At 71.7% G+C, this 56,375-nt stretch carries 52 protein-coding genes (1 of these 52 only partly in view); 20 read left to right on the top strand and 32 right to left on the bottom strand.

The window, feature by feature from the left end:
* From OG488_RS22130 to OG488_RS22110, 5 genes are all read left to right on the top strand, one after another.
* On the top strand, positions 1-17 hold the 3' end of the coding sequence (locus OG488_RS22130) for an ABC transporter substrate-binding protein (protein ID WP_329231722.1). It extends 1,357 nt beyond the left edge of the window; the window shows 17 of its 1,374 coding nt (coding positions 1,358-1,374); its start codon lies beyond the left edge, outside the window; it ends in the stop codon at positions 15-17.
* The gene (locus OG488_RS22125; protein ID WP_329231720.1) at positions 14-880 is read left to right on the top strand and encodes an ABC transporter permease; all 867 of its coding nucleotides are present in this window, start codon (positions 14-16) and stop codon (positions 878-880) included. The genes OG488_RS22130 and OG488_RS22125 overlap by 4 nt, the downstream gene beginning before the upstream one ends.
* Positions 877-1,632 (top strand): ABC transporter ATP-binding protein, encoded by a 756-nt coding sequence (locus tag OG488_RS22120; RefSeq protein WP_329231719.1) that lies wholly within the window; start codon positions 877-879, stop codon positions 1,630-1,632. The genes OG488_RS22125 and OG488_RS22120 overlap by 4 nt, the downstream gene beginning before the upstream one ends.
* A gap of 2 nt (positions 1,633-1,634) precedes the next feature.
* Entirely contained in the window at positions 1,635-4,355 is a 2,721-nt protein-coding gene (locus tag OG488_RS22115) for a fumarate reductase/succinate dehydrogenase flavoprotein subunit (RefSeq protein WP_329231717.1), read from the top strand.
* Positions 4,356-4,440: 85 nt separating this feature from the next.
* The gene (locus tag OG488_RS22110; protein WP_329231715.1) at positions 4,441-5,049 is read left to right on the top strand and encodes a Uma2 family endonuclease; all 609 of its coding nucleotides are present in this window, start codon (positions 4,441-4,443) and stop codon (positions 5,047-5,049) included.
* Positions 5,050-5,062: 13 nt separating this feature from the next.
* On the opposite strand, the gene recQ is transcribed toward OG488_RS22110, so the two are convergent.
* The 15 genes from recQ to OG488_RS22035 form a co-directional block, all read right to left on the bottom strand.
* The gene (gene recQ, locus OG488_RS22105) at positions 5,063-7,042 is read right to left on the bottom strand and encodes a DNA helicase RecQ (protein ID WP_329231713.1); all 1,980 of its coding nucleotides are present in this window, start codon (positions 7,040-7,042) and stop codon (positions 5,063-5,065) included.
* Between the two features lie 118 nt (positions 7,043-7,160).
* A complete protein-coding gene (gene nuoN / locus OG488_RS22100) occupies positions 7,161-8,825 on the bottom strand; it encodes an NADH-quinone oxidoreductase subunit NuoN (protein ID WP_329231712.1) in 1,665 nt (554 codons plus the stop codon).
* Positions 8,822-10,393 (bottom strand): NADH-quinone oxidoreductase subunit M, encoded by a 1,572-nt coding sequence (locus tag OG488_RS22095; RefSeq protein ID WP_329231710.1) that lies wholly within the window; start codon positions 10,391-10,393, stop codon positions 8,822-8,824. The genes nuoN and OG488_RS22095 overlap by 4 nt, the downstream gene beginning before the upstream one ends.
* A 4-nt stretch (positions 10,394-10,397) precedes the next feature.
* A complete protein-coding gene (nuoL, locus tag OG488_RS22090; protein ID WP_329231708.1) occupies positions 10,398-12,293 on the bottom strand; it encodes an NADH-quinone oxidoreductase subunit L in 1,896 nt (631 codons plus the stop codon).
* 12 nt (positions 12,294-12,305) lie between these two features.
* Positions 12,306-12,605 carry an NADH-quinone oxidoreductase subunit NuoK gene (nuoK, locus tag OG488_RS22085; RefSeq protein WP_099173920.1) on the bottom strand — a complete coding sequence of 100 codons (300 nt, stop codon included), beginning with the start codon at positions 12,603-12,605 and terminating at the stop codon, positions 12,306-12,308.
* A complete protein-coding gene (locus OG488_RS22080) occupies positions 12,602-13,453 on the bottom strand; it encodes an NADH-quinone oxidoreductase subunit J (RefSeq protein WP_329231706.1) in 852 nt (283 codons plus the stop codon). Before OG488_RS22080 ends, nuoK begins: the two co-directional genes overlap by 4 nt.
* Positions 13,450-14,046, bottom strand: coding sequence for an NADH-quinone oxidoreductase subunit NuoI (gene nuoI / locus OG488_RS22075; protein ID WP_329231704.1), 597 nt, complete (start codon positions 14,044-14,046; stop codon positions 13,450-13,452). The genes OG488_RS22080 and nuoI overlap by 4 nt, the downstream gene beginning before the upstream one ends.
* Complete coding sequence (gene nuoH, locus OG488_RS22070) at positions 14,039-15,457, bottom strand: NADH-quinone oxidoreductase subunit NuoH (protein WP_329231702.1); 1,419 nt, start codon at positions 15,455-15,457, stop codon at positions 14,039-14,041. The genes nuoI and nuoH overlap by 8 nt, the downstream gene beginning before the upstream one ends.
* Positions 15,454-17,961, bottom strand: a complete 2,508-nt coding sequence (locus OG488_RS22065; RefSeq protein WP_329231701.1) for an NADH-quinone oxidoreductase subunit G — start codon at positions 17,959-17,961, stop codon at positions 15,454-15,456. The genes nuoH and OG488_RS22065 overlap by 4 nt, the downstream gene beginning before the upstream one ends.
* Positions 17,958-19,331 carry an NADH-quinone oxidoreductase subunit NuoF gene (nuoF, locus tag OG488_RS22060; RefSeq protein WP_329231699.1) on the bottom strand — a complete coding sequence of 458 codons (1,374 nt, stop codon included), beginning with the start codon at positions 19,329-19,331 and terminating at the stop codon, positions 17,958-17,960. Before nuoF ends, OG488_RS22065 begins: the two co-directional genes overlap by 4 nt.
* A complete protein-coding gene (nuoE, locus tag OG488_RS22055) occupies positions 19,331-20,170 on the bottom strand; it encodes an NADH-quinone oxidoreductase subunit NuoE (protein WP_329238914.1) in 840 nt (279 codons plus the stop codon). Before nuoE ends, nuoF begins: the two co-directional genes overlap by 1 nt.
* Positions 20,171-20,199: 29 nt before the next feature.
* Positions 20,200-21,522, bottom strand: a complete 1,323-nt coding sequence (locus tag OG488_RS22050) for an NADH-quinone oxidoreductase subunit D (protein ID WP_329231697.1) — start codon at positions 21,520-21,522, stop codon at positions 20,200-20,202.
* Positions 21,522-22,232: an NADH-quinone oxidoreductase subunit C gene (locus tag OG488_RS22045; RefSeq protein WP_329231695.1), complete on the bottom strand. Its 711-nt coding sequence runs from the start codon at positions 22,230-22,232 to the stop codon at positions 21,522-21,524. Before OG488_RS22045 ends, OG488_RS22050 begins: the two co-directional genes overlap by 1 nt.
* A complete protein-coding gene (locus OG488_RS22040; RefSeq protein WP_145804190.1) occupies positions 22,229-22,783 on the bottom strand; it encodes a NuoB/complex I 20 kDa subunit family protein in 555 nt (184 codons plus the stop codon). Before OG488_RS22040 ends, OG488_RS22045 begins: the two co-directional genes overlap by 4 nt.
* Before the next feature lie 18 nt (positions 22,784-22,801).
* Complete coding sequence (locus tag OG488_RS22035; protein WP_003992243.1) at positions 22,802-23,161, bottom strand: NADH-quinone oxidoreductase subunit A; 360 nt, start codon at positions 23,159-23,161, stop codon at positions 22,802-22,804.
* 871 nt (positions 23,162-24,032) lie between these two features.
* Between OG488_RS22035 and OG488_RS22030 the strand changes: the two genes are divergently transcribed.
* Positions 24,033-24,854 (top strand): C40 family peptidase, encoded by an 822-nt coding sequence (locus OG488_RS22030; protein WP_329231691.1) that lies wholly within the window; start codon positions 24,033-24,035, stop codon positions 24,852-24,854.
* A gap of 66 nt (positions 24,855-24,920) precedes the next feature.
* Here OG488_RS22030 and mptB read toward each other — a convergent pair whose 3' ends face one another.
* Both mptB and OG488_RS22020 read right to left on the bottom strand, forming a co-directional pair.
* The gene (gene mptB / locus OG488_RS22025; RefSeq protein WP_329231690.1) at positions 24,921-26,414 is read right to left on the bottom strand and encodes a polyprenol phosphomannose-dependent alpha 1,6 mannosyltransferase MptB; all 1,494 of its coding nucleotides are present in this window, start codon (positions 26,412-26,414) and stop codon (positions 24,921-24,923) included.
* Positions 26,415-26,478: 64 nt separating this feature from the next.
* Complete coding sequence (locus OG488_RS22020; protein ID WP_329231688.1) at positions 26,479-27,762, bottom strand: geranylgeranyl reductase family protein; 1,284 nt, start codon at positions 27,760-27,762, stop codon at positions 26,479-26,481.
* A 96-nt stretch (positions 27,763-27,858) separates the two neighbouring features.
* Between OG488_RS22020 and OG488_RS22015 the strand changes: the two genes are divergently transcribed.
* A complete protein-coding gene (locus tag OG488_RS22015; RefSeq protein ID WP_329231686.1) occupies positions 27,859-28,377 on the top strand; it encodes a GNAT family N-acetyltransferase in 519 nt (172 codons plus the stop codon).
* Positions 28,378-28,465: 88 nt separating this feature from the next.
* On the opposite strand, the gene OG488_RS22010 is transcribed toward OG488_RS22015, so the two are convergent.
* The gene (locus OG488_RS22010) at positions 28,466-29,158 is read right to left on the bottom strand and encodes a demethylmenaquinone methyltransferase (protein ID WP_329231684.1); all 693 of its coding nucleotides are present in this window, start codon (positions 29,156-29,158) and stop codon (positions 28,466-28,468) included.
* Positions 29,159-29,279: 121 nt separating this feature from the next.
* Between OG488_RS22010 and OG488_RS22005 the strand changes: the two genes are divergently transcribed.
* From OG488_RS22005 to OG488_RS21995, 3 genes are read left to right on the top strand one after another with little or no spacing between them, the layout of a single operon-like run.
* Positions 29,280-29,810 (top strand): SigE family RNA polymerase sigma factor, encoded by a 531-nt coding sequence (locus OG488_RS22005; RefSeq protein ID WP_329231682.1) that lies wholly within the window; start codon positions 29,280-29,282, stop codon positions 29,808-29,810.
* 9 nt (positions 29,811-29,819) lie between these two features.
* Positions 29,820-30,635: a hypothetical protein gene (locus tag OG488_RS22000; protein ID WP_329231680.1), complete on the top strand. Its 816-nt coding sequence runs from the start codon at positions 29,820-29,822 to the stop codon at positions 30,633-30,635.
* A 50-nt stretch (positions 30,636-30,685) separates the two neighbouring features.
* Positions 30,686-31,636 carry a DUF3152 domain-containing protein gene (locus OG488_RS21995; RefSeq protein ID WP_329238911.1) on the top strand — a complete coding sequence of 317 codons (951 nt, stop codon included), beginning with the start codon at positions 30,686-30,688 and terminating at the stop codon, positions 31,634-31,636.
* 80 nt (positions 31,637-31,716) lie between these two features.
* Here OG488_RS21995 and OG488_RS21990 read toward each other — a convergent pair whose 3' ends face one another.
* The 4 genes from OG488_RS21990 to OG488_RS21975 all read right to left on the bottom strand — a co-directional run bounded on the left by OG488_RS21990 (position 31,717) and on the right by OG488_RS21975 (position 36,562).
* Positions 31,717-32,361, bottom strand: coding sequence for an imidazolonepropionase-like domain-containing protein (locus tag OG488_RS21990; protein ID WP_329231679.1), 645 nt, complete (start codon positions 32,359-32,361; stop codon positions 31,717-31,719).
* 7 nt (positions 32,362-32,368) lie between these two features.
* Positions 32,369-33,568: a cyclic dehypoxanthinyl futalosine synthase gene (mqnC, locus tag OG488_RS21985; RefSeq protein WP_329231677.1), complete on the bottom strand. Its 1,200-nt coding sequence runs from the start codon at positions 33,566-33,568 to the stop codon at positions 32,369-32,371.
* A 72-nt stretch (positions 33,569-33,640) separates the two neighbouring features.
* Positions 33,641-35,305, bottom strand: coding sequence for a serine/threonine-protein kinase (locus OG488_RS21980; protein WP_329231675.1), 1,665 nt, complete (start codon positions 35,303-35,305; stop codon positions 33,641-33,643).
* Positions 35,306-35,683: 378 nt separating this feature from the next.
* Positions 35,684-36,562 carry a menaquinone biosynthetic enzyme MqnA/MqnD family protein gene (locus tag OG488_RS21975; protein WP_329231673.1) on the bottom strand — a complete coding sequence of 293 codons (879 nt, stop codon included), beginning with the start codon at positions 36,560-36,562 and terminating at the stop codon, positions 35,684-35,686.
* A gap of 287 nt (positions 36,563-36,849) precedes the next feature.
* Between OG488_RS21975 and OG488_RS21970 the strand changes: the two genes are divergently transcribed.
* The 3 genes from OG488_RS21970 to OG488_RS21960 all read left to right on the top strand — a co-directional run bounded on the left by OG488_RS21970 (position 36,850) and on the right by OG488_RS21960 (position 40,655).
* A complete protein-coding gene (locus OG488_RS21970; RefSeq protein ID WP_003967102.1) occupies positions 36,850-37,053 on the top strand; it encodes a cold-shock protein in 204 nt (67 codons plus the stop codon).
* A gap of 264 nt (positions 37,054-37,317) precedes the next feature.
* On the top strand, positions 37,318-40,272 hold the full coding sequence (locus OG488_RS21965) for an AfsR/SARP family transcriptional regulator (RefSeq protein WP_329231672.1): 2,955 nt from the start codon (positions 37,318-37,320) through the stop codon (positions 40,270-40,272).
* 197 nt (positions 40,273-40,469) lie between these two features.
* A complete protein-coding gene (locus OG488_RS21960) occupies positions 40,470-40,655 on the top strand; it encodes a sigma-like protein (RefSeq protein WP_329231671.1) in 186 nt (61 codons plus the stop codon).
* Between the two features lie 166 nt (positions 40,656-40,821).
* Here OG488_RS21960 and OG488_RS21955 read toward each other — a convergent pair whose 3' ends face one another.
* Genes OG488_RS21955 through OG488_RS21945 form a run of 3 tightly spaced genes read right to left on the bottom strand, consistent with a single transcriptional unit; the run spans position 40,822 to position 42,037 of the window.
* Positions 40,822-41,217, bottom strand: a complete 396-nt coding sequence (locus tag OG488_RS21955; RefSeq protein ID WP_329231669.1) for a PIN domain-containing protein — start codon at positions 41,215-41,217, stop codon at positions 40,822-40,824.
* Positions 41,217-41,489, bottom strand: a complete 273-nt coding sequence (locus OG488_RS21950; protein WP_329231667.1) for a hypothetical protein — start codon at positions 41,487-41,489, stop codon at positions 41,217-41,219. The genes OG488_RS21955 and OG488_RS21950 overlap by 1 nt, the downstream gene beginning before the upstream one ends.
* An 11-nt stretch (positions 41,490-41,500) precedes the next feature.
* Positions 41,501-42,037 carry a hypothetical protein gene (locus tag OG488_RS21945; protein ID WP_329231665.1) on the bottom strand — a complete coding sequence of 179 codons (537 nt, stop codon included), beginning with the start codon at positions 42,035-42,037 and terminating at the stop codon, positions 41,501-41,503.
* Positions 42,038-42,251: 214 nt separating this feature from the next.
* On the opposite strand from OG488_RS21945, the gene OG488_RS21940 reads away from it, so the two are divergent.
* On the top strand, positions 42,252-42,923 hold the full coding sequence (locus OG488_RS21940; RefSeq protein ID WP_329231663.1) for a hypothetical protein: 672 nt from the start codon (positions 42,252-42,254) through the stop codon (positions 42,921-42,923).
* Between the two features lie 4 nt (positions 42,924-42,927).
* Here OG488_RS21940 and OG488_RS21935 read toward each other — a convergent pair whose 3' ends face one another.
* Both OG488_RS21935 and OG488_RS21930 read right to left on the bottom strand, forming a co-directional pair.
* Entirely contained in the window at positions 42,928-45,297 is a 2,370-nt protein-coding gene (locus tag OG488_RS21935; protein ID WP_329231661.1) for a serine/threonine-protein kinase, read from the bottom strand.
* Positions 45,298-45,501: 204 nt separating this feature from the next.
* Positions 45,502-46,296 (bottom strand): VOC family protein, encoded by a 795-nt coding sequence (locus OG488_RS21930; protein ID WP_329231659.1) that lies wholly within the window; start codon positions 46,294-46,296, stop codon positions 45,502-45,504.
* A gap of 433 nt (positions 46,297-46,729) precedes the next feature.
* Between OG488_RS21930 and OG488_RS21925 the strand changes: the two genes are divergently transcribed.
* From OG488_RS21925 to OG488_RS21905, 5 genes are all read left to right on the top strand, one after another.
* Complete coding sequence (locus OG488_RS21925; protein WP_329231657.1) at positions 46,730-47,377, top strand: TetR family transcriptional regulator; 648 nt, start codon at positions 46,730-46,732, stop codon at positions 47,375-47,377.
* A 145-nt stretch (positions 47,378-47,522) separates the two neighbouring features.
* A complete protein-coding gene (locus tag OG488_RS21920) occupies positions 47,523-48,188 on the top strand; it encodes a pyridoxine/pyridoxamine 5'-phosphate oxidase (protein ID WP_329231655.1) in 666 nt (221 codons plus the stop codon).
* Positions 48,189-48,256: 68 nt separating this feature from the next.
* Entirely contained in the window at positions 48,257-49,168 is a 912-nt protein-coding gene (gene htpX, locus OG488_RS21915) for a zinc metalloprotease HtpX (RefSeq protein ID WP_329231653.1), read from the top strand.
* 9 nt (positions 49,169-49,177) lie between these two features.
* A complete protein-coding gene (gene pspAB / locus OG488_RS21910; RefSeq protein WP_329231651.1) occupies positions 49,178-49,768 on the top strand; it encodes a PspA-associated protein PspAB in 591 nt (196 codons plus the stop codon).
* A gap of 91 nt (positions 49,769-49,859) precedes the next feature.
* On the top strand, positions 49,860-51,044 hold the full coding sequence (locus OG488_RS21905; protein WP_329231649.1) for a flavin-containing monooxygenase: 1,185 nt from the start codon (positions 49,860-49,862) through the stop codon (positions 51,042-51,044).
* A 283-nt stretch (positions 51,045-51,327) separates the two neighbouring features.
* Here OG488_RS21905 and OG488_RS21900 read toward each other — a convergent pair whose 3' ends face one another.
* Together OG488_RS21900 and OG488_RS21895 are read right to left on the bottom strand one after the other, a co-directional pair.
* Entirely contained in the window at positions 51,328-52,668 is a 1,341-nt protein-coding gene (locus OG488_RS21900; RefSeq protein WP_443074237.1) for an MFS transporter, read from the bottom strand.
* 68 nt (positions 52,669-52,736) lie between these two features.
* Positions 52,737-53,162, bottom strand: a complete 426-nt coding sequence (locus OG488_RS21895; RefSeq protein ID WP_329231645.1) for a ribosomal maturation YjgA family protein — start codon at positions 53,160-53,162, stop codon at positions 52,737-52,739.
* A gap of 62 nt (positions 53,163-53,224) precedes the next feature.
* On the opposite strand from OG488_RS21895, the gene OG488_RS21890 reads away from it, so the two are divergent.
* Positions 53,225-54,214 carry a GlxA family transcriptional regulator gene (locus OG488_RS21890; RefSeq protein ID WP_329231643.1) on the top strand — a complete coding sequence of 330 codons (990 nt, stop codon included), beginning with the start codon at positions 53,225-53,227 and terminating at the stop codon, positions 54,212-54,214.
* Positions 54,215-54,223: 9 nt separating this feature from the next.
* On the opposite strand, the gene OG488_RS21885 is transcribed toward OG488_RS21890, so the two are convergent.
* The 3 genes from OG488_RS21885 to OG488_RS21875 all read right to left on the bottom strand — a co-directional run bounded on the left by OG488_RS21885 (position 54,224) and on the right by OG488_RS21875 (position 56,268).
* Positions 54,224-54,685, bottom strand: a complete 462-nt coding sequence (locus OG488_RS21885; RefSeq protein ID WP_329231641.1) for an ATP-binding protein — start codon at positions 54,683-54,685, stop codon at positions 54,224-54,226.
* Between the two features lie 589 nt (positions 54,686-55,274).
* Positions 55,275-55,811 carry an EF-hand domain-containing protein gene (locus tag OG488_RS21880; protein ID WP_329231640.1) on the bottom strand — a complete coding sequence of 179 codons (537 nt, stop codon included), beginning with the start codon at positions 55,809-55,811 and terminating at the stop codon, positions 55,275-55,277.
* A gap of 82 nt (positions 55,812-55,893) precedes the next feature.
* The gene (locus OG488_RS21875; protein ID WP_203181872.1) at positions 55,894-56,268 is read right to left on the bottom strand and encodes an STAS domain-containing protein; all 375 of its coding nucleotides are present in this window, start codon (positions 56,266-56,268) and stop codon (positions 55,894-55,896) included.
* Positions 56,269-56,375 lie beyond the last annotated feature (107 nt).

Here is a 56,375-nt window from a genome sequence, read left to right as displayed (position 1 = left end):
TGGCCCGCGCCTCATGAGGGGGCGACGGTGGTCGCTCGTGCGGCGGGCGCTGTCGCTGGTGGCCGCCCTGGGCATCTGGCAGGCGCTGACCTCCTACGACGTCACTCTGTGGCTGCGCTTCGAGCAGTTCCCCACGGTGACCGACGTGGCCCGTGCGTTCGGTGACCGGCTGGGCGGTGACGCGTACTGGCAGGACCTCACCGACAGTCTGACCCGGATCGTCACCGGCTTCGCCCTGGCCGCCGTCCTCGGCATCACGGCCGGCACGGCGATCGCCCGCTCGCGGCTGGTCTCGGACCTGCTGGGCCCCGTCCTGGAGGTGGTGCGCCCCGTCCCGGCGATCGCCCTGGTGCCCGTGGCGATCCTGCTCTTCCCCAGCAACGAGCAGGGCATCGTCTTCATCACCTGCACCGCGGCGTTCTTCCCCGTCATGGTCTCCACCCGGCACGCGGTGCGTGCGCTCACCCCGGTGTGGGAGGAGGCCGTCCTGACGATGGGCGGCGGCCGGTGGCGGATCCTCGGCTCGGTCGTCCTGCCCGGCGCGCTCCCCGGCATCCTCGGCGGGCTCTCCGTCGGCATCGGGGTGTCGTGGATCTGCGTGATCTCCGCCGAGATGATCTCCGGGGAGTACGGGGTCGGCTACCGCACCTGGCAGGACTACACGGTCGTCGACTACCCGGGGGTCTTCGTCGGCATGGTCACGATCGGCCTGCTGGGGTGGATCACCTCGACCGCGGTGGAGCTGCTGGGCCGCCGGCTCACCCGGTGGCTGCCGCGCACGGAGGGCAGCCGCCCTCCGCCCCCCGTACGGCACCGGACGCGGCCGGAACCCCCGGTGGCGGCACCGGTACCCCTGGCGAAGGAGCGGGTGCACCCATGACCACGACCACTCCCCCGGGAGTCCGGCTGACGCTGCGCGGCGCCGTGCTCGGCCGGGCCGGGGCCCCGGTGCTGGACGGCGTCGACCTCGACGTCGTGCCCGGCGAGATCCTGGCCGTCGTCGGGCCGTCCGGCTGCGGCAAGTCCACGCTCCTGCGCACCCTGGCGGGGCTGCTGCCCGCCCTCGGCGGCGAGGTCGCCCAGGACGGCGAGGCGATCACCGCGCCCCGGGCCGAGCGCGCCCTCGTCTTCCAGGACGACGCGCTGCTGCCGTGGCGCACGGTGCGGGCCAACGTCGAACTCCCGCTGGCCATCAGGGGCGTCCCGCGCGGCGCCCGCAGGGCACGCGCCGAGTCCTGGCTGGCCCGGGTAGGCCTGGACGGCCACGGCACGAAGCTCCCCCACCGGATCTCGGGCGGCCAGCGCCAGCGCGTCCAGCTGGCCCGCGCGCTGGCGGCCGAGCCGCGCGCGGTCCTGATGGACGAACCGTTCGGCGCGCTGGACGCCCAGACCAGGGCCGGGATGCAGCAGTTGCTCGTCGACGTCCTGCGGGGCACGGGCGCCACGGTCGTCTTCGTCACGCACGACGTGGACGAGGCCCTGTTCCTGGGCGACCGGGTGGCGCTGCTGCCCACCGGACGCGTCCTGGACGTGCCCCGCCCGCGGGAACGCGCCGCGCACACCGATCCGGCGACCGTCGCGCTGCGCCGCGAGGTCCTCGAATCGCTCACTTCCGCCCATGGAAAGGCCTGACCGTGCAGATCCCCGCCCTCGCCGACGCCGAGGAACTCTCCTGCGACGTACTGGTCGTGGGGGGCGGCACGGCCGGCACGATGGCCGCGCTCACCGCCGCCGAGCACGGCTCCTCCGTCCTGCTGCTGGAGAAGGCGCACGTCCGCCACTCGGGCGCCCTCGCCATGGGCATGGACGGGGTGAACAACGCGGTGATCCCGGGCCGGGCCGAACCCGACGACTACGTCGCCGAGATCACCCGGGCCAACGACGGCATCGTCGACCAGTCCACCGTCCGGCAGACGGCGGTGCGGGGGTACGGGATGGTGCGGCGGCTGGAGTCGTACGGGGTGAAGTTCGAGAAGGACGAGCACGGGGAGTACGCCGTGCGCCAGGTGCACCGCTCCGGCTCGTACGTGCTGCCGATGCCCGAGGGCAAGGACGTCAAGAAGGTCCTCTACCGGCAGCTGCGGCGCCGGGAGATGCGGGAGAGGATCCGCATCGAGAACCGGGTGATGCCGGTCCGGATCCTCACGGGCGACGACGGCCGGGCGATCGGCGCGGCGGCCTTCAACACCCGTACCGGCGCGTTCGTCACCGTGCGCGCCGGGGCCGTCGTCCTGGCCACCGGCCCCTGCGGGCGGCTCGGTCTGCCCGCCTCGGGGTACCTCTACGGGACGTACGAGAACCCCACCAACGCGGGCGACGGCTATGCCATGGCCTACCACGCGGGCGCCGAACTGACCGGCATCGAGTGCTTCCAGATCAATCCGCTGATCAAGGACTACAACGGGCCGGCCTGCGCCTACGTCGCCAATCCCTTCGGCGGCTACCAGGTGAACCGGCACGGCGAGCGGTTCGTCGACTCCGACTACTGGTCGGGGCAGATGATGTCCGAGTTCGCGGCGGAGGTCGCTTCGGACCGCGGGCCGGTGTACCTGAAGCTGAGCCACCTGCCCGAGGAGTCCGTCAGCGCGCTGGAGGGCATCCTGCACTCCACGGAGCGGCCGACCCGGGGCACGTTCCACGCGAACCGGGGCCACGACTACCGCACCCACGACATCGAGATGCACATCTCCGAGATCGGTCTGTGCGGCGGCCACTCGGCCTCCGGGGTCCGCGTCGACGACCACGCCCGCACGACGGTGCCCCGCCTCTACGCGGCCGGGGACCTGGCCTGCGTCCCGCACAACTACATGATCGGCGCGTTCGTCTACGGCGACCTCGCGGGCGCCGACGCCTCGCGGTACACGGCGTACGAGGGCGAGCTGCCCGCGGAGCAGCTGCGGGAGGCCCACGAGCTGGTCTACCGGCCTCTGCGGAATCCGGAGGGGCCCCCGCAGACCCAGGTCGAGTACAAGCTGCGCCGCTTCGTGAACGACTACGTGGCCCCGCCGAAGTCGGGGGCCCGGCTCTCGCTCGCGCTGGAGCACTTCGAGCGGATGCGCACGGACATCGCGGAGATGGGGGCGACCACCGCGCACGAGCTGATGCGGTGCGCGGAGGTGAGCTTCATCCGGGACTGCGCGGAGATGGCGGCGCGCTCCTCGCTGGCCCGGACGGAGTCCCGCTGGGGCCTGTACCACGAGCGTACGGACCATCCGGAGCGCGACGACACCGAGTGGTTCCACCACCTCGACCTGCGCAGGTCGGCGTCGGGTGCGATGGAGTTCACGGCCAGGCCGGTGGCGCCGTACCTGGTGCCGGTGGACGGGTTCGACCCTGTCGGCGGGGCCTCCAGGGAGCTCGGCGAGGTCGAGGCGGAGCAGGTGGCGACGGCCGGGGCGAAGGAGTCCGCCCCGTCCGGTTCCCCGGTGACCGTCCGCGCCGGGGCCGCCGCCGCCCCGTCGGCCGGGCCCTCCCCCCGCATCCTCGGACTCCTCGCGCTGGCGGAGGACCAGCCGGAGCTGTCGGATCTCGCCCCGTATCTGGGCGACTCCGACCCGGCGGTCCGGCGGGCCGCGGTGGCCGCGCTGACCGAGTCGACGCCCCGGGGCGCGGGACCGGCGCTGGCGGCGAGGCTCGCGGACCCGGTGCCGTCCGTGCGGGCGGCGGCGGCGGCCTCCCTGCGGGAGCTGGTCGAGGTGCTGCCGGCCGAACCGGCCCTGCGCGAACCGCTGGTGGAGGCGCTGGGCTCGGAGGACCCGGTCGTACGGGCCACGGCGCTGGACACCCTTCGGGCACTGCGGCTGGGGGACGCGGAGCTGTTCGCGGGCACGCTCGGCGACGCCGACATCGACGTACGCGTCCACACGGTGAGCGCCCTGGTCTCGGTGGACGCCACGGACCTGCTGGCCGGGGCCGTGACGGACCCGTCCCGCGAGGTCCGGGTGGCCGTCGCGAAGGGGCTGGCGGCCACCCGCTCCCCCGGCCCGGAACCGCTGGCTCCGCTGCTGTCCGACCCGGACCTGCTGGTGCGGGCGGCCGCCCTGGGGGCGCTGGCGGCGACGGGGTGCCCGGAGCCCTTCGCCACCAGGGCGGTCACAGCCCTCGCCGATCCGGCCTGGCAGGTCAGGGCGGGGGCGGCGACGGCGCTCTCCTCGGCCGAACCGGTCCACGCACTCGCCCCGCTGACCGGGGCACTGGCCGACCCGAACGCCGACGTCCGGAAGGCGGCGGTGCTGGCGCTGCTGAACCACACGTCCCACGACGCGGCCCGGGAGGCTCTGGCCGGGGTGCTCACGGACCCGGACGCGGACGTGCGCGCGTATGCGGCCAGAGGGGCGTTGGTCAACGACGCGTAAGTCGCTCACACGTGTGGGCGGCCCTGGTCTGTTCTCGCCGGATACGCTGAACGGACCCGCGAGACTTCGTCCCATGGGAGCACTGATGAGCGTCGGACCCGAGGCACCTGAGCCGAGGTGGGCGGTTCCGCCCGTGGGCGGCTGGACCGCCGATGACCTGGACACACTCCCGAATCTGCCTCCGCACACGGAGCTGATCGACGGGAGCCTGGTTTTCGTGAGTCCGCAGACCGTTTTCCACGAGCGCGCGATCGACTACCTGAAGTGGCAGTTGCAGTCACTCGCACCGCTCGACCTCGAGGTCTTTCGCGAATTCACCATCGACGTCGACTTCCAGAACCGGCCGGAACCCGATGTCGTCGTCGTGCGCGCCGACGCGGTCGAGAGCCTGCGGCAGACACGGTTCCCCGCGAGCAGTGTGCTGCTCGCGATCGAGGTGGTGTCCGACGAGTCCGTCACCCGTGACCGGGAGACCAAGCCCGTGAAGTACGCGCGGGCGAGGATCCCGCACTACTGGCGGGTGGAGAACCAGGACGGCGCGGCGGTGGTCTACGTCTTCGAGCTGGAGCCCGCGACCGGCGCCTACACGTCCACGGGGATCTTCCACGACCGGATGAAGGTCTCGACGCCCTTCACCGTGGACCTGGATCTGACCGCGATCGTCTCGCGCCGCCGGGCGGCGAAGCCGGAGTAGACCCGGCCCCGGCTCACTCGAACTCCGGCGGCTCCTCGTCCCAGCCGAACTCCGGGTCCGCGTCCTGGACGGCGGGCCGGGCAGTCGGCACGGAGGTCCCGGCCGCCGGTGCGGGGGGCGCTTCCGGAGCGGCGGCGGGGGCCGTGTCTCCCAGCCCCGCCAGCACCTCCAGCACTCCCTCACCGTACGTCGCGAGCTTCTTCTCGCCGAGGCCGCTGACCCCGCCGAGCTCCGCGAGGGAGCCCGGACGCAGGGCCGCGATCTCCCGCAGCGTCGCGTCGTGGAAGATCACGTACGCCGGGAGGCCCAGCTCCTTCGCCGTCGCCCCGCGCCAGGCGCGCAGCGCCTCGAAGACCGGGACGGCCTCGGCGGGGAGGTCGGCCACGGCCGCCGCGGACTTGGCCTTGCGCTCGCCCGAGCCGCCGGACCGCGTCGTGGGCTTCTTCGGCTCCTTGCGGAGCAGGACCTCGCGCTCCCGCCCGAGCACGGAGCCGCTCTCCTCCGTCAGCACCAGCGTGCCGTACTCGCCCTCGACGGCCAGCAGGCCCTGGGCCAGCAGCTGGCGCACGACGCCCCGCCACTCCGCCTCGGCCAGCTCCTCGCCGATGCCGAAGACCGAGAGCTGGTCGTGGTCGAACTGGATGGTCTTCGCGGTCTTGCGGCCCAGCAGGATGTCGATGATCTGGCCGGCCCCGAACTTCTGGTTCCGCTCCCGCTTCAGCCGGACCACGGTCGACAGCAGCTTCTGGGCGACCACCGTGCCGTCCCAGGTCTCGGGCGGGGTGAGGCAGGTGTCGCAGTTGCCGCAGGCCTGCTCGCCGGGCTCCTGGCCGAAGTACGTCAGGAGCTGGGCGCGGCGGCACTGGACGGTCTCGCAGAGCGCCAGCATCGAGTCGAGGTGCGAGGCCGCACGGCGCCGGAACGCCTCGTCGCCCTCGCCGCCCTGGATCAGCTTGCGCTGCTGCACGACGTCCTGGAGGCCGTACGCCATCCAGGCCGTGGACGGTGCTCCGTCACGCCCCGCGCGGCCCGTCTCCTGGTAGTAGCCCTCGACGGACTTGGGCAGGTCGAGGTGGGCGACGAAGCGCACGTCGGGCTTGTCGATGCCCATGCCGAACGCGATGGTCGCGACGACGACCAGGCCCTCCTCGCGCAGGAAGCGCGACTGGTGGGCGGCGCGCGTCCCCGCGTCCAGCCCCGCGTGGTAGGGCACGGCCTCGATGCCGTTGCGGCTGAGGTACTCGGCGGTCTTCTCCGTCGAATTGCGCGAGAGGCAGTAGACGATGCCGGCGTCCCCCGCGTGCTCCTCCTTGAGGAAGGTGAGCAGCTGCTTCTTCGGGTCGGACTTCCCCACGATGCGGTACTGGATGTTGGGCCGGTCGAAGCTGGCCACGAAGTGCCTGGCGTCGGGCATGCCCAGGCGCTGGGTGATCTCCTGGTGCGTGGCATCGGTCGCCGTGGCCGTCAGCGCGATGCGGGGCACGCCGGGCCAGCGCTCCCCCAGCACGGACAGCGCCAGGTAGTCCGGGCGGAAGTCGTGGCCCCACTGGGCGACGCAGTGCGCCTCGTCGATGGCGAAGACGGAGATCTCACCGCGGGCCAGGAGGGCGAGCGTCGAGTCGAGGCGCAGCCGCTCGGGGGCCAGGTACAGCACGTCGAGCTCACCGGCGACGAACTGGGCCTCCATCGAGCGGCGCTCGTCGAAGTCCTGCGTGGAGTTCATGAAGCCCGCGCGGACGCCGAGCGCCCGCAGGGCGTCGACCTGGTCCTGCATGAGCGCGATCAGCGGGGAGATCACGATGCCGGTCCCCCGCCTGACCAGGGCGGGGATCTGGTAGCAGAGGGACTTGCCACCGCCGGTGGGCATGAGCACGACCGCGTCGCCGCCCTCGACGACATGCTCGATCACGGCGCCCTGCTCGCCGCGGAACGCCTCGTACCCGAACACCCGGTGCAGCGTCTGCTGCGCAGCGCTCTCGGTCGTCACACTCATGGTCGCGCCCGTCCGTCCGTCTTCACCCGTCCACAGCAACCATAGGCGCCGCCTACGACAACGCCGGACGGGCTTGACTTTCCAGGCCCGTCCGGCGTCGTCGTGGTACTGCGGTGCGTCACCGCACGAAGACTCCCGCCTGGCTCGCCAGGTCGAGGAAGTACTGCGGGGCCAGGCCCAGCACCAGGGTCACGGCGACCCCGACCGCGATGGTGGTCATCGTCAGCGGGGACGGGACGGCGACCGTCGGGCCGTCCGCCTTCGGCTCGCTGAAGAACATCAGGACGATGACCCGGATGTAGAAGAAGGCGGCGATGGCCGACGAGATCACACCCACCACGACGAGACCGCTCGCACCACCGTCCGCCGCCGCCTTGAAGACGGCGAACTTGCCGGAGAAGCCGGAGGTGAGCGGGATGCCGGCGAAGGAGAGCAGGAACACGGCGAAGACCGCCGCGGTCAGCGGTGAGCGCCGTCCGAGACCGGCCCACTTCGACAGGTGGGTCGCCTCGCCGCCCGCGTCGCGCACCAGGGTGACGACGGCGAAGGCGCCGACGGTCACGAAGGAGTACACCCCGAGGTAGAAGAGGACCGAGGAGACACCCTCCGGGCTGGCCGCGATGACACCGGCGAGGATGAAGCCCGCGTGGGCGATCGAGGAGTAGGCCAGGAGCCGCTTGATGTCGGTCTGGGTGATCGCGACGATCGCCCCGCCCAGCATCGTGACGATCGCGACGCCCCACATGACGGGGCGCAGGTCCCAGGTGAGGCCGGGCAGCACCACGTACAGCAGGCGCAGCAGGGCGCCGAACGCGGCGACCTTCGTGGCCGCGGCCATGAAGCCGGTGACCGGGGTCGGGGCGCCCTGGTAGACGTCCGGGGTCCACATGTGGAACGGGACGGCGCCGACCTTGAAGAGCAGGCCCATGAGGATCATCGCGCCGCCGATGAGCAGCAGCGCGTCGTTGCCCATGGTGTCGGCGAGCGCTGGGTCGATCTGCTGGACGCTGCCGTCGACGACGTTCGCGATGCCGGCGTACGAGACGGTGCCCGCGTATCCGTAGAGCAGGGCGATCCCGAAGAGCAGGAAGGCCGAGGAGAAGGCGCCGAGCAGGAAGTACTTCACGGCGGCCTCCTGCGACATCAGCCGCTTGCGGCGGGCGACGGCGCAGAGGAGGTAGAGCGGGAGGGAGAAGACCTCCAGGGCGACGAAGAGCGTCAGGAGGTCGTTGGCCGCGGGGAAGACCAGCATGCCCGCCACGGAGAAGAGGGCCAGCGGGAAGACCTCGGTCGTGGTGAACCCGGCCTTGACCGCGGCCTTCTCGCCCTCGCTGCCGGGCACCGAACCGGCCTGGGCGGCGAAGGAGTCCACACGGTTGCCGTGTGCGGCCGGGTCGAGGCGCCGCTCGGCGAACGTGAAGACGGAGACCATCGAGACGAGCAGGATGGTGCCCTGCAGGAACAGGGCGGGTCCGTCGACGGCGACCGCGCCCATCGCGGCGATGTGCGCGTTCTTCGTGGCGTACCCGTCGGCGGCGAGCCCCACCACCGCGGCGAACGCGGCGGCGATGGCGACGACCGTCAGGAACACCTGGACGGTGTAGCGGGCCCGTCGCGGGACGAAGGCCTCCACCAGGATCCCGAGGACGGCGGCCCCGATCACGATGAGGACGGGCGCCAGTTGGGCGTACTCGATGGTCGGAGCGGTGAACTTGTCGCCCGGGGCGGCCGTCGTCACCCCGCCCGCCGTCGTCCACAGGCTGTGGACAGCTGTTGCGCTCACTTGGCGGCCTCCACCTCGGGCTGGGGGTCCTTCTTCTGTACGTCGTGCATGGTGTGCTGCACCGCCGGGTCGACGACCTCCGTGAGCGGCTTCGGGAAGACGCCGAGGAAGATCAGCAGGGCGATCAGCGGAAGGGCCACCGCCAGCTCGCGGACCTTGAGGTCGGGCATGCCCCCGATCCCCTCCCTGACCGGCCCCGTCATCGTCCGCTGGTAGAGGACGAGGACGTACAGCGCGGCGAGCACGATGCCGACGGTGGCGATGATGCCCGCCGCCGGGTACGCGCTGAACGTGCCGACCAGGACCAGGAACTCACTGACGAACGGGGCGAGACCGGGCAGCGAGAGGGTGGCCAGACCGCCGATGAGGAAGGTCCCCGCCAGGACGGGCGCCACCTTCTGCACCCCGCCGTAGTCCGCGATGAGCCGCGAGCCCCGCCGGGTGATCAGGAAGCCGGCGACCAGCATCAGCGCGGCCGTCGAGATGCCGTGGTTGACCATGTAGAGCGTGGCGCCCGACTGGCCCTGACTGGTCATGGCGAAGATCCCGAGCACGATGAAACCGAAGTGCGAGATCGACGCGTAGGCGATGAGCCGCTTGATGTCGCGCTGGCCCACGGCGAGCAGCGCGCCGTAGACGATGGAGATCAGGGCCAGGACGAGGATCACCGGCGTCGCCCACTTGCTGGCCTCCGGGAACAGCTGGAGGCAGAAGCGCAGCATCGCGAAGGTGCCGACCTTGTCGACGACCGCCGTGATGAGGACGGCCACCGGAGTGGTCGCCTCACCCATCGCGTTGGGCAGCCACGTGTGCAGCGGCCAGAGCGGGGCCTTCACCGCGAAGGCGAAGAAGAACCCGAGGAACAGCCACCGCTCGGTGGAGGTCGCCATGTCCAGCGAGCCGTTGGCCCGGGCCTCGGCGATCTCGGAGAGCGAGAAGCTCCCCGCGACGACGTAGAGCCCGATGACGGCGGCCAGCATGATGAGCCCGCCGGCCAGGTTGTAGAGGAGGAACTTCACGGCGGCGTAGCTGCGCTGCGCCGCGGCGTTCTCGTCGCTGCCCGAGTGGGCCCGGTCCCCGAACCCGCCGATGAGGAAGTACATCGGGATGAGCATGGCTTCGAAGAGGATGTAGAAGAGGAAGACGTCGGTGGCCACGAAGGACAGGATCACCATCGCCTCGACCATGAGGATCAGGGCGAAGAAGCCCTGGGTCGGGCGCCACCGGCTGGAGTTGGTCTCCAGGGGGTCGGCGTCGTGCCAGCCCGCCAGGATCACGAAGGGGATCAGCAGCGCGGTGAGCGCGAGGAGCGCCACCCCGATGCCGTCGACGCCCAGTTCGTAGCGGACGCCGAAGTCCTTGATCCAGGCGTGCGATTCGGTGAGCTGGTAGCGGTCGCCGCCCGGTTCGAAGCGGGCGAAGACGACACCGGCCAGGACGAGTGTGGCCAGCGAGACGACCAGGGCGAGCCACTTGGCCGCGGTGCGCCGGGCGGCCGGCACGGCGGCGGTGGCGATCGCGCCGATCGCCGGGAGGGCCGCCGTCGCTGTCAGGAGGGGAAAGGACATGGGATCAGACCGCCCTCATCAGCAGGGTCGCGGCGATGAGGACCGCCGCACCGCCGAACATCGAGACCGCGTAGGAGCGGGCGTAGCCGTTCTGCAGCTTGCGCAGCCGGCCGGAGAGCCCGCCCATCGAGGCGGCCGTGCCGTTGACGACGCCGTCGACCAGGGTGTGGTCGACGTAGACCAGGGAGCGGGTGAGGTGCTCGCCGCCGCGGACCAGGACCACGTGGTTGAAGTCGTCCTGGAGGAGGTCCCGGCGGGCCGCCCTGGTGAGCAGCGAGCCGCGCGGGGCGACGGCCGGGACGGGCCTGCGCCCGTACATGGCCCAGGCGACGGCGACACCGATGACGAGCACCACCATGGTGGCGGCGGTGACGGTGGTCGCGCTGACCGGGGCGTGTCCGTGGTCGTGCCCGGTGACGGGCTCCAGCCAGTGCAGGAAGCGGTCGCCGATGGAGAAGAAGCCTCCGGCGAAGACCGACCCGAAGGCCAGCACGATCATCGGGATCGTCATGGACTTCGGTGACTCGTGCGGGTGGGGCTCGTGGCCCTCCGCGTCCGGCTGCCAGCGCTTCTCGCCGAAGAACGTCAGCAGCATCACGCGCGTCATGTAGAACGCGGTGATCGCGGCGCCCAGCAGGGTGACGGAGCCGAGGATCCAGCCCTCGGTGCCGCCCTTGGCGAAGGCCGCCTCGATGATCATGTCCTTGGAGAAGAAGCCGGACAGGCCGGGGAAGCCGATGATCGCGAGGTAGCCGAGGCCGAAGGTGACGAAGGTGACCGGCATGTACGTCCGCAGGCCGCCGTACTTCCGCATGTCGACCTCGTCGTTCATGCCGTGCATGACCGAGCCGGCGCCGAGGAAGAGACCGGCCTTGAAGAAGCCGTGCGTCACGAGGTGCATGATCGCGAAGACGTAGCCGATCGGGCCGAGGCCCGCGGCGAGGATCATGTAGCCGATCTGCGACATCGTCGACCCGGCGAGGGCCTTCTTGATGTCGTCCTTGGCGCAACCGACGACCGCACCGAAGATCAGCGTGACCGCGCCGACGACCACGACGACCAGCTGGGCGTCGGGGGCCCCGTTGAAGATCGCTCCGGAGCGGACGATCAGGTAGACGCCCGCGGTCACCATGGTGGCGGCGTGGATGAGGGCCGAGACCGGGGTCGGGCCCTCCATCGCGTCACCGAGCCAGGACTGCAGCGGCACCTGGGCCGACTTTCCGCAGGCCGCGAGGAGCAGCATCAGGCCGATCGCGGTGAGCTTGCCCTCGCTCGTGTCCCCGGTCGCCTCCAGCACCGGCCCGAAGGCGAAGGTGCCGAAGGTGGTGAACATCAGCATGATCGCGATCGACAGGCCCATGTCGCCGACCCGGTTGACCAGGAAGGCCTTCTTGGCGGCGGTGGCCGCGCTGGGCTTGTGCTGCCAGAAGCCGATGAGCAGGTACGACGCCAGACCGACGCCCTCCCACCCGACGTACAGCAGCAGGTAGTTGTCGGCGATGACCAGGATCAGCATCGCCGCGAGGAAGAGGTTCAGGTAGCCGAAGAAGCGGCGTCGCCGCTCGTCGTGCTCCATGTAGCCGATGGAGTAGATGTGGATCAGCGTGCCCACACCGGTGATCAGCAGGACGAACGTCATCGACAGCTGGTCGAGCTGGAAGGCCACGTCGGCCTGGAACCCCTCGACGGGGATCCAGCTGTACAGGTGCTGGTGCAGGGCGCGGTCCTCGGCGCCCCTGCCCAGCATGTCGGTGAACAGCACGGCGCCGATGACGAACGACGCGGCGGCGAGCACCGTGCCGATCCAGTGTCCGGCCCGGTCGAGCCGGCGGCCTCCGCAGAGCAGGACCGCCGCTCCGAGCAGGGGCGCCGCGACGAGCAGCGCAATCAGGTTTTCCACGATTCCGACCCCTTACAGCTTCATCAGGCTGGCGTCGTCGACCGAGGCCGAGTGGCGGGAGCGGAACAGCGACACGATGATCGCGAGCCCGATGACGACCTCCGCGGCGGCGACGACCATCGTGAAGAAGGCGATGATCTGGCCGTCGAGGTTGCCGTGCATCCGGGAGAACGCGACGAGCGTGAGGTTGCAGGCGTTGAGCATCAGCTCGATGCACATGAACACCACGATCGCGTTCCGCCTGATCAGGACGCCGGAGGCGCCGATCGTGAACAAAAGGGCCGCGAGGTAGAGGTAGTTGACCGGATTCACTTGGCGACCTCCTCCTCTTCTTCCGCGTGGTCACGGGCCGGCCCGCGGTCACGTCCGAGCCGCTCCCCCGAGCGCTGTTCCAGCGCCTTGAGGTCGGCGAGCGCTTCGCTGGACACGTCGCGGATCTGGCCGCGTTGCCGCAGCGTCTGCATGACGGTGAGCTCGGACGGGGTGCCGTCCGGCAGCAGTCCCGCGATGTCCACGGCGTTGTGCCGGGCGTAGACACCGGGGGCGGGCAGGGGCGGGAGGTGGCTGCTGCGCACCCGCTCGTGGGAGAGCTCCCGCTGCGTCTTCGCGCGCTCGGTGCGCTCGCGGTGGGTGAGCAGCATCGCCCCGACGGTCGCCGTGATCAGCAGGGCGCCGGTGATCTCGAACGCGAAGACGTACTTGGTGAAGATGAGGTTGGCGAGGCCCTCGACGTTGCCGCCGTGCCGGGCGTTCGCCGTCCCCAGGCCGTTGAAGGTGGACAGGGACGCCTGCCCGATGCCGGCGATCAGCAGGATGCCGAAGCCGAGCCCGCAGGCGGCGGCCAGCCACCGCTGTCCCTTGAGGGTCTCCTTCAGCGAGTCCGCCGCCGTGACACCGACGAGCATGACCACGAAGAGGAACAGCATCATGATCGCGCCGGTGTAGACGACGACCTGGACGATGCCCAGGAAGTAGGCACCGTTGGCGAGGTAGAAGACCGCCAGCACGATCATGGTGCCGGCGAGCGACAGCGCGCTGTGCACCGCCTTCTTCATGAGGACGGTCGCGAGCGCGCCGATGACGGCGACGGTGCCGAGGATCCAGAACTGGACGGCCTCGCCGGTCGAGGTGGCGGTGGCAGCGGCCAGGGCGGCGGTCATGCGTCCACCTCCTTGTCCGCTTCTCCCTTGGAGACGGCGACCTGGCGCTCCGTACCGGAAGCCGCCTCGGTCACCAGACCGCGGTAGTAGTCCTGTTCGTCCATGCCGGGGAAGATCGCGTGGGGGCTGTCGACCATGCCTTCCTCCAGCCCCGCGAGCAGCTCGTCCTTGGTGTAGATGAGGCTCTCGCGGGTGGTGTTGGCGAGCTCGAACTCGTTCGTCATGGTCAGTGCCCGGGTGGGGCACGCCTCGATGCAGAGCCCGCACAGGATGCAGCGCGCGTAGTTGATCTGGTAGACGCGGCCGTAGCGCTCCCCCGGGGAGTAGCGCTCCTCGTCGGTGTTGTCCGCGCCCTCCACGTAGATCGCGTCCGCCGGACACGCCCAGGCGCAGAGCTCGCAGCCGACGCACTTCTCCAGCCCGTCCGGGTGGCGGTTGAGCTGGTGCCGCCCGTGGAAGCGCGGCGCCGTCACCTTCTGCGTCTCCGGGTACTGCTCCGTCAGCCGCTTCTTGAACATGGCCTTGAAGGTCACGCCGAAGCCGGCCACAGGATTCTGGAACTTCTCCCCTGAGGGGTCCGATGACTCAGACACCGTCGGCCTCCCTTCCGTCACTCGCACTTCCGTCACTCGCCAGGTCGTCGCTCCGGGTGTCCGGCCCGCCGCTGACGACGAGCTCCCGCTCCCGTCGGGGCGTACGGCGCGGCACCGGCGGCAGGGACTGGCCCGGCAGCGGGGGCACCGGATATCCGCCCGCCATCGGGTCGAACGCCGGCTCGGGTCCGGCCGCCTCCTCGGCGGCCTTGGTCCTCCGGTCGCGGAAGATGTCGGCGACGAAGGAGATCAGCAGGACCCCGATCACGGCTCCGGCGACGTAGAGCAGGATCTTGGAGTAGTCGTAGCCCTCGTTGTTCATCGCCCTGACGGTGGCGACCAGCATCAGCCAGACGACGGAGACCGGGATCAGGACCTTCCAGCCGAGCTTCATCAGCTGGTCGTAGCGGACGCGGGGAAGGGTGCCGCGCAGCCAGATGAAGAAGAAGAGGAGCAGCTGCACCTTGATGACGAACCAGAGCATCGGCCACCAGCCGTGGTTCGCTCCCTCCCAGAAGGTGCTGACCGGGTACGGAGCCCGCCAGCCGCCCAGGAACAGGGTCACGGAGACCGCGGAGACGGTGACCATGTTGACGTACTCGGCGAGCATGAACATCGCGAACTTGATCGAGGAGTACTCGGTGTTGAAGCCGCCGACCAGGTCGCCCTCGGACTCGGGCATGTCGAACGGGGCGCGGTTGGTCTCGCCGACCATCGTGATGATGTAGATGATGAAGGAGACCGGCAGCAGGAGGACGAACCAGCGGTCCTCCTGTGCCGCCACGATCTCCGAGGTCGACATCGACCCCGAGTAGAGGAACACCGAGGCGAACGCGGCGCCCATCGCGATCTCGTAGCTGATCATCTGGGCGCAGGAGCGCAGACCGCCGAGCAGCGGATACGTCGATCCGGAGGACCAGCCGGCCAGCACGATGCCGTAGATGCCGACGGAGGCGACCGCGAGGATGTACAGCATCGCGATCGGCAGGTCGGTCAGCTGCATCGTCGTGCGGTGGCCGAAGATCGAGACCTCGTTGCCGGACGGGCCGAACGGGATCACCGCGATCGCCATGAACGCGGGTGCGGCGGCCACGATCGGGGCCAGGATGTAGACGACCTTGTCGGCGCGCTTGACGACGACGTCTTCCTTGAGCATCAGCTTGATGCCGTCGGCGAGCGACTGGAGCATGCCCCAGGGGCCGTGCCGGTTGGGCCCGATGCGCAGCTGCATCCAGGCGACGACCTTGCGCTCCCACACGATGGAGAAGAGCACGGTCACCATCAGGAACGCGAAGCAGAACACCGCCTTGACGACGACGAGCCACCAGGGGTCCGTGCCGAACATCGAGAGGTCCTCGGCCGCGAGGACGGTCCCCCGCGGTGCCGCGGCGAGTTGGGCGAGGCCGGTCACTCTCCTACCTCCGTTGTCACGACGTGGGAACCCGGGGCGGCCGGACCGATCCGGACCAGTCCGCCCGGCTGGGCGCCGGTGTCGGCGGGGACGCCCCGGCCGACGGAGTCCAGCGGCACCCACACGACCCGGTCCGGCATCTCGGTGACGGCCAGCGGGAGTTCGGTGGTGCCGGCGGGGCCGGTGACGGCCAGCAGGTCGCCGTCCTTCACCCCGGACTCGGCCGCGGTGGCCGGCGAGAGCCGGGCGACGGCCGCGTGCCGCGTTCCGGCCAGCGCCTCGTCGCCCTCCTGGAGCCTGCCCCGGTCGAGCAGCATCCGGTGGCCCGCGAGGACCGCCTCGCCGTCGCCGGGCCGGGGAACCGGGCGGGACGTGGCCCGCGGGTCCTCGGCGTGGCCGCCCTGCCAGCCGCCGAGGCGGTCGAGCTCACGGCGGGCCGCCCGCAGGTCGGGCAGCGCGAGGTGGACGTCGAGCGCGTCGGCCAGCATGTGCAGCACGCGCGCGTCGGTCGGGCAGAGCGTCCGCGGCAGCTGCTCGGGCTTCAGCGCGGCCTCGAACATCCGCGCCCTGCCTTCCCAGTTGAGGAAGGTCCCGGGCTTCTCCGCGACCGCCGCGACGGGAAGGATCACGTCGGCGCGCTCGGTGACCGCGCCGGGCCGGATCTCCAGCGAGACCAGGAACCCGACCTCGTCCAGCGCGCGCAGCGCCCCCGCCGGATCGGGCAGGTCCTCGGGGTCGACCCCGGCGACCAGCAGCGCGCCGAGCTCACCGGTGGCCGCGGCCTCCACGATCTGGCCGGTGTCGCGGCCGAACCGGGAGGGGAGTTCGGCGACGCCCCAGACGGAGGCCACCTCCTCCCTGGCCCGCGGGTCCGTCGCGGGGCGGCCGCCGGGCAGCAGCGACGGGAGCGCGCCCGCCTCCAGCGCGCCGCGTTCGCCGGCCCGGCGGGGGATCCACACCAGTGCGGCGCCGGTCGCGGCGGCGGTGCGCAGGGCGGCGGTGAGCCCGCCGGGCACCCCGGCGAGCCGTTCGCCCACCACGATCACGGCGCCCTCGGCGCGCAGCGCCTCGGCCGCCGCGGCGCCCTCGGCCTCCAGGCCGACGCCGCCCGCGAGGGCGTCCAGCCATTCGGTCTCGGTGCCGGGTGCGGCGGGGAGGAGCGTCCCGCCCGTCTTCACCAGGCCCCGGCTCGCGTGCGAGGCGAGCGCGAACGTCCGCTGCCCGTGCTTGCGGTGGGCCTTGCGGAGCCGGAGGAAGACGCCGGGCGCCTCCTCCTCGGACTCGAAGCCGGCCAGCAGGACGGCCGGGGCCTTCTCCAGCGCGGTGTACGTGACGCCGCTGCCGTCCAGGTCGCGTCCGCGCCCCGCCACCCGCGCGGCGAGGAAGTCGGCCTCCTCACCGCTGTGGACACGGGCCCGGAAGTCGATGTCGTTGGTGTCGAGGGCGATCCGCGCGAACTTGCTGTACGCGTAGGCGTCCTCGACGGTCAGCCGGCCCCCGGTGAGGACCCCGGTCCTGCCGCGCGCCGCCGAGAGACCGGCCGCCGCGGCCTCCAGCGCCTCGGGCCAGCTCGCGGGCTCCAGCACACCGTCCGCGTTGCGCACGAGCGGCCTGGTGAGCCGGTCGCGCTGCTGGGCGTAGCGGAAGCCGAAGCGGCCCTTGTCGCAGAGCCACTCCTCGTTGACCTCGGGGTCGTCGGCGGCGAGCCGCCGCATGACCTTGCCGCGCCGGTGGTCGGTCCGGGTCGCGCAGCCGCCGGCGCAGTGCTCGCACACGGAGGGCGTCGACACCAGGTCGAAGGGGCGCGAGCGGAAGCGGTACGCCGCCGAGGTCAGCGCCCCGACGGGGCAGATCTGGATGGTGTTGCCCGAGAAGTACGACTCGAAGGGGTCGCCCTGGCCGGTACCGACCTGCTGGAGCGCGCCGCGCTCCAGGAGCTCGATCATCGGGTCGCCCGCCACCTGGTTGGAGAAGCGGGTGCACCGCGCGCAGAGCACGCACCGCTCGCGGTCCAGCAGCACCTGGGTGGAGATGGGGACGGGCTTCTCGAACGTGCGCTTCTTCCCGTCGAAGCGGGAGTCGGCGCCGCCGTGCGACATCGCCTGGTTCTGCAGGGGGCACTCGCCGCCCTTGTCGCAGACCGGGCAGTCCAGCGGGTGGTTGATGAGCAGGAGCTCCATCACCCCCTTCTGGGCCTTCTCCGCGACGGGCGAGCTGATCTGGGACTTCACGACCATGCCGTCGGTGCAGGTGATCGTGCAGGAGGCCATCGGCTTGCGCTGGCCCTCGACCTCGACGATGCACTGCCGGCAGGCGCCGACCGGGTCGAGGAGCGGGTGGTCGCAGAAGCGCGGGATCTCGATGCCCAGGAGCTCGGCGGCGCGGATGACGAGGGTGCCCTTGGGCACGCTGATCTCGATGCCGTCGATCGTGAGCGTGACGAGGTCCTCGGGCGGAACCGCCGCCTCGCCGCCCCCGGAGGGCGCACTCGTGGTGACTGTCATGCGTTCACCCCCCGGTGAGCGTTCTTGTCGTCCTTGTCGTCGGCCCAGAGGGTCGACCGGGCCGGGTCGAAGGGGCAGCCCTTGCCGGTGATGTGCTGCTCGTACTCCTCGCGGAAGTACTTCAGCGAGGAGAAGATCGGTGCGGCGGCGCCGTCGCCGAGGGCGCAGAACGACTTGCCGTTGATGGTGTCGGCGATGTCGTTCAGCTTGTCGAGGTCGGCCATCTGTCCCTTGCCGGCCTCGATGTCGCGGAGCAGCTGGACGAGCCAGTAGGTGCCCTCACGGCACGGCGTGCACTTGCCGCAGGACTCGTGGGCGTAGAACTCGGTCCAGCGGGTGACGGCGCGGACCACGCAGGTGGTCTCGTCGAAGCACTGCAGCGCCTTGGTGCCGAGCATGGACCCGGCGGCGCCGACTCCCTCGTAGTCCAGGGGGACGTCGAGGTGTTCCTCGGTGAACATGGGGGTGGAGGAGCCGCCGGGTGTCCAGAACTTCAGGCGGTGCCCTTCCCGGATGCCGCCGCTCATGTCGAGCAGCTGGCGCAGGGTGATGCCGAGCGGCGCCTCGTACTGGCCGGGACTGGTGACGTGCCCGCTGAGCGAGTAGAGCGTGAAGCCCGGGGACTTCTCGCTGCCCATCGACTTGAACCAGTCCTTGCCCCTGTGCAGGATCGCGGGAACCGAGGCGATGGACTCGACGTTGTTCACGACGGTGGGACAGGCGTACAGACCGGCGACCGCGGGGAAGGGGGGACGCAGCCGGGGCTGGCCGCGCCGTCCTTCGAGCGAGTCGAGCAGCGCGGTTTCCTCTCCGCAGATGTACGCACCGGCACCCGCGTGCACCGTGAGTTCCAGGTCGAGCCCCGAACCCAGGATGTTCGCCCCCAGATAACCCGCCTCGTACGCCTCGCGCACGGCCTCGTGCAGCCGGCGCAGCACCGGGACTACCTCACCGCGCAGATAGATGAAGGCGTGCGAGGAGCGGATCGCGTAACAGGCGATCACGATGCCCTCGATGAGGCTGTGCGGGTTCGCGAAGAGGAGCGGGATGTCCTTGCAGGTCCCGGGCTCCGACTCGTCGGCATTGACGACGAGGTAGTGCGGCTTGCCGTCACCCTGCGGGATGAACTGCCACTTCATGCCGGTGGGGAAGCCCGCGCCCCCACGTCCGCGCAGACCGGAGTCCTTGACGTACGCGATGAGGTCGTCGGGCGCCATGGCCAGGGCCTTGCGCAGTCCCTCGTAGCCGTCGTGGCGGCGGTAGGTGTCCAGCGTCCAGGACTCGGGTTCGTCCCAGAAGGAGGAGAGGACCGGGGAGAGGAGCTTCTCCGGGCTGGTCCCGTTCTTGTCGATCTCGGCTGCCAAGGTCATCACTCCCCCTCCTCGGCGGTGGGCCCGGCCGGGTGCTCCGGGTCGGAGGCCGACGTCTGCTGCGGCGCGTCGTGCGAGCTGAGGTGCTCGGTCGGCGACGGGTCGTGGGGCTGGGCGTCCTGGGGTGCGGCGTCCTGCGGTGTCCCGCCCCGCTGCCCGACCACGCGCGCATGCGGCGCGGCCTCGCCCCTGGCGAGCTTCAGCCCGATCAGGGAGGCGGCGCCGGCTCCGCCGCTCGCCTCGACGGCGCCGGGGCGCCCGTCGGGGAAGCCGGCCAGGATCCGGGACGTCTCCTTGTAGGTGCAGAGCGGCGCGCCCCGGGTGGGCTCCACGGTGCGGCCGGCGAGCAGGTCGTCGACGAGCCGTGTCGCGCTCTCGGGCGTCTGGTTGTCGAAGAACTCCCAGTTCACCATCACGACGGGTGCGAAGTCGCAGGCCGCGTTGCACTCGATGTGTTCGAGGGTGACCTTGCCGTCCTCGGTCGTCTCGTGGTTGCCGACGCCCAGGTGCTCCTTGAGCTGGTCGAAGATGGCGTCGCCGCCCATGACCGCGCACAGGGTGTTGGTGCAGACGCCGACCTGGTACTCACCGCTCTGCCGGCGCCGGTACATCGAGTAGAAGGTGGAGACCGCGGTGACCTCGGCGGTGGTGAGGCCGAGCTGGTCCGCGCAGAACGCGACGCCCGTGCGGGAGACGAACCCCTCCTCGGACTGCACCAGGTGCAGCAGCGGCAGCAGCGCGGAGCGGCTGCCGGGATAGCGGGCGATCACCTCCTTCGCGTCCGCTTCGAGCCGGTTCAGCACGTCGGCCGGGTAGGGCGGGGCGGGGAGCTGCGGCATCCCCAGGCTGACTTCTTGGTTGGACGCGGTCACCGGTCGACGCCTCCCATCACGGGGTCGATGGACGCGACGGCGACGATGACGTCGGCGACCTGGCCGCCCTCGCACATCGCCGCCATGGCTTGCAGGTTGGTGAAGGACGGGTCGCGGAAATGGACCCGGTAGGGGCGCGTGCCGCCGTCCGAGACCACGTGCACGCCGAGTTCGCCCTTGGGCGACTCGATGGCGGTGTACGCCTGCCCGGCCGGGACCCGGAAGCCCTCGGTCACCAGCTTGAAGTGGTGGATCAGGGCCTCCATGGAGGTGCCCATGATCTTCTTGATGTGGTCGAGCGAGTTGCCGAGTCCGTCGGGTCCCAGCGCGAGCTGCGCGGGCCAGGCGATCTTCTTGTCGGCGACCATGACCGGGCCCGGCTCCAGCCGGTCCAGGCACTGCTCGACGATCCTGAGCGACTGGCGCATCTCCTCGAGACGGATGAGGAAGCGGCCGTAGGCGTCGCAGGTGTCCGTGGTGGGCACGTCGAACTCGTAGGTCTCGTAGCCGCAGTACGGATCGGTCTTGCGCAGGTCGTGCGGGAGCCCGGCGGACCTGAGGAGCGGGCCGGTGGCGCCGAGCGCCACGCAGCCGGTCAGGTCGAGGTAGCCGACGTCCTGCATGCGTGCCTTGAAGATGGGGTTGCCGGTCGCGAGCTTGTCGTACTCCGGCAGGTTCTTCTTCATGGTCCTGATGAACTCGCGCAGCCGGTCGACCGCGCCCATGGGCAGGTCCTGGGCGAGGCCGCCGGGACGGATGAACGCGTGGTTCATCCGGAGGCCGGTGATGAGCTCGAAGATGTCGAGGACCAGTTCACGGTCGCGGAAACCGTAGATCATGATCGTCGTGGCGCCGAGCTCCATGCCGCCGGTGGCGATGCACACCAGGTGCGAGGAGATCCGGTTGAGCTCCATGAGGAGCACGCGCAGGACGGTGGCCCGGTCGGGGATCTGGTCCTCGATGCCGAGGAGCTTCTCGACCCCGAGGCAGTAGGCCGCCTCGTTGAAGAACGGGGTCAGGTAGTCCATGCGGGTCACGAAGGTGGTGCCCTGGGTCCAGTTCCGGAATTCGAGGTTCTTCTCGATGCCGGTGTGGAGGTAGCCGATGCCGCAGCGGGCCTCGGTGACGGTCTCGCCGTCGATCTCCAGGATCAGCCTCAGCACGCCGTGCGTGGACGGGTGCTGGGGACCCATGTTGACGATGATGCGCTCGTCGTCCGACTTCGCGGCGGACTCGACGACCTCGTCCCAGTCGCCGCCGGTGACTGTATATACAGTCCCCTCGGTCGTGGCCCTGGGCGTTGCGTGGGGAGTAGTCATCAGCTGTACGACCTCCGCTGGTCCGGAGCCGGGATCTGGGCGCCCTTGTACTCGACGGCGATGCCGCCGAGCGGGTAGTCCTTGCGCTGCGGGAAGCCCTGCCAGTCGTCCGGCATCATGATCCGGGTCAGGGCGGGGTGCCCGTCGAAGATCAGGCCGAAGAAGTCGTAGGTCTCGCGCTCGTGCCAGTCGTTGGCCGGGTAGACCCCGACGAGCGACGGGACGTGCGGGTCGCTGTCGGGGGCGGACACCTCCAGGCGGATCAGCCGCCCGTGGGTGAGCGAGCGCAGGTGGTAGACCGCGTGCAGCTCGCGCCCCTTGTCCCGCAGGTAGTGGACACCGTTGACGCCCGTGCAGAGCTCGAAGCGCAGGGCCGGGTCGTCCCGCAGGGTGCGGGCGACCTGGACCAGGTGCTCGCGGGCGATGAAGAAGGTGAGTTCGCCCCGGTCGACGACCGTCTTCTCGATGACGTCGCCGGGGAGCAGGTCCTGTTCCTCCAGGGCCCCTTCCAGCTCGTCCGCCACCTCGTCGAACCAGCCGCCGTACGGCCGGGAGGTGGCTCCCGGAAGGGTCACCGTGCGGACCAGCCCGCCGTAGCCGGAGGTGTCCCCGCCGTTGTTGGCGCCGAACATCCCCTTGCGTACGCCGACGACCTCACCGGAGTCGTCGCGGGGGGTGGGTACCGCCGTGCCGTTCTGTTCCTCGCTCACCGCAGCAGCCCCTTCATCTCGATCAGGGGGAGCGCCTTGAGGGCCGCCTCCTCCGCCTCGCGGGCGGCCTCCTCCGCGTTGACCCCGAGCTTGGTGCCCTGGATCTTCTGGTGGAGCTTGAGGATGGCGTCGATCAGCATCTCGGGACGCGGCGGGCATCCCGGCAGATAGATGTCGACCGGGACAATATGATCAACACCCTGAACAATCGCGTAATTATTGAACATTCCACCCGATGACGCGCACACCCCCATGGAGATGACCCACTTGGGGCTCGGCATCTGGTCGTAGACCTGCCGGAGGACGGGTGCCATCTTCTGGCTGACCCGCCCCGCGACGATCATCAGGTCCGCCTGCCGCGGCGAACCGCGGAAGACCTCCATCCCGAACCGGGCCAGGTCGTACCGCCCGGCGCCGGTCGTCATCATCTCGATGGCGCAGCAGGCGAGGCCGAAGGTGGCGGGGAAGACGGAGGACTTCCGTACCCAGCCGGCGGCCTGCTCGACAGTGGTCAGCACGAAGCCGCTCGGCAGCTTCTCTTCGAGTCCCATGGTGTGCCCCTCAGCCCCTCAGTCCCATTCCAGGCCGCCCCGGCGCCACACATACGCGTAGGCGACGAAGACGGTGAGCACGAAGAGCAGCATCTCCACGAGCCCGAAGATCCCCAGGGCGTCGAAGGTGACCGCCCAGGGATAGAGGAAGACGATCTCGATGTCGAAGACGATGAACAGCATCGCCGTCAGGTAGTACTTGATGGGGAAACGGCCGCCTCCGGCTGGAGTGGGGGTGGGTTCGATGCCGCACTCGTACGCTTCGAGCTTTGCTCGGTTGTACCGCTTAGGGCCGATAAGCGTGGCCATGACCACGGAGAAGATCGCAAACCCTGCCCCGAGGGCGCCGAGCACGAGGATGGGCGCGTAGGCATTCACGCTCCTCGCTCCTTCCAGTCGTCCTTGACCGTTGGACCGCATCGGGCGATTCGGCTCGCCGCCTCATCAAGATCGTGCACATGTGAGGCAGTTCACAAGCCCGACTGCCCCGCATCTTATGCCTGCTGTCCTGTGATCTGCGACACGGGGTACAGCAACGTCTTTGTGATCTCCACCACCTGACGAACGATCATGAAGTCGGATGAGCGGTGATCTTCGTACGCGAAGCGGCCGGGCGGTTACGAGACGTGACATCTTGCGGCGTTACCGCTGGTCAAAGGCGCGGAGCTCTATCAATGGACGGCCCGTACAGGCAAATTGGCGATGGACACCGCGTGGGTGATATAGGAATCCGCCACATGACCCCTCCACTCGGACGAGGGGCTTCCGGTACCGATGTGGACAATGCGCACGCATTCACGAACTACCGGACGCACTCCTCCGCGACGATCGGGAGACCTCACGGACGGACCGCCGACGGACCGCCGACGGCCTCCGACGGGTGGCCGGAAAAACGGACATGACGCACCAATGGGTCGCACCGCCGCTCGGAGCCCGCCGGCCCCGCTCCGTACGCGGCGCGCGGTCGCGCGGTTGCCTCTCACAGAAGAGCCATGCTGTGACCTGCGTCACTCCACCCAGGCTTCAAGAAAAGCGGGCTTGGCCAACCGTGTGAACGGATGGTAAGCGACGGGCAATTCGGGCGTATTGAAAGAACGCCGTGATCACAGGGGTGCACACGCGTGCCCGTTTTGCCCGTTAGGGCGTCAATAAAGGCCCCTAACAAGCGGATTCACAGATTCCGAACGTAACTGTGTCGCAACACACGTTTCTTGATGGGACCCCTACAGCCCTGATAGCGCTAGTACCCATGTCCCACACCGCTCACATACCCAGCCACCGGAAGCCCCGCCAGAGTGCCTCGAAGACGGCACTGCGGGCAGGAGTTGCCGGTGGCGTCCTCAGCACCATCGCGGTCGCGGGTGCCGCCGGGCCGGCTCAGGCCGAGCCGGTGACCCAGACCATCGAGATGCCCACGATCACCGCCGGGCTCTCCACCTCCGTCGCCGCGTCCGCGCAGGCGACCCAGGCGGTCGCCCTCGACCTCGAGACCCAGGCTCACGAGGACGCCGCAGCCGCCACCGCGGCGAAGACCGCCAAGAAGGCCAAGGCCGAGGCGGTGCGCAAGGCAGAGGCCAAGAAGAAGGCCGAGGCGGCCGCAGAGGCCAAGGCGGAGGCCGCCGAGCGCGCCTCCCGCTCGGCCGAGCGCACCACGCTCAGCGCGTCCACCGCTTCTTCCTCCGGCTCCTCCTCCTCGTCGTCGTCCTCGACCGCCACCGGGTCCGCCGCGTCCGTCATCGCGTTCGCGCAGTCCCAGATCGGTGACGCGTACGTCTCCGGCGGCACCGGCCCGAACTCGTGGGACTGCTCGGGTCTGGTCCAGGCCGCCTACGGCACGGTCGGCATCGACCTGCCGCGCGTCTCGCAGGACCAGTCGACGGCCGGCACCCAGGTCTCGCTCGACAACCTCCAGCCCGGCGACATCCTGTACTGGGGTGGCGCGGGCAGCGCGTACCACGTCGGGATCTACGTGGGCGGCGGCCAGTTCGTCGGCGCGCAGAACTCCAGCACCGGCGTCGTGCAGAAGTCCCTGGACTACGACCCGCCGTCGGGCGCGGTCCGCGTTCTCTGATTCACAAGCTCGGCACGCCACGGCACGATCGCGGGCCGTCACTCCACCGTCCGGAGTGACGGCCCGTCATCGTGCCGTGGGCGCGTCGGCCTCCGCGGCGGCCTCCGCGTCGCTATCCGTCGGCAGACGCGGGCCCGGCACGTGGCCCCGCCCCTCCTGGGCCCGCTCCCGGCGCAGGAGCACCACACCCGCCGCACAGGCGAGAGCGGCCAGCACGAAGCCGTACGGCGGGGTCGAGCCCGAGGGCTGCGTCTCGTAGACGAGCGCGGCCGACAGGACCGTCACCACGCCCAGGGCCCGGCCGCCGTTCGCGGTGGCGGCGATCACCGCCGTGGCCCACAGCAGGTACCACGGCTGCACCATCGGCGAGAGCACGACGAGGGCCAGCAGCGCCGGGCCCAGGGCGCGGACGGGTTCCGTGCGCCCGGTCGCCGCGTGCCACGCGAGGCGGGCGATCAGGACCAGCGCCACCAGCAGGCCCAGGTTCTGCACGGCGGACTTCACCGGATCCGGGTCCGTCCCGGCCAGCAGCCGCAGGAGCTCGCCGAGTCCGAGGCCGAGGTCGCTGCTGAGGGACAGCGCGGTGTGGATGCGCCCCGCGACGCTCTGGGTCCCCAGCCAGCCGAAGCCCGTACCGGGGACGAGGCTCACCCCGGCCGCGACCGCCCCGGCGACCAGCCCGGGCAGCAGCAGCCCCTTCGCCACCCGGCGCACGGCGGATCCGCCCGCCGCCCGGCCCACCACGACGCCCACGAACAGCAGTGCCACCGCCGCCGGGGACTTGACCATCACGGCGAGACCGATGAGCGCCGAGCCGGTGATCCACCTCCCGCGCAGCGCGAGCAGCACGCCCGCCAGCATGAGACCGGTCATCAGACCGTCGTTGTGGACACCGCCGACGACATGGATGAGCAGCAGCGGGTTCAGCGCGCCCAGCCACAGGGCGGCGCTCTCGCCGCGGCCGTGCTCGCGGGCGAGGTTCCGCAGGGCCCACACGATCAGCACCAGCGATCCCAGGGCGATGAGACGCATCCCGAGGACGGCGGGCACGAGCGTGCCGCCCGTCGCCCAGGTCACGCCCCGGGCCAGGAGGAGGAAGAACGGACCGTACGGGGCCGGGGTGTCGGTCCAGTGACCGCCGACGCTCGCGGCCGCGTCGCCGCCCGGTCCTCCGGGGTCGAGCACGGACGGCCCCACGCTGTAGACGTCGTGGCCTTCGAGGACCATCGCGCCCTGCGCGATGTAGCTGTAGACGTCGGCGCTGTAGAGGGGTGGTGCCACCACGAGCGGCACGGTCCACCACGCGAGGGTGGTGAGCGTGTCGCGTACGGAGGCCCCCGTCCGCCCGTACAGCCACCAGGCGACGACGAGCACGGTCAGCCCGCCGTACGCCAGTGCGTGGCCGGCGGCGGTGACGGCGGTCCCGTGGGGGACCCAGAGGCCCCACGGGTCGTGGGCGGGCAGTGTGCCGACGGCCCAGCCGCCCAGCGCGACGCCCAGCGATCCGCCCGCGCCGAGCCACCGGCAGCCCCGGCTGGTCCATGCCCTCGATGCCCCCATGGCCCGAACCTATCGCAGGGCCGCGCGCCGGGGCGTGGGCCCGGGGGTCACCCGGGCCCCGGGGTCAGGCCTTCGGCGCGACCTTCGAGAGGCCGTTGATGATGCGGTCCATGGCGTCGCCGCCCGTCGGGTCGGTGAGGTTGGCGAGCATCTTCAGCGTGAACTTCATCAGCAGGGGGTGGGTCAGACCGCGCTGCGTCGCGATCTTCATGACGTGCGGGTTCCCGATCATCTTCACGAAGGCGCGGCCCAGCGTGTAGTAGCCGCCGTAGGTGTCCTTGAGGACCTTCGGGTAGTGCTGCAGCGCCAGTTCCCGCTGCGCCGGGGTCGAGCGGGCGTGCGCCTGGACGATGACGTCCGCGGCGATCTGGCCCGACTCCATGGCGTACGCGATGCCCTCGCCGTTGAAGGGGTTGACGAGGCCGCCCGCGTCACCGACGAGCAGCAGCCCCTTGGTGTAGTGCGGCTGGCGGTTGAAGGCCATCGGGAGCGCGGCGCCGCGGATCGGCATCGTCATGTTCTCGGGCGTGTAGCCCCAGTCCTCCGGCATGGAGGCGCACCAGGCCTTGAGCACCTCGCGCCAGTCGAGCTCCCTGAAGGCCGACGAGGAGTTGAGGATGCCGAGGCCGACGTTGGACGTGCCGTCGCCCATGCCGAAGATCCAGCCGTAGCCGGGCAGCAGGCGGTCCTCGGCGCCGCGGCGGTCCCACAGCTCCAGCCAGGACTCCAGGTAGTCGTCGTCGTGGCGGGGCGAGGTGAAGTACGTGCGGACCGCGACGCCCATCGGACGGTCCTCGCGACGGTGCAGGCCCATGTTGAGGGAGAGCCGGGTGGAGTTGCCGTCGGCGGCGACGACGAGCGGGGCGTGGAAGGTGGCCGGGATCTTCTCCTCGCCGAGCTTGGCGTGGACGCCGGTGATGCGGCCGGTGCGCTCGTCCTTGATCGGCTCGCCGACGTTGCAGCGCTCGTGGAGCCGCGCGCCCGCCTTCTGGGCCTGGCGGGCCAGCTGCTCGTCGAAGTCGTCGCGCTTGCGGACGAGACCGTAGTCCGGGTACGAGGCGAGCTCCGGCCAGTCCAGCTGGAGGCGGACGCCGCCGCCGATGATGCGCAGGCCCTTGTTGCGCAGCCAGCCGGCCTCTTCGGAGACGTCGATGCCCATGGAGACGAGCTGCTTGGTGGCACGCGGGGTGAGGCCGTCGCCGCAGACCTTCTCCCGCGGGAAGGCCGTCTTCTCGAGGAGGAGCACGTCGAGTCCGGCCTTGGCGAGGTGGTACGCGGTGGTGGAGCCGGCTGGGCCCGCTCCGACGACGATCACGTCCGCGCTGTGTTCGGAGAGGGGCTCGGTCACGGCGGATCTCCCGAAGACTCGAATTCGCGTGCCGCGCGGCACAGGTCGCGTGCAGTCTATGGGTGCCTGCTGATCAACCTCCAGAAGGGCTCCCCGATGCCGCACGCAACTGACCCGATCCCGTCCGTCCATCTGCGTGTCCCCACCGACGAGGACGCCCTGGCCTGGCACCGGGTGTTCGCCGACCCGGAGGTGATGGAGTTCCACGGCGGCCGCCCGGCGGAGTACTCCGTGTACGAGGAGTTGACCGCCCGCCAGCGCCGCCACGACGCGGAGCTCGGCCACTGCCTGTGGACGGTCCTCGACGACGCGGGAGAGGTGCTCGGCTTCACGGGCGCCCAGCCGTGGCCCCACGAGTCGTTCGGCCCGGTCGGCGAGATCGAGATCGGCTGGCGGCTGGGCCGTGCGGCATGGGGGCACGGGTACGCGACCTCCGCCGCGCGGGCGACGCTGGAGCGCGTGAGGGCGCTCGGGGTGCGGGAGGTCGTGGCGATGATCAACACACGCAACGCGCGCTCGGTGGCCGTCGCCGTACGCCTCGGCATGCGGCAGGCCGAGACGTACGTCAGCCCGGTGTCGCAGCAGGAGGCGTACTGCTTCCGGCTGGAGCTCTGAGCCCCGCCGCCGGGTGGCCGGCCGGCGCTCCGGCCACCGGGTGGCCGGCCGGGGGCCGGAGCTCCGAGCTCCGGCCGCCGGGGGGGAGTCAGTCGCGCACGCCCCGGTGCAGGGCCACCACTCCGCCGGTGAGATTGCGCCAGGCCACCTTCGACCAGCCGGCCTTCTGCATCAGCGTCGCGAGGCCGGACTGGTCGGGCCAGGCGCGGATCGACTCGGCGAGGTAGACGTAGGCGTCGGGGTTGGACGAGACGGCCCGCGCGACCGGCGGCAGCGCGCGCATCAGGTACTCGGTGTAGACGGTCCGGAAGGGCGTCCAGGTCGGCTGGGAGAACTCGCAGATCACCACCCGGCCGCCCCGCCGGGTCACGCGGTACAGCTCGGCGAGCGCGGCGCCGGTGTCCTGGATGTTGCGCAGACCGAAGGAGATCGTGACCGCGTCGAAGGTCTCGTCCTTGAACGGGAGCTTCGTGCCGTCGCCCGCGGTGAAGGGCATCCACGGGTGGCGCTCCTTGCCGACCCGGAGCATGCCGATGGAGAAGTCGCAGGGCACCACATAGGCACCGGCCTGCGCGAACGGCTGCGAGGAGGTGGCCGTACCGGCCGCCAGGTCGAGGATCTTCTGGGCGGGCCGGGCGTCGACGGCGCGGGCGACCTCCTTGCGCCAGAGCCGCGCCTGTCCGAGCGACAGCACGTCGTTGGTGAGGTCGTAGTTCGCCGCCACGTCGTCGAACATCGAGGCGACTTCGTGCGGCTGCTTGTCCAGGGATGCTCGGGTCACCCTCCCATTCAAGCAGCCCCGCCCCCGCTCCCTCGCGGCGGCGTGGAACGGCTTCAACCTTTCGGGGCCGACGGCGCTCGTACAGGGGTGAGACCCACCGGAGACTGTGAGAGGAGGCCGGATGCCCGTCCTGCGCGACAGGGGCTCCACCGGCCCGGGCGCCTTCGAGGACACGTTCGAGGATTTCGCCCGGGCGAACCAGCAGCGTCTGTACCGCACGGCGTACCTGCTCTGCGGTGACCGGGAGAGTGCCCGCGACCTGACCCAGACGGCCCTGGCGAAGATCTTCCAGCACTGGCGGCGGGTGAGCGCGGCCGACCGCCCCGAGGCCTACGCGCGCACGGTGCTGACGCGGACGTATCTCGCCGAGCGCCGACGCCGGCTGCGCGACCTCCTGGCCCACACCCCCATCGAGGTGCCCCGGGCCGCCGTCGGCCCCGATCTGACCGTGACCCTGCTGGCCGCACTCGCGGAACTGCCGCCACGGGCCCGGGCGATGGTGGTCCTGCGCTACTGGGAGGACCTCAGCGTGGGGTCGGTCGCCGAGCTGCTCAGATGCAGCGAGTCCACCGTCAAGAGCCAGTGCTCGCGTTCCCTGGCCCGGCTGCGGGAGCGGCTGGGGCCGGCCCATGTCTACATCACCCCGAACTGAGGAGCCCGGATGACGGACCAGGACGCCCTGCTCGTCAAAGACGTCATGAAGCGCGCGGCCGACGCTCTGGGCCCGCTTCCCGACCTGGTGCCCGGGGCCGTCGCCCGGGGCGGGCGCCGCCGGGCGAGGACCCGGCTCGCGCTCACGGCGGGCGCCTTCGGGGCGGTCGCCCTCGGCGTGCTCGGCGTGGCCGCGCTGTCGGGCGGCGGCTCCGGCCGGGCCCCCGCGTCCGGTACGGGGGTGGCCGCGGCCCCGGCGCCGTACCGCACCCCGGTCCATGTGGAGCCCTCCCCCGGGGAGAAGGTGGAGGGCGGCCTCACCGGTCTGCCCGCCGGGGAGAGACAGCGCCTGGAGGACTTCCAGCAGCGCGCGGCCGTGGCGCTGGACGAGGCGCTGCCGGACACCGTCGGCACGGTCCGCCCGGTCGACTCCACCGTGGCGCGCTACCAGGGGGAGGCCGACGGGAACGTCTTCACCGTGACCTTCACGGTCCGGCCGGCCGACGGCCGGGCGGCCGAGGCCTGCCGGGACGTCCCGGAGAAGCGGATGAGCTGCGTGAAGGCGGAGCTCACCGAGGGGGTCGAGGCGCGGCTCCGGCGCGCCGCCGTCAACTCCCTTGCGACGGAGTCCACATCGATCGCCTTCGAATTCGGGAACAGCACGGTCCTGATCAACGTCTCCCCGGACGAGGGGAAAGGGGTTTCCGCGCCGGTGACCGTCGAGCAGCTCCTGGACGGGGTCAGGGGAAGCGGGCTGCTGGACGTCGTGCGGTACGCGGACGAGCACCCGGTGCTCCAGAAGCAGGCCAGCGTGCAGGGCGGGTGAATCCACCCTTCCTGGACGGACGTTCCGAGACCACGGACAGCCACCAGACGATGCACGACGACGACACACATCACATACGGAGCGCCTCGGGCGCCCGCCGGGGGGCCGGAGCATCCGCTCCGGGGGTACGGCCTTCGCGCACCCAGGCCCGGAGGCGGTCCAAGGACCGCCGAAGACGGATGCGAAGACGGCGCGCCGTCTTCGCCGGGGCGGTGGTCGCGGCATCGGCCGTCGCCGCCTTCCTCCTCGTCACCCCGCCGTGGCGGGACGACGGCGCCGCGGTGGCGGCGGGCCGGGAGCCGGACCGGAGCACCTCGCCGACGGCCACCGCTCCGGAGGCGCCGGCCTCGCGGGAGGCGTCGGTGCGTCCCACGCCCTCGAAGTCCTCCGAGCCGCCCGAGGGATCGCCTGGCCCCGAGGAGCCCGTGGACCCGCGCTCCGTGCCGTCCTCGGGCCCCGGCACCTTCACGGTGGCGCACGGGGGGGCCACCTCCGGAGGCGGCGGCAGCCGCTACCGCGTCGAGGTGGAGGACGGCATCGGCGTGGACCCGGACAGGGCCGCCGAGGACGTGGCGGCGATACTCGCCGACCCGCGGGGCTGGACCGAGGGCGCGAGCCGCGCCTTCCGTCAGGTCGACGACAACAGCGCCGGGCTGGTGATCCGCATAGGGACGCCGAGCACCACCGACCGGCTCTGCGGGCGGTACGGGCTGAACACCAGGGGCGAGGTGAACTGCCGCGGCGGGAAGAACGTCATGGTCAACCTCGCCCGCTGGCAGCTGGGTTCACCGACGTTCGACGGGTCCGCGTCCGAGTACCGCGCGCTGATCATCAATCACGAGGTCGGCCACTGGCTGGGCCACGGCCACGAGACCTGTCCCGGCACCGGGAGGCCCGCGCCCGCGATGATGCAGCAGATCAAGGGGCTCAAGGGCTGCGTGTCCAACGCCTGGCCGTACGACGCGAAGGGGCGCTACCTGGGCGGGCCCTCCGTGCCGTGAGGCCGGGGGCCGGCGCCGTACGTGCGGCGGGGCCGGCGCCGTACGTGCTGTGAGGCCGGGGCGTACGTGCGCCGGCCCCGTCACCGCCGCCGGTACACCAGCCGCCCGCCGAGGACCGTGGCCACGCAGGTCTCCGCGCCCGCCGCGCACAGCGCCGCTTCGTCCGGCACGTCGAAGACCGCGAGATCGGCGCGGCCGCCGACGGCGAGCGGACCGTGCGCGGTGCCCGCCAGGTCGCGTCCCCGCGCGAAGGGGTCCAGGTCCGGTCCGCCGGCCGGGGCCCCGCCCGGCGGGACCACGGTCAGACCGGCGCGGGCCACGGCGGTGCGTACGGCGGGTTCGGCGTAGCCTCCCGCGACATGGGTGGTGCCGTGGCGCAGCATCCGCTGCAGCCCGCGGCGCACGCTGCCGGCCCGGCGGGGCTCGTCCATCCGCCCGTCCAGCCGCTCGAACTCCGCCCCGGACAGGGGCTGTTCACCGAGCTCGTCGGCCTCGCGCGGGTCGGGGTGGTAGCACCGGGTCAGCAGCGGGACGCCGTCCCACTGGCGCAGGCCCGGTGTGAGGACGCCGGGCCACCGCCGGACCCGGGCCGCCGGGTGCGCGGCCACGACCGCGTCCAGCGGCCCGAGGGCCACGATCCGGTCGCCGTCCACGGCCACCGCACCCTCCTCGACGGGCGCCGCGCCGACCGGCAGGACCAGGGGCGCGGCGTGCACGGTCAGCACGCGTGTCTCAGCGGGCGTCGAGGAGCTTCAGCTCCGGGTGCGCCGTGCCGCCCGCGATCGCGGTGGAGGAGATGTGCGAGACGACGCGCTCGTCGACCGGGTCGTTCGCCGGGTCGTCGTGGACGACCAGGTGCTCGTAGGTCGTGGCGCGCTGGGCGGGGACGCGGCCCGCCTTGCGGATGAGGTCGATGATCTCGAGCCGGTTCGAGCGGTGCTTGGCACCGGCGGACGAGACGACGTTCTCCTCCAGCATGATCGAGCCGAGGTCGTCCGCCCCGTAGTGCAGGGACAGCTGGCCGACCTCCTTGCCGGTGGTCAGCCAGGAACCCTGGATGTGGGCGACGTTGTCGAGGAAGAGCCGGGCGATGGCGATCATCCGCAGGTACTCGAAGAGGGTGGCCTGCGTCTGTCCCTTCAGCTTGTTGTTCTCCGGCTGGTAGGTGTACGGGATGAAGGCGCGGAAGCCGCCCGTGCGGTCCTGGACGTCGCGGATCATCCGCAGGTGCTCGATGCGTTCGGCGTTGGTCTCGCCGGTGCCCATCAGCATGGTGGAGGTGGACTCGACGCCGAGGCCGTGGGCGATCTCCATGATCTCCAGCCAGCGCTCGCCGGACTCCTTGAGCGGGGCGATCGCCGTACGCGGCCGGGCGGGCAGCAGTTCGGCGCCGGCGCCGGCGAAGGAGTCGAGACCGGCGGCGTGGATGCGCTCGATCGCCTCCTTCGCGGAGACACCCGAGATGCGGGCCATGTGCTCGATCTCGGAGGCACCGAGCGAGTGGATGACCAGCTGCGGGAACGCCTTCTTGATCGCGGAGAAGTGCTCCTCGTAGTACTCGACGCCGTAGTCCGGGTGGTGGCCGCCCTGGAACATGATCTGCGTGCCGCCCAGCTCGACGGTCTCCGCGCAGCGGCGCAGGATGTCGTCGAGGTCGCGGGACCAGCCCTTGGCGGTGTCCTTGGGCGGCGCGTAGAACGCGCAGAACTTGCAGGCCGTGACGCAGACGTTGGTGTAGTTGATGTTGCGCTCGATGATGTACGTCGCGATGTGCTCCGTGCCGGCGTAGCGGCGGCGGCGCACGGCGTCGGCCGCGGCCCCCAGCGCATGCAGCGGTGCCGACCTGTAGAGGTCGAGCGCCTCCTCCGGAGTGATCCGCCCGCCTCCGGCGGCGCGGTCGAGGACGGGCTGAAGGTCGGCCTTCTCGGTCACCGGGCTGTCACCTTTCGGCGGTTTTTCTACGGATCCACGGACCGATCCAGCCTACGCCAGCCCCTGCCGGGGTCAGCCGTCGGACCGGGCGAGCGTGCCCTTCGGCGTGCCCGCGGCCTCCTCGTGCGACGCGTAGAGCAGGGTGTCGCCCGGGCCGAGGGTGAAGACGAGGTCGGCCTCTCCCCCGGTGCAGAGGGCGCCGCCGCGGGCGTCGGGGTCCGCGCGTTCGCGGACCTTCAGCTCGGTGGCCGTGCCGGAGACGAGGGTGCCGACGGCCTTGCAGACGACGGTCGTTCCGAGCGCGTCGAAGCGGTACGACAGCCGGACGACCTCCTCGCCCTTCTTCCCCTCGACGAAGACGGCGGTGACCGTGCCGTGCGACAGGCCGCTGCGCTCGGTCGTGGGGCCCTTCCAGGTGCCGGCGAACGTCTTGGGCACCGCGCCGACGGGCGCGGAGGCCGAGGAGCTCGCGGACGGCTGGGGTTCCGCGGCATCGGGCGGATTCTGCGACCGGCTCGCCGACGGGTGCTGCGCGGCGTCGTCGCCCCGGTCGTCGTCGGACCCGAACAGGTCCCCCAGCATCCCCGTGCCGACCGTCACGACGGCCAGCGCGCCGGCGACGGCCAGCGCGACGGTGCAGCTGACCCGCCGCCCCCGGCGCCCGCCGGGCTCCGGGCGGGAGTCCATGGTGACGGCGACCCGGGCCCCGGGGCCCCGCTCCCCCGAGGTGCCCGGCGGCCCGGCGGGCGGGGGCGGCAGCGGCGGGCCGAAGGCGCCGAGCGGCGCGGCCCCCAGCGACGCGTTGCTGAACGGCACCGGGCCCGACTGCACGGGCGCGTCCTGCGGCTCCAGGTCCAGCAGGGCCACCGCCGATCTGCTGACCTCGCGCACCAGCGGGCCCGGCAGCCAGCCGGGGGCCACCAGCGCGGCGGCCCCGCCGGGCGCGAGCCTGCGGGCGAGCTCGGCGGGGGCGGGCCGGTCGGCGGGGTCCTTGGCGAGGCAGCCGGCCACCAGCTCCCTCAGTTCGCCCTCCAGGTCGCCGAGTTCGGGTTCCTCGTGGACCACCTTGTAGAGGAGCACGGCGGAGGAGTCGCCGGGGAAGGGCGCGGTGCCGGTGGCCGCGTAGGCGAGGACCGCGCCGAGCGAGAAGACATCGGCCGCGCCGGAGAGGTCCAGCCCCCGGATCTGCTCCGGCGCCATGTAGCCGGGCGAACCGACGGAGACGCCGGTGGAGGTGAGGGAGACCGTGGCCCCGAGGGCCCGGGCGATACCGAAGTCGATCAGCCGGGGGCCGTCGAGGGCGAGCAGGACGTTGGACGGCTTGACGTCCCGGTGGATGAGGCCGTGCGCGTGCACGGCGTCGAGCGCCTCGCCGAGGCCGGCCCCCAGGGTCCGTACCGCGTACTCGGGCAGCGGGCCGTGGCGGGTGACCGCGTCGGAGAGCGGGGGCCCGGCGACGTACCCGGTGGCCACCCACGGCACGGCCGCGTCGGGGTCGGCGTCCAGGACGGGTGCCGTCCACTGCGCTCCGAGGCGCCGCGCGGCGTCCACCTCGCGGCGGAATCGCGCGCGGAACTGCTCGTCGAGGGCGAAGTGGGGGTGCACGACCTTGACCGCGACGGTACGGCCGCCGGCGCTGCGGCCCAGGTAGACGCGGCCCATCCCGCCGGCACCGAGCCTGCCGAGCAGCCGGTAGGCGCCGATGGTGTGCGGTTCGCCGGCTTCCAGCGGCTGCATACGGTCTCCCCCTGTGGTCCCCGGGACTCGGACCGCAGCCTAGGGCGCCCGGCTCACGGGGTCACGGAGACCCCGTGAGCCGATATCGCCCCTATGGGCACGAAGCAGGGATTTCGCCACTCGGAAAGGCGCGAATACGCCGTTCGTCCGCGTCGTCCGGGGTTCACCGGAGAGAAACCGGAAGGGCTTCCGTGCGCCGTCCGCTATTCCTTCGCGGGTGTGTGGGAGAGGTCCCGCCACGGAACTCCGGACATTCGCGCCCTTTCCTGGGAACGGAATGCCGGAGCGACGCGTCAGGGGAAAGGACACCCGGGCGGGAAGGTCCGGGAAGGCGCGGGATTCCTGTTCTCTCCCGCACCATTCCCGGGGCCGCCGCTGTCAGCCGCCGAGCAGTTCGACCTTGACGTCCGCCGGGTATCCGGTCGTCGGTCCGGTCCGCCGGGCGAACTCGCGCACCCCGGCCAGCTGGTCCGGGCCGAAGCGGAAGTCCAGGGTGGTGAAGTAGCGCTCCAGCACCTCGGCGTCGAAGGCCTCCCAGCGCGCCGCCTGCTCGGCCACCTTGGTGACCTCCTCCAGCGAGACGTCGCGGGAGGCGAGGAACGCCTCGTGCACCTTCTCCACGTATTCGGGGTGCGAGGCCAGGTAGTCCTTGCGCGCCGCCCAGACCGCGAAGACGAACGGCAGCCCCGTCCACTCCTTCCACATCTCACCCAGGTCGTGGACCTGGAGTCCGAGCCTGGGGGCGTCGTGCAGGTTGGCCCGCAGCGCCGCGTCGCCGATGAGGACGGCCGCGTCGGCCTCCTGCATCATCAGGCCGAGGTCCGGCGGGCAGGTGTAGTAGTCGGGGGCGACGCCGTACCGCTCGGAGAGCAGCAGCTGGGCCAGCCGTACGGAGGTGCGCGAGGTCGAGCCGAGGGCCACCCGGGCCCCGTCCAGCTGCTCCAGGGGGAGCTGGGACACGATCACGCACGACATGACGGGGCCGTCGCAGCCGACGGCGATGTCGGGGAGGGCCACCAGGTCGTCGGCGTTGCGCAGGTACTCGACCAGGGTCACGGGACCGATGTCGAGGTCACCCGCGACCAGCTGCTCACTGAGTCTCTCCGGGGTGTCCTTCGAGAGCTCAAGATCGAGCAGGGTCCCGGTCCGTGCCAGTCCCCAGTAGAGGGGGAGGCAGTTCAGGAACTGGATGTGGCCGACGCGCGGCCTGCTGCGACGGTCGTCGCCTTCTGCGGGAGAGACGGTTGAATTGTCCACATCGCGAGGCTAGACCTGCCTCCGCCGGCCCGCTTCATCGGGGCGTCCCGAGAGGGCGCCGGAGGCCTTGTCCGTCACCTCTCCGACGGGCCGATCAAACATCCGGGTGAAGTGATCTTTCCCTCTACCGCTCCCCGCACACTGCGTGCTAGGCTCGCCCGCAAGTTGCAGTTTGGTTTCCCTTGCAGTACAGAGCCTGCGGAGCATGTAACCCGCAGGCTTTTGTAGTTTTCAGACTTGTTTGCAGGTTCTGGAGCAGGGCAACCCTTTGGCCCAAGGAGGGCTTTATGGCTACCGGAACCGTCAAGTGGTTCAACGCTGAAAAGGGCTTCGGCTTCATCGCCCAGGACGGCGGCGGCCCGGATGTCTTCGTCCACTACTCCGCGATCAACGCGTCCGGGTTCCGCTCCCTCGAGGAGAACCAGGTCGTGAACTTCGACGTCACTCAGGGTCCCAAGGGTCCGCAGGCTGAGAACGTCACCCCGGCCTAGTTGCCCGGGTCGGCCGATCGCGGCCGAGTGAGCAGTACCCAAGGAGCCCCGCTCCCCCGCCCCGGCGGAGGAACGGGGCTCCTGCCTTGTCCGGGCCCCGCTGGTCACACGGCTCGCGGCCGGACGGACATGTTCAGGGCCTGTGCAGAGCGTCACCCGATGCTGACGAGCCCGCCCGTGACAAGGCAGACTGTTGAGCCTGATACCAGCGGTACGGTGCGGCGGACCGGCAGGACCGGCGGGGCGAGCAGGACAGGGGGCATCATGGACCGCGAAAAGGGACCGGACGTGCGCGTTCCGGAGCAACGCGCGCCTCGGGAACAGGCGGCCGGGGATCGGCTCCGCTTCACCGTGCTCGGCCCCGTACGCGCCTGGCGGGGTGGCGAGGCCCTGCCCTCGGGATCCCCGCAGCAACGCGCCCTGCTGGCCGCCCTGCTGCTGCGCGACGGCCGCACGGCCACCGCCGCCGAGCTCATAGACGCCCTGTGGGGGGACGACCCCCCGTCCCAGGCACTGGCCACGGTACGGACGTACGCGTCCAGGCTCCGCAAGACCCTGGGCCAGGACACCCTCGTCAGCGAGTCCGGCGGCTACGCGGTCCGGATCCCCCGCGAATCACTGGACCTGACGCTCGCTCAGGACCTGGCGTCCGAGGCGGAGAAGGTCCGTGGCGGCGGGGACCGCTGCCAGGCCCGGACCCTGATCAACAAGCTGCTGGGCCTCTGGGACGGCGAGGCGCTCGCCTCCCTCCCCGGCCCGTACGCGGAGAACCAGCGCAGCAGCCTGGAGGAGTGGCGGCTCCAGCTCACCGAGACCCGCCTCGACCTGGACCTGGAGGTCGGCTGCCACGCGGAGGCCGTCTCCGAACTGACCGCGCTCACCGCGGCGCACCCCCTGCGCGAGCGGCTGCGCGAACTGCTGATGGTCGCGCTGTACCGCAGCGGCCGGCAGGCCGAGGCACTCGCGGTGTACGCCGACACCCGCCGGCTGCTCGCCGAGGAGCTGGGCGTGGACCCGCGCCCCGAGCTCGCCCAGCTCCAGCAGCGGATCCTCCGGGCGGACGAGGAACTGGCCCGCCCCGCCGACGAGCCGGCGGCCGCGCCCGCACCGCTCCGGCCGGCTCAGCTCCCCGCCACCGTCCCGGACTTCACGGGCCGCGCCGCGTTCGTGCGCGAGCTGAGCGACCGGCTCGCCGGCACGGAGGGCTCCGTCATGGCCGTCTCCGCGCTGGCCGGCATCGGCGGCGTCGGCAAGACGACCCTCGCCGTGCACGTCGCCCACCAGGCACGCCGGCACTTCCCGGACGGCCAGCTGTACGTCGACCTCCAGGGCGCGGGCGCCCGGGCCGCGGAACCCGAGACCGTCCTCGGGGCGTTCCTGCGCGCCCTGGGCACCACCGACTCCGCGATCCCGGACTCCCTGGACGAGCGGGCCGCCCTCTACCGCTCCACCCTCGACGGCCGCCGCATCCTCGTCCTGCTCGACAACGCCCATGACGCGGCCCAGATCCGACCTCTGCTCCCCGGTACGGAGGGCTGCGCGGCCCTGGTCACCAGCCGCGTCCGCATGGTCGACCTGGCCGGCGCGCACCTCGTGGACCTCGACGTGATGTCCCCCGAGGAGGCCCTGCAGCTCTTCACCCGCATCGTCGGCGACGAGCGCGTCCGCTCGGAGCGCGAGGCCGCCCTGGACGTGGTGGCCGCGTGCGGCTTCCTCCCCCTGGCCATCCGCATCGCCGCCTCGCGGCTGGCCGCCCGCCGCACCTGGACGGTCTCGGTGCTGGCCGCGAAGCTCGCCGACGAGCGCCGCCGCCTCGACGAACTCCAGGCGGGCGACCTCGCGGTGAAGGCCACCTTCGAGCTCGGCTACGGCCAGCTGGAGCCGGCCCAGGCCCGCGCCTTCCGCCTCCTGGGCCTGGCGGACGGCCCGGACATCTCCCTCGCCGCGGCGGCCGCCCTGCTGAACCTGGACCTCCACACGGCGGAGGACCTCCTGGAGACCCTGGTCGACACGAGCCTCCTGGAGTCCGCCGCCCCGGGCCGCTACCGCTATCACGACCTGGTCCGTCTCTACGCGCGTGCGTGCGCGGAGCGGGACGAACAGCCGCCGGCGGAGAGGGCGCTGGCGCTCTCGCGGCTGCTGGACTTCTACCTGGCCACGGCGGCGGGGGTGTACGCGCTGGAGCGGCCGGGGGACCGGCTGATCGCTCACCTGGAGCAGACGGAGCACCCGGGGATCACCTTCGAGGACCGCCATTCAGCCCTGGACTGGCTCTACTCCGAGGCGAACTGCCTCCTGGCCTGCGCACAGCAGTCGACGGGGCGCGGCATGCTCCGCAGAGCCGTCGACCTGCTCTGGGCCGCGAAGGACCTGGCCGAGTCGGGAGCGAACTCGAAGCAGTACGAGTCGGCTGCCCTGACGACGCGGGACGCCGCCCAGTCCTACGGCGACGCACACGCCGAGGGCCGCGCCCGGACCACGATCACCAATGTCCACATCGTGGCGGGCCGGTTCGACGAGGCCGACGACGAGGCCCAGCGGGCCATGCAGCTGGCGCGTTCGGCCGACGACCCGGTTCCCAATTGCTGGGCTCCCAACGACCGGGGAGTGATCGCCATCTACCAGGGGCGGCACGAGGAGGGCGAGCGGCACCTGCTTCAGGCCATCGAGAACTTCCGCGCCGACAGCAACGACGTCGGCCAGGCGAGCGCCCTGTGCAACCTCTCCCGGATCCATGTGTCCCTCGGCCGCATCCACAGCGCCATAGAGCTGGCGCAACAGGGCATCGACATCTACGACCGGATGGGCCTCAGCCTCCGTCTGGCCAACGGCCGGTACGCCCTGGGTATCGCCCTGACCCGGGCCGGCCGGCTGCCCGAGGCCCTGAACCAGCTCACCGAAGCACTGGCCCTCTTCCATGACAACCGGCAGCCGCTGTGGGAAGGCGTCACGCACTTCCGGCTGGCAGAGGCTCATCTCGCGGCGCACCGCCCCACCTTGGCGGCCGCCCACGCGGAGCAGGCGATCGCACTCCGGGGCATCGGCGGCGAGTGGCGCCGCGGCACGGTGCTGACCGTGCTCGGCAAGGCGCTCGACAGCATCGGACAACCGGACCGCGCAAGGGCCTGCTGGCGCGAAGCCCTGGCCATCTACGAGCAGTTGGACGCTCCGGAGGCGGAGGAGACACGTCTCCTGCTGGCGCCTGTGGCCGCGGCGTAGCCACGGCGTTCATCGTTCGTTTATCGCCGGTCGCCAGTCTGTAGTTCATCGAGCCGTCGCGTCGGGGGGCAGACGGATCGAGGGTGCGGCCGTCCCAGTATGGTGAGCGGCCCTGAGATGCCCGCCCGGCGATCCACGGGGGAATTGCCGGGCGGGCATCGCCGACCTCTGCATGGAATGACGAACGGGAGCTGACCATGAGCGAAGCGAAGAAGGCCAAGGACGACCTCCTCAAGCCGCAGGACAACCACGCGTCCGGCGAAGAGATCACCACGCTGGACAACCACGCGTCGGGGGGCGGCATCACCACCCTGGACAACCACGCGTCGGGCGAGGAGATCACCACGCTGGACAACCACGCGTCGGCTCCGACGCCCAAGTAGACCTCAACCGCACGGGGGAACGGCCGCGGCGGCGCGGAGGGGGAGCCGCCGCGGCCGCTGCGTGTCCGTGCCCTGCACGCCTGATCGCGCCGACCGCCCGTCACCACCCAGGACCAGCACGCCGAAGGGCCCGAGCCGACCGGCTCGGGCCCTGTCACACGTACGGTCACAACGCCCGGACCTGGACCTCCGGCCGGCACAGCTTCCGCATGTCGTCCTCGTCCGAGGTGAAGACCGCGACCCGCCCCCGCTGCCGCCCGGCGATGACCGCGGGCGCCGCGTCGACGGCGTCCTCATGGCCGTGCAGGCCGGTCTCGCTCAGCAGGCCGATCGCCTCGTCGGCGATGTCCTTGGTGACCGGCTCCACGGCGATGCGGGACATCACCCGGTTCCACTCGCCACGCCTGATTCTGCTGTGGCATGCCTCGATGAGGGTCATGCTGCTGGTCACCACACGGATTCTGGCCCGATGAGCGTCCTTGAGCCGTGCCTTCATCGGTGAGTCCCCGGGTGCCGCGCGCGAAAGCGCCTCACAGTCGAGCACGAAGCAGACATCGGTCATCAAGCAGCCTCTCGACCCTCGCCGTGCGCCCGGTCCTCATCGAACCATCGCTCGATCTCACGCCGCTCGGCTTCCGCCGCCGCCAACTCGGCCTCCGTCACCGGTCCGTGCTTCTCCTCCAGCCACGCCACCAGCTCGCCCAGCCGGTCCTGCTCACGCCGGCGCTCCACGGCATGCGTGACATACGCGCTGAACGCACCGGGGCCGACCTCGCTCCGGATCTCCTCCGCCGGTTCCTCCGGCAGCGTGACCGTGTACTTCTTGGTGACCATACCGCCTGGGGTCAGTACCGCAGCTCCGCCGAGACCATGCAGCGCTTCACCCGGGAGACCAGGCGGGGGCTGTCCATCTTCACCGTCACGGTCGCGGAGTCGCCGTGCGCGAGGTCGACCGTCGCCTCTCCCGTGTCGACGGTCAGACCCTTGGCGTCGACGAACGTCACGTCGACCTCGTAGGTGTGCTCGGTCGTCGCCGTCGAGCGGATCTCGACCGTCGAGGAGGTCACCGCCCTGCGCTTGCCCCTCTTGGGCTGGGCGCAGCGGATGACGCGGACCACGGGGGCGTCCGAGGCGGTGGGGCTGGGCGTGGCCGACTCGTACGTGGAGCCGCCCGACGAGCTGGACGAGCTGTCGTAGTCGTCATCGTCGTCGTAGTCGCGGTAACCGCCGTTGCTCTTCTTGGAGTTGGAGCAGCCACCTCCCCCGGAGCCACTGCTGCGGCTCTTCCCGCTCTTGCCGCCGTGGCTGGATGTGGAGAATCCGGTGAGCGCGAGCACCACCACGACCAGTACGGCCGCGAACCTCATCTGTCGCCGCATCATCGATGCAGCCCCCCTAGCTGTAGTCGGCTTCTTCGGCCGTCGCACGGCCGCGCGACACCGTAACGCACAGCATTCCCGGCGCTCACCCTTGATCCCGTCATGACCCTGTCACGGTCTGGTCATGGTCTCGGATGGCAGCGGGGATCGGCCGGGCGTAGCGTCGATCGCGGGGAGCGGTGCGCACAGCCGTGCGCCAAGGCCCGGGAGGCTGACGATGATCCGCAATGTCATCGGCTCCGTCGTCGCACTCGTGGGAGCCGCGGCGGCCGTCCAGAGCCCTTTCCAGCGCTGGTACCAGGACCGCCTGGGGCGGGACTACCGCATCCAGGACCTGTTCGACGGCATCACCGGCGTCTCGTCGTCCGTGATGGCCTCGATCCTGCTGCCGTTCCTCTTCGCCGCGCTGGTGACCCTTGCAGGGGTCGTGCTCCGCTCACGCTGGGTGGTGGCCCTCGCGGGCCTGATCGTGCTCGGCTTCACCGTGCTCTGGATGGTGCGGCAGGGGCAGGCGGCGGGCAGCCTGACGGTCGACGGCGACGGGTCCGGTCTCCGCTGGGGCGTGGCGCAGGCCCTGGCCGGCGGTGTCCTGCTCCTGCTGGGCGCCCTGCTCATGTCGGGGCGCCGCCGGACCACGCGGCCGGGGGACGCCGCCGAGCCCTATCCCGTACCGCCGGACGACCACCCGGATACCTGGCCGCCGACGCAGGAGCCGGGGCCGTCGGCGTACACGTCCCCCGCCCCCGAGCCGGAGGCGGATCCGTACACCGGGCCGGGCCGGCACCGGGCGTCGCCGCCCGCCGACGAGGACACCGCCCAGTACCCCGTGCAGCAACCCGACGAGGGGGAAGGGCAGGGCGGGGACCGGTACCACCCGCCCCATCCGTGAGGACTCAGGCCCGCGCCCTGTTCCCCGTCCCCGTGCCCTTCAGCGCGTCCAGGGCGTACACGCAGCGGTCCTTGCTGCACGCGTACACGACGCCCGCCTGCGCCACGGGGGAGCCCGTGATCTCGCCGCCCGTGGCCAGCTTCCAGCGGAGCTGGCCGCCCGCCGCGTCCAGCGTGTAGAGCACGTGGTCCGCCGAACCGAAGTGGACCCGGCCGTCCGCGACCACCGGTGCGCCGACGACGTCGCCGCCCGCGGCGAAACGCCACTTGGGCGTGCCGGTCACCGCGTCCAGGGTGTACAGCGCGCTGCCGCTCCCGACGTGCACGTTGCCGCCCGTGACCAGCACGGGCTCGACGGACTTCCGGGACTCCGTGGCGATCCGCCAGCGGTCCTTGCCGGTCGAGGCGTCCAGCGCGTACACGGTGCCCAGGTAGTCGGCGAGGTACACCCCGCCGCCCGTGACGGCCGGTCCCGGCGCGAAGGCCGGCGGGGAGAGGAAGACGGCGGGCGACTCGAAGTGCCAGCGCACCCGGCCGGAGACCGCGTCCACGGCCAGCACGCGGGTCCCCGCCGCGACGTACACGAAGCCGTCGGGCGCGGGGGTCACCCGGACCGGCACACCGCCGCAGGAGGCGGCGTCGCCGACCGGGTACGACCACCGCTCGCTGCCGGTGCGCGCGTCGACGGCCCGCAGCCGGGCGTCCTGCCACAGGTAGACCGTGCCGTCGTGGATGACGGGTCCGGCCTCCGCCGTCTCGAAGTCCGTCTGGACGCCGGAGGTCTCCCACAGCTTCTCGCCGCCGGACGCCTCCCACGCCTGTACGCCACCGCCCCGCGTGCCGGTCAGGACGGTGCCCCGGTCGGCCTGGAGGGAGTACACCCAGGCGTCGGTGGAGAGCCGCCACCGCTCGGCGCCGGTCGCCGCGTCCAGCGCGTACAGGGACGGTCCGTCCGAGGCGTGGATCCGGCCGCCGTCGACGGCCATCGACCAGGCCACGTCACGGGTCTTGAACTGGCGGCGCCCGTTGCCGACGTCCAGGGCGTGGACCTCGAACGACGTCACGTAGAGCAGATCGCCCACCACGACGGGCGTGCCCCACACGTCGTTCGACATGCGGAACCGCCACGGCCGCCAGCGCTCCGGCGCGGCGGGCGCGGTGTCCGGAGCCTGCGCGGGGGCGGGCACCGGAGCCGTCGGAGGTGTGACGACGCTCTGCCCACCGGGCGCGCGCACCCAGCCGGTGGCCGGGTCGGCGTGCGCGGCGGCGGGTCCGCGTACGTCCACGGGGCGCGGGCCGGGCCCGATCGGGACCTGGGCGCCGGCCAGCCGGACAGGACCGCCGTCGTGCGAGGAGACCGGCGCGGGGGCGGGAGCGGTCCGCAGGTCACCGCCGCCGCGCCAGGCACCGTCCGCACCGGGCGGGGGCTGCTGCGGGGGCGGGGGCACGACCACGGGGGCCGGCGCGACGGTGACGGCGCGGCCGCCGCCGCGGCGCTGCTCGATCATCGCGGTCGCGACGGTCGGCAGCCAGGCCGACGCCGTTCCGCTGTCGTCGCTGCCCGAGGCGAACAGGTGCGGGGCCAGCTGGGACTGGAGGTCCGCCGGGCTGGGCCGCCGCGTCGGGTCCATCTGCATGCAGGACTCGATGAGGGGGCGCAGGTCGTCGGGCAGCCCTTCCGTGTCGGGGCCCTCCCGCAGCAGCATGAACACGGTCTCGACCGGATTCGCCCCGTGGAAGGGCGCGTGGCCCGTCGCCGCGAAGACGAGGGTCGAGCCCAGCGAGAAGATGTCGCTCGCGCCGGTCACGCTGCGCGAGTCGCGGGCCTGCTCCGGGGACATGTAGGCGGGCGTGCCCACCGCGACGTTCGTCATGGTCAGGCGGGTGTTGGAGACGCCGGACGCGATCCCGAAATCGATGACCCGCGGCCCGTCCTCGACCACGAGGACGTTGGACGGCTTCATGTCCCGGTGGACGAGGCCGGCCCCGTGGATCGACTGGAGGGCCTCGGCGATCCCGGCCGCCAGCCAGCGCACGGCCTGCGTCGGCATCGGCCCGCACTCACTCACTATCTCCTCGAGGGAGGGGGCGGGGACGTACGCGGTGGCCAGCCACGGCACCGCGGCCCTCGGGTCGGCGTCGACCACGGCGGCCGTGTAGAAACCGCTGACCGCGCGAGCGGCCTCCACCTCACGCGTGAAGCGGACCCGGAACAGCTGGTCCTCGGCCAGTTCCGTGCGGACCGTCTTGATCGCCACGCGCCGGCCCGACGCCGACCGCGCCAGATAGACCAGCCCCATGCCGCCGGCCCCGAGCCGTCCCAGCACCTCGAACGGGCCGATCCGCCTCGGGTCATGCTGCGTCAGCTGCTCCACTTGCCTGCCACCTCCCCGTACGGACCTCAGGAACAGAAGTCCGCGAAATCCCGCCCTGTGCAGCGTCTCACCACTGGGCACCACTTGGCGGTGCGCACCCTGATTCTTCCTGGCTCGGGCCCCGGTTGCGAACCCGGGGGCGGATCGGGGTGTCTTGTGGCACTCCACCCCTTTCAGGACAGCGCCGGGACGGCCCCAGGACGGCTACGGCAGCAGCTCGGTCGGCTGGAGCACGGCGAAAGCCGCACCCTGATCGTCCTGGAGGACCGCCATCCGCCCGTACGGGATGTCCAGGGGCGGGGCCGTGATCCGGCCACCGAGGCGCGCGGCGGTCTCGACCGCGCGGTCGCAGTCGGCGACGGCGAAGTAGGTGAGGAAGTAGCTGGGGAGCATCGCGGGGAAGGCGTCCGTGAGGAGCGCGCGCCCGCCGACCGCGGTGTCCTCACCGGGCTCGGTCCCGGCGGGCGACCAGACCCGGAAGTCCTCCGTCGCCCCGGCCTGGCCCGGCAGTGCGATGTCGGTCCCGAGGAAGCCGAAGACCTCCTCGTAGAAGGCGTCCACGCGCTCCGGCTGCCGGGTGTAGACCTCGGTCCAGCAGAAGGCGGCGGGCTCGTTCTGCTTCTCGAAGCCCGCGCGCCCGCCCGCCTGCCAGAGGCCGAAGACCGCGCCGCCGGGGTCGACCGCCTGGGCGAGGACCCCGGCGGCGCCGGCCCGCACCGGATCGGTGATCACCTGCCCGCCGGCCTCGCGGACCAGGGCGACGGTGGCGCGGATGTCGTCGGTGGAGAAGTAGACGCCCCAGGTCGTGGGCATGCGGCCGTCCTGCTTGGCAGCGAGCGCGGCGACGAGCCGGCCGTCGCTGTACGCGTCGGCGAAGGGCATGCCGTCACCCGCGTGGAAGGTCCAGCCGAAGAGCCCGCCGTAGAAGCGCTTGCCGGCCTCCAGGTCGGAGAGCTGCACATCCACCCAGCACGGCGCGGACTGCGCGAATACGGCCATGACCCGGGTCCTTCCGTGGCAGTGAGGTCGCGACGGCCCGCGGCGGTGCCGCTGTGGATCACCGTGGGCCGCGGCGGGGCAGCCGTGACGCCCGTCACACTCAACGTAACGTCGAGGGGCCCGCGGCGCGCCCCGGGCGACCCGAATAGAACCTTTGCCCGAATCGTGAAGCTTCTGCGACCTGCGTGGACACGAGTTGTCCACCGAAGTTATCCACAGGCTGTTGATAACAAGATCCCATCGGGGCACGGCCCACGCGGACGTACGAGTAATTCGATAAAGCCCCGCGGGTCCCTTGTTCCCGGCTGTGAACCGCGCGGAAATCGCCTCGCACCGCACCGGGAATTGCGCTGTTCACCCCGTCCGCACTGGGCCGTTCCCCATTTGCAGTCGGTCAGATCGCGCTCGGATCACCCCTCGGTAAGCTGACGGCATGACAGGACAAGTACGCACCGTCGACGGCCGCGTGGCTGGTCGGCGAGGTCAGGCGACGCGGCAGAAGCTGCTCGACTGCCTCAGCGAGATGCTCAGCTCCTCGCCGTACCGGGACGTCAAAGTCATCGACGTGGCCCGGAAGGCGGGGACTTCACCCGCGACTTTCTACCAGTATTTCCCCGACGTCGAGGGCGCCGTTCTCGAACTCGCCGAGGAAATGGCCAAGGAAGGTGCCGGACTGACCGAACTGGTCGGCGGCCGCTCCTGGGTCGGCAAGGCCGGCTGGCAGGCCTCCGAAGAACTCGTCGAGGGATTCCTCGACTTCTGGCGCCGTCACGACGCGATCCTCCGCGTCGTCGATCTCGGCGCCGCCGAGGGCGACAAGCGGTTCTACAAGATCCGCATGAAGGTCCTGAACTCGGTCACCAACTCCCTGACGGACGCGGTCAAGGAGCTCCAGTCCAAGGGCAAGGTCGACAAGGACGTCAGCCCCGCGGCGGTGGCGGGCTCCCTGGTCGTCATGCTGGCGGGGGTCGCCTCGCACCAGAAGGGCTTCACCACCTGGGGTGTGAAGCAGGCCGAACTCCGGCCGAACCTCGCCCTTCTGGTCCATCTGGGCATCACCGGCAAGAAGCCGGTCAGGTAGGCCCCGGCAGCCCCCGACTCCCCCGCACACGCCGGGCGCCGCGCACCTCCGCGGCTCCCCCCGTCCTGTCGCGCCGACGGCGGACCACACCCGTGGTCCGCCGTCGGCGTTTCCGCACCGGGCCGCGAGGCGGTGGAATGGACCCATGAGCGATGCACAGAAGGACTTCCGCGACCTGCTCCACGCGCAGCGCGTCTGGGACGTCACCCTCCCCCGCTTCGATCCGTCGGCCGTGCCCGCCGCGCCCCTCCCGCTCTTCCACGCCTGGTTCGCCGAGGCGGTGGCGGCCGGGCAGACCGAACCGCACACCATGACCCTGGCGACCGCGGACGCCGAGGGCCGGCCCGATGTCCGCACCCTGATGCTGCACGACGCGGACGAGCGCGGCTGGCACTTCGCGACGCACGCCACCAGCGCGAAGGGCCGCCAGCTCGCCGAGCGCCCCCACGCCGCCCTCGGCTTCTACTGGCCCGCCCAGGGCCGCCAGGTGCGCGTCCGGGGCGCGGCCGTCCCCACGAGCCCCGAGGAGAGCCGGGCCGACCTGCGGGCCAGGTCCGCCGGCGCGCTGGCCTCCGCGCTGACCGGGCCCCAGAGCGAGGTGCTGCCCGCGCCCGAGGATCTCGAACGGGCCTCCGAGGCCGCCTGGGAACGGGCGCGGGCCGAACCGGACGCCGAGGTGGAGAGCTGGACGCGGTACGTGGTCGAGCCGCGGGAGGTCGAGTTCTTCCAGGGGGACGACCGCCGGCGGCACGTCCGGCTGCGGTACCGCCGGGAGGGTGCGGGCTGGATCCGCGAGCTCCTCTGGCCCTGATCTCCCCTTCACACGGTTTCTCCGGGAAAGGGGCACTATGGGAGTCAGGTGAGCTGCTGGAGGCACCCATGGCACGAGCCCGTTCCCGTTACGCCCCGGACCGCGGTCTGACCACCCGCATGGTGAGCACCATGTTCTTCATCGGTCTGCTGTACGTGGTCCTCGTGGGCGTGCTCCTCGCCGTCCTGCGCGGCGCCTGGCCGGTCGTCCTGATCGTCGCGGGTGGTCTGTTCGTCGCCCAGTTCTGGTTCAGCGACCGCATCGCCGCGTACGGCATGGGCGCCCGCGAGGTAACCCCCGAGGAGGCGCCGGAGCTGCACGGCGCGATCGACAGGATCTGCGCCCTCGCCGACATGCCCAAGCCCCGCGTGGCCGTGGCGCGGAGCGACGTGCCGAACGCCTTCGCCACCGGCCGCAGCGAGAGGACCGCCCTGGTCTGCGCCACGACCGGACTGCTGCGCAGACTGGAGCCCGAGGAACTGGAGGGCGTCCTCGCCCACGAGATGTCGCACGTCGCCCACCGCGACGTGGCCGTCATGACGATCGCGTCGTTCCTCGGTGTCCTCGCCGGCGTCGTCACCCGTGTCGCCCTGTGGGGCGGCTTCGCCCGCAACAGCCGGGGCAACGACCCCGCGGGCGTCATCATCATGCTCATCCCGCTGATCAGCGCGGTCGTGTACGCCCTGAGCTTCCTGCTGACCCGGCTGCTCTCCCGCTACCGCGAGCTCTCCGCCGACCGCACGGCAGCCCTGCTCACCGGCCGCCCCTCGGCCCTCGCCTCCGCCCTCACCAAGGTGAGCGGGCAGATGGCCCGGATCCCGACGGAGGACCTGCGGAAGGCGGAGCCGTACAACGCCTTCTACTTCGTGCCCGCCTTCGCCGCCGAGGAGAGCCTGGGACGGCTGCTCTCCTCCCACCCGACCCTCGAACAGCGCCTGGACCAGCTGGCCCGCATCTCGGCCGGCCTCTCCCGCCCGTAAGGAGCTCCCGTGGGACTGCTCGACAGCATCCTGGGGCGCAGCAGGCCGGTCCGCCCCGACCTGGACCAGCTCTTCGCCGTGCCGTCCGCCGCGCTCACCCTCCAGGCCGGCACCGGCTTCACGCCGACCGGGCTGGGTTCGGTGTGCTTCGCGGGGGTGGAGGGCGGCGCGTTCGCCCGTGTCCGGGAGGACGTACGGGAGTTGCTCGACGCGGACACCGGGCGCGGCGGTGTCCCGGTGGAGTTCAGCCAGGACGCCTACGGCTACACCTGGCTGCTGGCCCGCCAGGAGGCCGGCGGCGAGGGCACGGCCGCCCTGGTCAACGACCTGCACGCGGTCAACACCCTTCTCCAGGAAGGCGGCTTCGGCCCGCATCTGCTCTGCTCGCTGATCGGCTTCCGCGATCCGGAGGGGCGTGCGCTGGCGCTGGTGTACCTCTACAAGCGGGGCACGTTCTATCCGTTCGCGCCGGCGCCGGGCGGCGGGGAGAGGCGCGACAACCAACGGGAGCTCCAGGTACGGGCGGTGCTCGGCGACGACCTCCGGGTGGAGAGCGACCTCTCCCGCTGGTTCCCGGTGTGGGGCGCCCCCGGTCTCTGAACGGGTCGATCCGTCCACCCGTGATCATTTCGCAACCGATTCCCGTCCGGACCGGAACCCATCATGTCCATGTCCCATTACGCTCCGAACCATGCCCGAACGCACTTCCCCCACCGATGACGCCCTTTCCGCCTCCGTCGACCGCGGCGCCGACAGGCCGGTCTATGTGATCGGCGGCGGCCCCGGCGGCCTCGCCGTCGCCGCGGCCCTGCGGGAGCACGGCGTACGGGCGGTGGTGCTGGAGAAGTCCGGACACGTCGGGTCGTCCTGGCGCCGCCACTACGACCGGCTGCACCTCCACACGATCCGGCGCTGGTCCGCGCTGCCGGGGCTGGCGATGCCCCGGAGGTTCGGGCGCTGGGTGTCGCGTGACGACATGGTGCGCTACCTGGAGAAGTACGCCGAGCACCACGAGCTGGACGTCGTGACGGGCGTCGAGGTGTCCCGGATCGACCGGACCGGCGACGGCACCGGCTGGCAGCTGAGCGCCACCGGCGGCCGGGTGCTCACCGGACGGGCGGTGGTGGTGGCCACCGGCTTCAACCACACCCCCCGCGTGCCCGGCTGGCCCGGCCGTGACGGCTTCGCGGGCGAGCTGACGCACGCCTCGGAGTACCGCGGCCCGGCCCCGTACGCGGGCAAGGACGTGCTCGTCGTGGGCATCGGCAACACCGGGGCCGAGATCGCCGTGGACCTGGTCGAGGGCGGCGCGTCCCGGGTGCGGATCGCGGTCCGCACGGTCCCGCACATCGTGCGCCGCTCCACGGCGGGCTGGCCCGCGCAGGCGACCGCCGTCCTGGTCCGCAGACTGCCGGTCCGGCTCGTCGACCGGGCCGGGCGTCTGATGTGCCGGATCTCCGTCCCCGACCTGGCGGAGCAGGGCCTTCCCCGCCCGGACACGGGTCTGTACTCCCGGGTGAAGGAAGGCGCGATCCCCGTCCAGGACGTCGGGCTGATCGACGCGGTGCGGAGCGGCCGGGTGGTCCCGGTGGCGGCCGTGGAGTCGTTCGACGGGGACGCGGTGGTCCTGGCCGACGGAACCCGGATCACCCCGGACGCGGTGGTCGCGGCGACCGGCTACGACCGCGCCCTGGAGGACCTCGTCGGCCACCTCGGCGTGCTGGACGCCCGGGGCCGCCCCTCGGTGCACGGCGCCCGCACACCCGAGGGGGCCCCGGGCCTCTACTTCACCGGCTTCACCAACCCGATCAGCGGCATGCTCCGCGAAATCGCCCTGGACGCACGGAGGATAGCCGGGAAGCTGGCCAAGCTCTGAGGGTGCCGCCGGGGGCGGCCCGCCTCGGTGCCTCGCCCCCGCCGGCTCTCCGTCACGCGGCGGGAACCGGATTCACCGTGACCCGGTCACGGGCACCTGGGGGACGGTGCACACGGCGGTCGTCCCGCTCGGCGCGCAGTTCCCGGGCCAGGTCACCTCGGCCACCCCGGCGAGGCCGGAGATGTCCACGGTGAGGCGGCCGTCCGTGACGGTGAGGAACGCCCGAGGTTGTGCGCCGTCCCCTTGTCCGCGCCCCCTGGACGGCAGGAGACCCGACGGCCCGTCAGGCGGCCGCGACGGGGAGCACCGGATCGCCCGTCCGTCCGCGGCGGATCATCAGCGCCATCAGGGCGGCCGTCGCGCACAGCGCCCCGGAGGCGTACCAGACGAGGTCGTACGAGCCGGTCACGTCGCGTACCACCCCGCCGAGGAACGCCACCGCGGCCGCGCCGACCTGGTGGGAGGCCAGGACCCAGCCGAAGACGATCGCGCTGTCCTCGCCGTACTGCTCCCGGCACAGGGCCATGGTGGGCGGGACCGTGGCAACCCAGTCCAGGCCGTAGAAGACGATGAAGAAGACCATCGGCGGATGCACCGCCGGGGCCATCAGCATCGGCAGGAACAGCAGTGAGACACCGCGGAGCGCGTAGTACACGGCCAGCAGCCTCCGGGCGTCGAACCGGTCCGTGAGCCAGCCGCTGAAGACCGTGCCGATGATGTCGAAGACCCCGATGACGGCCAGGAGCGAGGCCGCCGCGGTGATCTCCATGCCGTGGTCGTGGGCGGAGGGCACGAAGTGGGTGCGGATCAGGCCGTTGGTGGAGGCCCCGCAGATCGCGAACGAGCCCGCCAGCAGCCAGAACGGCCCCGTGCGGGCCGCCTCGAACAGGACGCGCACGGTGCGGCGCGCGGCGCCCCGCGCGGGGGCCGGCTTCTCCACGTACGCGCCGCCGTACGGGGCGAGGCCCACGTCGGCCGGGTGGTCGCGCATCAGGAGCCAGACGAACGGGACGACGACGAGCGCCGCCAGCGCGACCGTCACCGAGGCCGGCTGCCAGCCGTGCCGGTCGACGATCCAGGCGCACAGCGGGAGGAAGACCAGCTGGCCGGAGGCCCCGGCCGCGGTCAGGATCCCGGTCACCAGTCCGCGGCGGGCGACGAACCAGCGGTTGGTGACGGTCGCCGAGAACGCCATCGCCATCGATCCCGTGCCCAGGCCGACGAGCACGCCCCAGTAGAGCATCAGCTGCCAGGACGCCGTCATCCACACACTCGCGAGCGCGCCCGCCGCGACCGCGCTGAGTGCGACGACCACGACCCGGCGGATACCGAACCGGTCCATCAGGGCCGCTGCGAACGGCGCGGTCAGCCCGTACAGCGCCATGTCGAGGGAGACGGCGAGACCGATCTCGCCGTACGACCACTTGAAGTCGTCGTTGAGGGGCTCGATGAGGAGTCCGGGCAGGGAGTTGAAGGCCGCGCCGCCGATGATCGTCACGAAGGTGACGGCGGCGACGATCCACGCGCGGTGGATCCGCGGGCGGCGTGTCCGCGGGCGGGCGGGGCCTCGAGGAGCGCTCTCGACCGGTGCGTCGTCGGTTGTCTGGGTCACGCCGCCCAGCATCCGGCCACGTGCCGCTGCCGGACGAGTGGCTGGGGAGACACCCTTCGCAGGGATCGGGCCACCGGGGTTCAGGGGCGCGCGGGGGAGCGCCCGCGCACCAGCCGGCTGTGGACGGCCCAGGCCAGGACCGCGCCGGCCGCGTACCAGAGCAGGTCCGGGGCGTTGAACGTCGAGCCGAGCACCAGCCGTGCCACCGTGCTCCGCCGGGCCAGATCGGCCGGTACGCCCGTGAGCTGGGCCAGTTCGACCGCCCAGCTGACGGCCAGCGCGACGCCCGCCGCCGTGGGCGGCCGCACCCGGGGCACCAGGAGGACCACGAGGGTGTGGATCAGTACGGTGTAGAGGGCGTCGCCCGCGTACTTCGCCACGTCCCCGCTCGCCGTCGACCGGACGCCGAGGCCCGCCGCCACGGTCACGAGTGCCGCTGCCACGGCCGTCGCGCGGACGGCCAGGCCGGGGGGAACAGACGCGCTCACGGTCGGCTTCTCGTTCATGACCGGTACGTTTATCAGCCCGTAGCCGGTAGCACTCAATCCGCGGGAGAACGGGAGTCCGTATGCGCCACCGCGTGGTCGTCCTCGCGCTCGACGAGGTGATCCCCTTCGAACTGGGCATTCCGCAGCGGATCTTCGGCCGGGCGCGGAGCTCGGAGGTGCCCGCCGCCGCCGAGGAGCTCTACTCCGTCGTGACCTGCTCCGTCCGGCCGCCGGGACCGGTCCGCACCGACGCGGACTTCAGCATCCTGGTCGAGCACGGCCCCGCCGCACTCGCCACCGCCGACACGGTCGTCGTCCCTGCGTCGTACGAACTCGGCCCCGTCCACGAGGAGGGCCGGCTCACCGGCGAACTGGCCGCCGCCCTCGCGCACGTCAGGCCGGGCACCCGGATGGTCTCCATCTGCACCGGCGGCTACGTCCTCGCGGCGGCCGGATATCTCGACGGGCGTCCCGCCACCACGCACTGGTCCTCGGCCGATCACTTCCAGCGGCTCTTCCCGAAGGTCCGCGTCGACCCGGACGTCCTCTTCATCGACGACGGTGACGTGCTCACCTCGGCCGGTGTGGCCGCCGGGATCGACCTCTGCCTGCACCTCGTGCGCCGCGACCACGGCACGGCCGTCGCCAACGACGTCGCCCGCCGCACCGTCGTACCGCCTCACCGCGACGGCGGCCAGGCCCAGTTCATCCGGCGCCCGATGCCCGAGCCGGGGCTCGCCACGACAACGGCGGCGCGGGCCTGGGCACTCGGGCGGCTGGAACAGCCGATCCTGCTGCGCGACATGGCGAGCCAGGACTCGATGAGCGTGCGCACCTTCACCCGCCGCTTCCGCGAGGAGGTCGGCATCAGCCCGGGTCAGTGGCTCGCCCGTCAGAGGGTGGAGCGGGCGCGGCATCTGCTGGAGTCCACGGATCTCTCCGTCGACCAGGTGGCGCGGGGCTCCGGATTCGGCACGGCCACCTCCCTGCGCCAGCATGTGCAGGCCGCTCTGGGGGTGTCGCCCACGGTCTACCGGCGGACGTTCCGGTCGGCGCTCACGGACCGCTGAGGGATCGCCTCAGAGCCTGGCCCGGTCCCCGGACTGCTCCTGGACCACCGGGATCATCACCGGCCCGCCGCGGTCGACCTCGCACCAGATCCGCTTGCCGGCACCCTCCGGCTGCCAGCCCCAGCGGTCGGCCAGGCCGTCCACCAGCTCCAGGCCGCGGCCGCCGGTGTCCTCACCCGCGGCGTGACGCGGCTGGGGCGGCCGGCAGCTGGTGTCGGCCACCTCGACCCGCACCGTGCCCGCGGAACCCGCGGGGTTCGACGAGCCGAACAGCATCCTGAGGACGGCCGGACACCCCGTGTGGACGACCGCGTTGGTGACGAGCTCCGAGATCAGCAGGATGAGCGTCTCCGCGAGCGGCTCGTCGTCCCCCAACCCGGACCCGATCAGGCGCGACCGCGCCCATCTGCGGGCCCGTCCCACCTCTGCGGGATCCGGCCCGACCTCCAGCTGAACCTGAAGCACCTGCACCGCTCACACCATCCGAACCGGCGGACACATCGCCTCGCGCCTCCTCAGGGTCACGGAACGTGACTCCCCTGCGAGACAGCATGGTTGACGTACAGTCACCGCAACAAGCGCTTCGGGCATATTCCAGCGCGAAGGAGTACGCGTGGTCCATACTGTGCGACGCGTGCTGCGGAGAGTCGAACAGAAGCGCAGCGGCATCCCGGGGACCCCGTCCCCGGTCGGCCTGCCGCAGCTCCGTGGGGAGTGAGCAGGGCGCCGTGCGTCACCCGGGGCCGCCCCGTGGGGCGCACCCGGATCCTTCGGTTCCCGTACCACTCGCATCCCACGGAGCGTACCCGAGAGAGCGCCGTCGACTCCGCCCGGTGACAGACCGCCCCGGGAGCACGCCCCGCGCCCGGATGCGTTGCGTCACGCACGGCACACGGTCCGTACGTCTCCGGTCAGCCACGACCGCCCGGCGGTCGGCACTCCGGCCCGCCCGGGGGCGGATCGGAGACGGAGCACGAACTGCTTGCACCCTTGGGCGTGTTGACGCACATCCCGCACGCCGCCGGGTGCCGGACGCGCGCCTCTGTCCGGTCAGGCCCGACTACGCGTCGGGTTCGATCACGGTGAAGTACGCGGCGAAGGCGGCGACCGCCTCCGCCTCCGCGATCCGGCCGTCCTGGTCGGTGTCCAGGCTCCGGGCCGCGACGCCCGCGATGTCGTCCGCCGCTCCCAGGACGCGCAGGGCGCGCTCCACCGCGGCGACCGGGGCGGCCACGGGTGCGCCGCCCTCGGAGTCCGTGCCGGCGGCCACGGCGATCGCCGCGCGCAGGAAGGGGCGTGCGATCTCCGCGAAGCGTTCGGGGTTGTCACGCAGCCGTTTCACGGCTCCGCCGACGAACTCCTCCCGGGTGACCCGCTGGTCCCCGTCCACGTCGGCGATGCCGGCCATGCCCTGCCAGAAGGCCTCGGCCCCCGTGTAGAGCGACTGGCCCCGGTCGCAGCGGGCCGTCGTTCCGAACTCGGTGAGCAGACGGGCCGCGGCGGCGTTGAAGTCGGCGCGGTCGATGTAGTCGTTGCCGTCCTGGTCGAAGGCGGCGAAGCGGTGCGCGATCTTGCGCTCGTACTCTGCGCTGTCCATGCGGGGAGCGTACGACGCCGGGCGGCGTCACGTGTCACTGACTCCCTTCAGCGAGGTCACGGCCTCGCCGCGAACCGGCGCGTCACGCGGTGAGCGGCCGGGACTCGTCGTCGGTCGCCGCGTCGGCGTCGGGGTAGACGTCGAAGAGGCGGCGGACACCCAGCGCGCCCAGCACCTTGTTGACGTGCGAGCCGTCGACGGCGCCGCGGGCCGGGAGGATCAGCCGCAGCCGTCCGCCGCAGGACTTCATCAGGCGGCGGGAGGCGATCAGGACGCCGACGCCGCTGGAGTCGCAGAAGAGGACACCCGAGAGGTCGAGGACGACGTCGTGCTGCCCCGCGGCCACCGCCCCGTGGACGGACTGACGCACGACGGGTGAGCTCACGAGGTCGAGCTCGCCGTGGATCCGCAGCACGGTCCACGCGTCCTGCTCGGTCTCGTACACCTTCAGCGTCACGCGACTCGGCCTCTCGTTCCGGGGCTCCGGAGGATCCGGAAGTTTCCGTTCCACCTCGCGGCTGCCCGCGTACCCGCCTGCGAAACACCCTTCCACACCCGGGCCCG

The organism is Streptomyces sp. NBC_01460 (genome assembly GCF_036227405.1).
Lineage (GTDB): Bacteria > Actinomycetota > Actinomycetes > Streptomycetales > Streptomycetaceae > Streptomyces.
Note: the sequence above shows the minus strand (reverse complement) of the source record. Positions and strands in the feature narration are given on the sequence as shown.

What these genes read in the sequence shown, in the direction of transcription:
- OG488_RS22125 (WP_329231720.1), top strand. Translation starts at nt 14, where the DNA reads ATGAGGGGGCGACGGTGGTCGCTCGTGCGGCGGGCGCTGTCGCTGGTG.
- OG488_RS22120 (WP_329231719.1), top strand. Translation starts at nt 877, where the DNA reads ATGACCACGACCACTCCCCCGGGAGTCCGGCTGACGCTGCGCGGCGCC.
- OG488_RS22110 (WP_329231715.1), top strand. Translation starts at nt 4,441, where the DNA reads ATGAGCGTCGGACCCGAGGCACCTGAGCCGAGGTGGGCGGTTCCGCCC.
- recQ (WP_329231713.1), bottom strand. Translation starts at nt 7,042, where the DNA reads ATGAGTGTGACGACCGAGAGCGCTGCGCAGCAGACGCTGCACCGGGTG.
- OG488_RS22095 (WP_329231710.1), bottom strand. Translation starts at nt 10,393, where the DNA reads ATGTCCTTTCCCCTCCTGACAGCGACGGCGGCCCTCCCGGCGATCGGC.
- OG488_RS22080 (WP_329231706.1), bottom strand. Translation starts at nt 13,453, where the DNA reads ATGACCGCCGCCCTGGCCGCTGCCACCGCCACCTCGACCGGCGAGGCC.
- OG488_RS22065 (WP_329231701.1), bottom strand. Translation starts at nt 17,961, where the DNA reads ATGACAGTCACCACGAGTGCGCCCTCCGGGGGCGGCGAGGCGGCGGTT.
- nuoF (WP_329231699.1), bottom strand. Translation starts at nt 19,331, where the DNA reads ATGACCTTGGCAGCCGAGATCGACAAGAACGGGACCAGCCCGGAGAAG.
- nuoE (WP_329238914.1), bottom strand. Translation starts at nt 20,170, where the DNA reads ATGCCGCAGCTCCCCGCCCCGCCCTACCCGGCCGACGTGCTGAACCGG.
- OG488_RS22050 (WP_329231697.1), bottom strand. Translation starts at nt 21,522, where the DNA reads ATGACTACTCCCCACGCAACGCCCAGGGCCACGACCGAGGGGACTGTA.
- OG488_RS22040 (WP_145804190.1), bottom strand. Translation starts at nt 22,783, where the DNA reads ATGGGACTCGAAGAGAAGCTGCCGAGCGGCTTCGTGCTGACCACTGTC.
- OG488_RS22030 (WP_329231691.1), top strand. Translation starts at nt 24,033, where the DNA reads ATGTCCCACACCGCTCACATACCCAGCCACCGGAAGCCCCGCCAGAGT.
- mptB (WP_329231690.1), bottom strand. Translation starts at nt 26,414, where the DNA reads ATGGGGGCATCGAGGGCATGGACCAGCCGGGGCTGCCGGTGGCTCGGC.
- OG488_RS22015 (WP_329231686.1), top strand. Translation starts at nt 27,859, where the DNA reads ATGCCGCACGCAACTGACCCGATCCCGTCCGTCCATCTGCGTGTCCCC.
- OG488_RS22005 (WP_329231682.1), top strand. Translation starts at nt 29,280, where the DNA reads ATGCCCGTCCTGCGCGACAGGGGCTCCACCGGCCCGGGCGCCTTCGAG.
- OG488_RS22000 (WP_329231680.1), top strand. Translation starts at nt 29,820, where the DNA reads ATGACGGACCAGGACGCCCTGCTCGTCAAAGACGTCATGAAGCGCGCG.
- OG488_RS21995 (WP_329238911.1), top strand. Translation starts at nt 30,686, where the DNA reads ATGCACGACGACGACACACATCACATACGGAGCGCCTCGGGCGCCCGC.
- OG488_RS21980 (WP_329231675.1), bottom strand. Translation starts at nt 35,305, where the DNA reads ATGCAGCCGCTGGAAGCCGGCGAACCGCACACCATCGGCGCCTACCGG.
- OG488_RS21970 (WP_003967102.1), top strand. Translation starts at nt 36,850, where the DNA reads ATGGCTACCGGAACCGTCAAGTGGTTCAACGCTGAAAAGGGCTTCGGC.
- OG488_RS21965 (WP_329231672.1), top strand. Translation starts at nt 37,318, where the DNA reads ATGGACCGCGAAAAGGGACCGGACGTGCGCGTTCCGGAGCAACGCGCG.
- OG488_RS21960 (WP_329231671.1), top strand. Translation starts at nt 40,470, where the DNA reads ATGAGCGAAGCGAAGAAGGCCAAGGACGACCTCCTCAAGCCGCAGGAC.
- OG488_RS21955 (WP_329231669.1), bottom strand. Translation starts at nt 41,217, where the DNA reads ATGACCGATGTCTGCTTCGTGCTCGACTGTGAGGCGCTTTCGCGCGCG.
- OG488_RS21950 (WP_329231667.1), bottom strand. Translation starts at nt 41,489, where the DNA reads ATGGTCACCAAGAAGTACACGGTCACGCTGCCGGAGGAACCGGCGGAG.
- OG488_RS21945 (WP_329231665.1), bottom strand. Translation starts at nt 42,037, where the DNA reads ATGATGCGGCGACAGATGAGGTTCGCGGCCGTACTGGTCGTGGTGGTG.
- OG488_RS21940 (WP_329231663.1), top strand. Translation starts at nt 42,252, where the DNA reads ATGATCCGCAATGTCATCGGCTCCGTCGTCGCACTCGTGGGAGCCGCG.
- OG488_RS21930 (WP_329231659.1), bottom strand. Translation starts at nt 46,296, where the DNA reads ATGGCCGTATTCGCGCAGTCCGCGCCGTGCTGGGTGGATGTGCAGCTC.
- OG488_RS21925 (WP_329231657.1), top strand. Translation starts at nt 46,730, where the DNA reads ATGACAGGACAAGTACGCACCGTCGACGGCCGCGTGGCTGGTCGGCGA.
- OG488_RS21920 (WP_329231655.1), top strand. Translation starts at nt 47,523, where the DNA reads ATGAGCGATGCACAGAAGGACTTCCGCGACCTGCTCCACGCGCAGCGC.
- htpX (WP_329231653.1), top strand. Translation starts at nt 48,257, where the DNA reads ATGGCACGAGCCCGTTCCCGTTACGCCCCGGACCGCGGTCTGACCACC.
- OG488_RS21905 (WP_329231649.1), top strand. Translation starts at nt 49,860, where the DNA reads ATGCCCGAACGCACTTCCCCCACCGATGACGCCCTTTCCGCCTCCGTC.
- OG488_RS21900 (WP_443074237.1), bottom strand. Translation starts at nt 52,668, where the DNA reads ATGCTGGGCGGCGTGACCCAGACAACCGACGACGCACCGGTCGAGAGC.
- OG488_RS21895 (WP_329231645.1), bottom strand. Translation starts at nt 53,162, where the DNA reads ATGAACGAGAAGCCGACCGTGAGCGCGTCTGTTCCCCCCGGCCTGGCC.
- OG488_RS21890 (WP_329231643.1), top strand. Translation starts at nt 53,225, where the DNA reads ATGCGCCACCGCGTGGTCGTCCTCGCGCTCGACGAGGTGATCCCCTTC.
- OG488_RS21880 (WP_329231640.1), bottom strand. Translation starts at nt 55,811, where the DNA reads ATGGACAGCGCAGAGTACGAGCGCAAGATCGCGCACCGCTTCGCCGCC.